This window comes from Pseudomonas sp. ENNP23, assembly GCF_001728945.1.
GTDB lineage: Bacteria > Pseudomonadota > Gammaproteobacteria > Pseudomonadales > Pseudomonadaceae > Metapseudomonas > Metapseudomonas otitidis.
This window is the reverse complement of record NZ_LYSP01000022.1, coordinates 52,883-96,494: the sequence shown is the minus strand read 5'-3', so window position 1 is coordinate 96,494 and position 43,612 is coordinate 52,883. Positions and strand designations below refer to the sequence as shown.

The 43,612-nt window shown below is 68.3% G+C and carries 37 protein-coding genes, 1 tRNA gene and 1 pseudogene (1 of these 39 only partly in view); 25 read left to right on the top strand and 14 right to left on the bottom strand.

All coding sequences use genetic code 11. The annotated features are described in order from the left end of the window. Positions 1–466 precede the first annotated feature (466 nt). Positions 467–1,879: a PLP-dependent aminotransferase family protein gene (locus A9G05_RS14120; protein WP_069561583.1), complete on the bottom strand. Its 1,413-nt coding sequence runs from the start codon at positions 1,877–1,879 to the stop codon at positions 467–469. Positions 1,880–1,966: 87 nt separating this feature from the next. On the opposite strand from A9G05_RS14120, the gene A9G05_RS14115 reads away from it, so the two are divergent. The 3 genes from A9G05_RS14115 to A9G05_RS14105 are packed head-to-tail and all read left to right on the top strand — an operon-like array spanning position 1,967 to position 3,466. After that, entirely contained in the window at positions 1,967–2,410 is a 444-nt protein-coding gene (locus A9G05_RS14115) for a GNAT family N-acetyltransferase (RefSeq protein ID WP_069561582.1), read from the top strand. 13 nt (positions 2,411–2,423) lie between these two features. Further along, on the top strand, positions 2,424–3,038 hold the full coding sequence (locus tag A9G05_RS14110; protein WP_069561581.1) for an FMN-dependent NADH-azoreductase: 615 nt from the start codon (positions 2,424–2,426) through the stop codon (positions 3,036–3,038). Continuing rightward, a complete protein-coding gene (locus A9G05_RS14105; protein WP_069561580.1) occupies positions 3,035–3,466 on the top strand; it encodes a carboxymuconolactone decarboxylase family protein in 432 nt (143 codons plus the stop codon). Before A9G05_RS14110 ends, A9G05_RS14105 begins: the two co-directional genes overlap by 4 nt. Before the next feature lie 3 nt (positions 3,467–3,469). Here A9G05_RS14105 and A9G05_RS14100 read toward each other — a convergent pair whose 3' ends face one another. Both A9G05_RS14100 and A9G05_RS14095 read right to left on the bottom strand, forming a co-directional pair. After that, on the bottom strand, positions 3,470–3,925 hold the full coding sequence (locus tag A9G05_RS14100; protein WP_044411196.1) for a DUF2214 family protein: 456 nt from the start codon (positions 3,923–3,925) through the stop codon (positions 3,470–3,472). An 11-nt stretch (positions 3,926–3,936) separates the two neighbouring features. Further along, positions 3,937–5,316 (bottom strand): MATE family efflux transporter, encoded by a 1,380-nt coding sequence (locus tag A9G05_RS14095; protein WP_069561579.1) that lies wholly within the window; start codon positions 5,314–5,316, stop codon positions 3,937–3,939. Positions 5,317–5,526: 210 nt separating this feature from the next. Between A9G05_RS14095 and A9G05_RS14090 the strand changes: the two genes are divergently transcribed. The 4 genes and pseudogenes from A9G05_RS14090 to A9G05_RS28465 all read left to right on the top strand — a co-directional run bounded on the left by A9G05_RS14090 (position 5,527) and on the right by A9G05_RS28465 (position 15,101). Further along, positions 5,527–10,443 (top strand): alpha-2-macroglobulin, encoded by a 4,917-nt coding sequence (locus A9G05_RS14090; RefSeq protein WP_069561578.1) that lies wholly within the window; start codon positions 5,527–5,529, stop codon positions 10,441–10,443. 98 nt (positions 10,444–10,541) lie between these two features. After that, positions 10,542–12,899 (top strand): peptidoglycan glycosyltransferase PbpC, encoded by a 2,358-nt coding sequence (gene pbpC, locus A9G05_RS14085; RefSeq protein WP_371850564.1) that lies wholly within the window; start codon positions 10,542–10,544, stop codon positions 12,897–12,899. A gap of 270 nt (positions 12,900–13,169) precedes the next feature. After that, a pseudogene (locus A9G05_RS28470) lies at positions 13,170–14,237 on the top strand (cache domain-containing protein); the annotation flags it as partial. Between the two features lie 126 nt (positions 14,238–14,363). Continuing rightward, positions 14,364–15,101 carry a methyl-accepting chemotaxis protein gene (locus tag A9G05_RS28465; RefSeq protein WP_371850565.1) on the top strand — a complete coding sequence of 246 codons (738 nt, stop codon included), beginning with the start codon at positions 14,364–14,366 and terminating at the stop codon, positions 15,099–15,101. A 21-nt stretch (positions 15,102–15,122) separates the two neighbouring features. Here A9G05_RS28465 and A9G05_RS14075 read toward each other — a convergent pair whose 3' ends face one another. From A9G05_RS14075 to A9G05_RS14065, 3 genes are all read right to left on the bottom strand, one after another. Next, complete coding sequence (locus A9G05_RS14075) at positions 15,123–16,244, bottom strand: GGDEF domain-containing protein (protein ID WP_069561575.1); 1,122 nt, start codon at positions 16,242–16,244, stop codon at positions 15,123–15,125. Positions 16,245–16,342: 98 nt separating this feature from the next. Next, positions 16,343–16,789, bottom strand: a complete 447-nt coding sequence (locus tag A9G05_RS14070; RefSeq protein ID WP_069561574.1) for a DMT family transporter — start codon at positions 16,787–16,789, stop codon at positions 16,343–16,345. Positions 16,790–16,853: 64 nt separating this feature from the next. After that, a complete protein-coding gene (locus A9G05_RS14065) occupies positions 16,854–17,738 on the bottom strand; it encodes an MBL fold metallo-hydrolase (protein ID WP_069561573.1) in 885 nt (294 codons plus the stop codon). Positions 17,739–17,844: 106 nt separating this feature from the next. On the opposite strand from A9G05_RS14065, the gene A9G05_RS14060 reads away from it, so the two are divergent. Next, a complete protein-coding gene (locus A9G05_RS14060) occupies positions 17,845–18,744 on the top strand; it encodes a LysR family transcriptional regulator (RefSeq protein ID WP_069561572.1) in 900 nt (299 codons plus the stop codon). Positions 18,745–19,003: 259 nt separating this feature from the next. Here A9G05_RS14060 and A9G05_RS14055 read toward each other — a convergent pair whose 3' ends face one another. Then, positions 19,004–21,013, bottom strand: coding sequence for an NADPH-dependent 2,4-dienoyl-CoA reductase (locus A9G05_RS14055; protein ID WP_069561571.1), 2,010 nt, complete (start codon positions 21,011–21,013; stop codon positions 19,004–19,006). A 199-nt stretch (positions 21,014–21,212) separates the two neighbouring features. Between A9G05_RS14055 and fdnG the strand changes: the two genes are divergently transcribed. The 8 genes from fdnG to A9G05_RS14010 all read left to right on the top strand — a co-directional run bounded on the left by fdnG (position 21,213) and on the right by A9G05_RS14010 (position 31,835). Continuing rightward, on the top strand, positions 21,213–24,287 hold the full coding sequence (gene fdnG, locus A9G05_RS14045) for a formate dehydrogenase-N subunit alpha (protein ID WP_139131158.1): 3,075 nt from the start codon (positions 21,213–21,215) through the stop codon (positions 24,285–24,287). 10 nt (positions 24,288–24,297) lie between these two features. Further along, a complete protein-coding gene (gene fdxH, locus A9G05_RS14040; RefSeq protein WP_069561568.1) occupies positions 24,298–25,224 on the top strand; it encodes a formate dehydrogenase subunit beta in 927 nt (308 codons plus the stop codon). A 75-nt stretch (positions 25,225–25,299) separates the two neighbouring features. After that, positions 25,300–25,929 carry a formate dehydrogenase subunit gamma gene (locus tag A9G05_RS14035; protein ID WP_069561567.1) on the top strand — a complete coding sequence of 210 codons (630 nt, stop codon included), beginning with the start codon at positions 25,300–25,302 and terminating at the stop codon, positions 25,927–25,929. A 36-nt stretch (positions 25,930–25,965) separates the two neighbouring features. Then, entirely contained in the window at positions 25,966–26,895 is a 930-nt protein-coding gene (gene fdhE / locus A9G05_RS14030; protein WP_069561566.1) for a formate dehydrogenase accessory protein FdhE, read from the top strand. A 560-nt stretch (positions 26,896–27,455) separates the two neighbouring features. Next, complete coding sequence (gene selA / locus A9G05_RS14025; protein WP_069561565.1) at positions 27,456–28,862, top strand: L-seryl-tRNA(Sec) selenium transferase; 1,407 nt, start codon at positions 27,456–27,458, stop codon at positions 28,860–28,862. Further along, positions 28,859–30,769, top strand: coding sequence for a selenocysteine-specific translation elongation factor (gene selB / locus A9G05_RS14020; protein ID WP_069561564.1), 1,911 nt, complete (start codon positions 28,859–28,861; stop codon positions 30,767–30,769). The genes selA and selB overlap by 4 nt, the downstream gene beginning before the upstream one ends. A 114-nt stretch (positions 30,770–30,883) precedes the next feature. Beyond that, entirely contained in the window at positions 30,884–31,315 is a 432-nt protein-coding gene (locus A9G05_RS14015; protein WP_069561563.1) for a hypothetical protein, read from the top strand. 247 nt (positions 31,316–31,562) lie between these two features. Beyond that, on the top strand, positions 31,563–31,835 hold the full coding sequence (locus A9G05_RS14010; RefSeq protein ID WP_033987446.1) for a hypothetical protein: 273 nt from the start codon (positions 31,563–31,565) through the stop codon (positions 31,833–31,835). Positions 31,836–31,886: 51 nt separating this feature from the next. Here A9G05_RS14010 and arsA read toward each other — a convergent pair whose 3' ends face one another. Continuing rightward, positions 31,887–33,641, bottom strand: a complete 1,755-nt coding sequence (arsA, locus tag A9G05_RS14005; RefSeq protein ID WP_069561562.1) for an arsenical pump-driving ATPase — start codon at positions 33,639–33,641, stop codon at positions 31,887–31,889. A 10-nt stretch (positions 33,642–33,651) separates the two neighbouring features. Then, on the bottom strand, positions 33,652–34,731 hold the full coding sequence (gene arsB / locus A9G05_RS14000; RefSeq protein WP_170832323.1) for an ACR3 family arsenite efflux transporter: 1,080 nt from the start codon (positions 34,729–34,731) through the stop codon (positions 33,652–33,654). Positions 34,732–34,841: 110 nt separating this feature from the next. On the opposite strand from arsB, the gene A9G05_RS28310 reads away from it, so the two are divergent. The 9 genes from A9G05_RS28310 (at position 34,842) to A9G05_RS13955 (ending at position 41,329) form a co-directional block, all read left to right on the top strand. Beyond that, a complete protein-coding gene (locus tag A9G05_RS28310; RefSeq protein WP_069561560.1) occupies positions 34,842–35,624 on the top strand; it encodes a metalloregulator ArsR/SmtB family transcription factor in 783 nt (260 codons plus the stop codon). Positions 35,625–35,646: 22 nt separating this feature from the next. Beyond that, a complete protein-coding gene (locus tag A9G05_RS13990) occupies positions 35,647–36,117 on the top strand; it encodes an arsenate reductase ArsC (RefSeq protein WP_069561589.1) in 471 nt (156 codons plus the stop codon). An 18-nt stretch (positions 36,118–36,135) separates the two neighbouring features. Next, positions 36,136–36,846 carry an arsenical resistance protein ArsH gene (arsH, locus tag A9G05_RS13985; RefSeq protein WP_069561559.1) on the top strand — a complete coding sequence of 237 codons (711 nt, stop codon included), beginning with the start codon at positions 36,136–36,138 and terminating at the stop codon, positions 36,844–36,846. 19 nt (positions 36,847–36,865) lie between these two features. Next, entirely contained in the window at positions 36,866–37,366 is a 501-nt protein-coding gene (locus A9G05_RS13980; protein ID WP_069561558.1) for a cyclin-dependent kinase inhibitor 3 family protein, read from the top strand. A gap of 23 nt (positions 37,367–37,389) precedes the next feature. After that, entirely contained in the window at positions 37,390–38,394 is a 1,005-nt protein-coding gene (locus A9G05_RS13975) for an ArsJ-associated glyceraldehyde-3-phosphate dehydrogenase (protein WP_069561557.1), read from the top strand. An 18-nt stretch (positions 38,395–38,412) separates the two neighbouring features. Beyond that, positions 38,413–39,636: an organoarsenical effux MFS transporter ArsJ gene (arsJ, locus tag A9G05_RS13970; RefSeq protein WP_069561556.1), complete on the top strand. Its 1,224-nt coding sequence runs from the start codon at positions 38,413–38,415 to the stop codon at positions 39,634–39,636. A gap of 299 nt (positions 39,637–39,935) precedes the next feature. Next, positions 39,936–40,031 (top strand) — tRNA-Sec (locus A9G05_RS13965). Positions 40,032–40,502: 471 nt separating this feature from the next. Next, positions 40,503–41,066 (top strand): hypothetical protein, encoded by a 564-nt coding sequence (locus A9G05_RS28130; protein ID WP_256548402.1) that lies wholly within the window; start codon positions 40,503–40,505, stop codon positions 41,064–41,066. Next, a complete protein-coding gene (locus A9G05_RS13955; protein WP_069561555.1) occupies positions 41,063–41,329 on the top strand; it encodes a hypothetical protein in 267 nt (88 codons plus the stop codon). The genes A9G05_RS28130 and A9G05_RS13955 overlap by 4 nt, the downstream gene beginning before the upstream one ends. 86 nt (positions 41,330–41,415) lie before the next feature. On the opposite strand, the gene A9G05_RS13950 is transcribed toward A9G05_RS13955, so the two are convergent. The 5 genes from A9G05_RS13950 to A9G05_RS13930 all read right to left on the bottom strand — a co-directional run. Beyond that, positions 41,416–41,709 (bottom strand): hypothetical protein, encoded by a 294-nt coding sequence (locus A9G05_RS13950; protein ID WP_069561554.1) that lies wholly within the window; start codon positions 41,707–41,709, stop codon positions 41,416–41,418. A 50-nt stretch (positions 41,710–41,759) separates the two neighbouring features. After that, a complete protein-coding gene (locus A9G05_RS13945) occupies positions 41,760–42,260 on the bottom strand; it encodes a GNAT family N-acetyltransferase (RefSeq protein ID WP_069561553.1) in 501 nt (166 codons plus the stop codon). Further along, a complete protein-coding gene (locus A9G05_RS13940; RefSeq protein WP_069561552.1) occupies positions 42,257–42,751 on the bottom strand; it encodes a GNAT family N-acetyltransferase in 495 nt (164 codons plus the stop codon). The genes A9G05_RS13945 and A9G05_RS13940 overlap by 4 nt, the downstream gene beginning before the upstream one ends. An 8-nt stretch (positions 42,752–42,759) precedes the next feature. Then, entirely contained in the window at positions 42,760–43,320 is a 561-nt protein-coding gene (locus A9G05_RS13935; RefSeq protein ID WP_069561551.1) for a DUF4136 domain-containing protein, read from the bottom strand. 94 nt (positions 43,321–43,414) lie between these two features. Next, positions 43,415–43,612 carry the 3' portion of a DUF4136 domain-containing protein gene (locus A9G05_RS13930; RefSeq protein WP_069561550.1) on the bottom strand. 402 nt of this gene lie beyond the right edge of the window, so the window shows 198 of its 600 coding nt (coding positions 403–600); the start codon falls outside the window, past its right edge; the stop codon is at positions 43,415–43,417.

Sequence of the window (43,612 nt, the reverse complement as noted above, 5' to 3'; positions counted from 1 at the left end):
TGCGTAGGATGCGGTGAGCTCGGCGAACCGCATCAATCCACGCCCAGCCCGCGGTGATGGGCTTCGCACAGCTCAGCCCATCCTACGGGTGCCTTGGCGCCATCCGGTGAGCGCCGATCCACCTTCTATTGCGCAGGTTTCGGGTGTTATCCCCAGGATCTGGGCGCCGGTAATTGGTGGATGAAAAGAGCGTCCTCCACCCCGACGTGCGCCTCCACCCCCACCGCCCCGCAGGGTGTATCGCGCTTCACCGATCCACCGTCTCGACGCCGGAGCGGTGTGAGCCCGTAGGATGCGGTGAGCTCGGCGAACCGCATCAATCCACGCCCAGCCCGCGTTGATGGGCTTCGCACAGCTCAGCCCATCCTACGGGGGCCTTGGCGCCATCCGGTGAGCGCCGATCCACCGTTCGGCACGGGCTTCCAGACAGAAGCGGTGGGCTGAAGCCCACCCTACGTTTGGGTGTTTACCCGGTCGCTTCGACGGCGGCCCGCAACCGCTGGGCCAGGTGCCGGGCCTCGTCGGGGGTGGCGATGTTGGTGAAGCCCAGCGCCAGCCCCGGTGCGCCCCGGCTCTCCAGGCGCCAGCGCGACAGTGGCACCACCGCCAGCCCCGCCTGGCGGGCGCGCTGGGCGATGGCGGTGTCGTCCTCGCCGTCTGCCAGGTAGGCCAGCAGGTGCATGCCGCCGGCCTGCTGGTCGATCCGCAGGCCCTCGCCAAACGCGGCCAGCAGCGCCTCCCGCGTGTGGGCGCGGCGCTCGGCATAGAGGCTGCGCATGCGCTTGAGGTGGCGGGCGAAATGCCCCTGCTCGATGAAGTCCGCCAGGGCCGCCTGCATCAGCTCCGGGCAGCCGCTGGGGAACAGCCGCGCACTGTGGCCGAAGGCCTCCACCTGCGCCGCCGGCACCACCAGGTAGGCCATGCGCAGGCCGGGGTAGAGCACCTTGCTCAGGGTCCCGGCGTAGAGCACCCGGCCGGCCTCGTCCAGGCTCTTCAGCGCCGGCAGCGGGCGGCCGTGGTAGCGGTACTCGCTGTCGTAGTCGTCCTCGATGATCCAGGCCTCGGCCCGGCGCGCCCAGTCCAGCAGGGCCAGGCGGCGGGGCAGGGACAGCGCCACCCCGGTGGGGCTCTGGTGGGTCGGGGTGACCAGGGCGAAGCGCGCATCGGCGGCCCGCCGGCAACCGGCCTCCACCACCAGCCCCTCGCCGTCCACCGGCACCGGCACGCAGTCCAGCGGCAGCGCCGCGAGCATCTCGCGGGCGTGGTGATAGCCCGGGTCCTCCAGCCAGATGCGGTCCCCCGGGCGCATCAGCGTGCGCTGCACCAGCGCCAGGCTGGCGAGGTGGCCGGTGGTGATGAACACCTGCTCGGGCGCGCAGCGAATCCCCCGGGACACCCCCAGGTACGCCGCCAGGCTTTCCCGCAGCGGGCGGTGGCCCACCGGGTCGGGCGTCATCATCGCCGGGCCGGCCAGGGCCCGCAGGTGGCGTTGCACCAGGCGCGTCCACAGCTTGCGGGGGAAGGCGTCCAGGGCCGGCAGGCCGAGCTGGAACGGCGCCAGCCGGGGCGCCTCGGCTGGCGCCGCCATGGGGGCCGGCTCCGGCGTGGCCGGGCGCTCCGGCAGGCTGCCGCCCAGGCGCGGCGACACCCGCGTGCCGGCCGGGCCATGGGCCTCCGCATAGCCCTCGCCGATCAGCATCTGGTACGCCGCCTCCACCGTGCCCCGCGCCAGGTTCAGCTCGCTGGCCAGGGCCCGCAGCGAGGGCAGCCGCGCCCCTGGCGCCAGGCGACCCTGCTCGATGGCCTCGCGCAGGCGTTGGTAGAGCTGCAGGAACAGCGGCGTGTCGAGGGTGCGGTCCAGCGACGGGCGGGTGGTCATGGCCTGGTCATTTCCTCGAATCTTGGCTCTGTAGGCTGGGACAAGGGCGCCCTAGAGTAGCGCCCAACCCCCCACCGGACAGCCCCCATGAGCGACGCCCCCCTGCAGTTGCACCACCTCGAAGCGGACGAACCCGCCCTGCGCGCGGCCTTCGGCCTGATGCACCAGTTGCGCCCGCGCCTGACCGACGCCGAGGCCTTCGTCCAGCGCATCGCCCGGCAGCGCCAGCAGGGCTACCGGCTGCTGGCCGCCAGCCAGGACGGCCGCCTGCTCGGGCTGGCCGGCTACCGCACCCAGGACAACCTGATCCACGACCGCTTCGTCTACGTCGACGACCTGGTCACCGCCGAAGGCGCCCGCAGCCAGGGCGTCGGCGCCGCGCTGCTGGCGGAGGTGGAGCGGCTGGCGCGCGCCGACGGGTGCGCCAAGCTGGTGCTGGACACCGCCCCGGCCAACGCCCTCGCCCAGCGTTTCTACTTCCGCCAGGGCCTGCTCGCCACCGGCCTGCACTTCAGCCGTTTTCTCACCTGACCCGGAGGACCCCATGCCCCGAACCCTGCTCATCGACTGCAGCCCCAACGGCGAAGCCTCCCTCGGCGGCCGCCTGGCCCGCGAGATGGCCGCGCGCCTGCAACCGCGCAGCGACCTGCAACTGCGTGACCTGGTGGCTGAACCGCTGCCGCCGCTGACCGGCGACTATGCCCGCGCCCTCATGACCCGCGCCGCCCAGGACGACCCCGCCTTCGCCGTATCGGAAACCCTGGTGCGTGAAGTGGAGGCCGCCGACCACCTGCTGATCGCCACCCCCATGCACAACTACATGGTGCCGGCCTGCCTCAAGCTCTGGCTCGACTACGTGGTGCGCATCCAGCGCACCTTCACCCTGCGCAACGGCACCAAGGACGGGCTGCTGGAAGACCGGCCCTGCTTCGTGGTCATCAGCTCCGGCGGCACCTACCTGGGCGCGCGGGCCAGCCAAGCCGACTTCCTCACCCCCTACCTGCGCCACATCCTCGGAGTGATCGGCCTGCACCACGTCGAATTCTTCCACCTCCAGGGGCTCGCCCAGGGCCCCGAAGCCGTCGCCCAGGCCGAGCAGCAGATCCGCGCCCGGCTGGACACCCACCCCTACTTCAACCCCATCGGAGCCCTCCCATGAGCGCACTCAGACTGCCGTACAGCGAACTGTCCCCCCGTGCCTACCAGGGCCTGCTCAGCGTCAAGAACGCCCTGCAGGACAGCCCCCTGGGCAAGCCCCTGATCGAACTGGTGTACCTGCGCATCTCGCAGATCAACGGCTGCGCCTTCTGCCTGGAGATGCACAGCCGCGCCCTGCGCGCCGGCGGCGAACAGCAGGCCCGCCTGGATGCCCTGGCCGGCTGGCGAGTGAGCGGGTTGTACAGCGAGCGCGAGCGTGCCGCGCTGGAATGGGCCGAGTCGCTGACCCGGCTGGAAGGCAGCGGCGCCCCCGACTCGGCCTACGAGCCGCTCAAGGCGCATTTCAGCGACACCGAGATCAGCGACCTCAGCTTCGCCTGCGCCCTGATGAACGCCTTCAACCGGCTGGCCGTGGGGATGCGCCAGTAAGGCTCAGCCGATCACCCCGAACCCCCGCGCCATCAGCGCGCCCAGCAGCGGCAGCACCAGCAGCAGGGTCAGCTCGGCGCGCAGGGTGATCACCAGCAGCTTGCCGGTGCGCGGCGACAGCACCGGCACCTGGCCGGCCTTGACGCTGTTGCGCCAGCCGAGGAACACCACCGTAGGGAAGGTGGAGAGCAGCGCCACCAGCACGAACAGCCCGACCTTGGCGTGGAACAGGCTGTTGTGCAGGTAGTAGGCGCTGCCCTTGCCGAACCACAGCACCCGCGCCAGCCCCGTGGCCAGCACCAGGCTGGCGGTGATGCCGTAGGCGATGTCGATGCGCATCAGGCTGCGGGCCCGGTCCAGGTCCAGCGGCAGCTTGAACAGGCGGTGCTCCAGCACCAGCAGCGCGAACAGCAGGAAGATCGACAGGTAGTGCAGGTAGGCGGCAATCGCATCGGCCATGGCAGGCTCCTTCAGCGGGCAGGGGAGGGGGAAGCGTTCGAGGGCACAGGCGCCCCGGCGAACCAGGCATCGTGTCGCTGCAGGCGCCAGGCCAGGCCCGCCAGGCTGAGGCCGCGCAGCGCCATGAAGCCCAGGAAGGCCAGCCACAGCCCGTGGTTGCCCAGGCCCGCCAGGGCCAGCCCCAGCGGCAGACTCAGCAGCACCGCCAGCAGCATCGCGTTGCGCATCTCGCGGGCGCGGGTGGCGCCGATGAACAGGCCGTCCAGCAGGTAGCTCCATACCGCCACCAGCGGCAGCAGCGCCAGGTAGGGCAGGTAGCGGTGGGCCACCGCGCGCACCTCGGCGATGTCGCTCTGCAGGTCGATGAACAGCCCGCCGCCGAGCAGGAAGAACAGCGCAAATCCCAGGCTGGCGATCAGCGACCAGCCACCCGCCACCACCAGGGCCCGGCGCAGCTCCGCGCGGTTGCCGGCACCGATGGCGTGGCCGCACAGGGCCTCCACCGCGTGGGCCAGGCCGTCCAGCGCATAGGCGGTCACCAGCAGGCCATTGAGCAGCAGCGCGTTGGCCGCCACCGTGGCATCGCCCAGTCGCGCGCCCTGCACCGTGAGCAGGAAGAACACCAACTGCAGCGCCAGGGAACGGATGAAGATGTCGCGGTTCACCGCCAGCAGCGGCCGCCAACTGGCCCAGCGGCGCAAGGCACCCGCCACGATGCGCCCCGGGTGGCGCCGCAGCGCGCCCCGGGTCAGCGCCAGGCCGATCAGTGCGCCGAACCACTCGGCCGTCACCGCCGCCTTGGCCGCGCCGGCCACGCCCCAGTCCAGCCCGAGCACGAACCACAGCGCCAGGGCGATGTTCGCCAGGTTGGTCCCCAGCAGGATCGCCAGCGGCGCCCGAGCGTTCTGGGTGCCGAGGAACCAGCCCACCAGCGCGTAGTTGGCCAGGGCCGCCGGCAGCCCCAGCAGGCGCAGGTGGAAGAATTCGCGGGTCAGTTGGTCCAGCTCCGCCGAGGGCGCCATCAGCCCCAGGGCCAGGTGGCCGAAGGGCAGGGCCAGCAGCCCCAGGCCCAGCGCCAGGACCCCGGCCAGCAGCAGGCCCTGCAGCAGCACCTGGCGCAGCGCACCGCCATCGGCCCGTCCGGCGGCCTGGGCAGCGAAGCCGGTGGTGCCCATGCGCAGGAAGCCGAGCACGCCGATCATCAGCGTGTAGAGCATGCTGCCCACCGCCACGGCGCCCAGTTGGTGGGCATGGGGCAGGTGGCCGACCACGGTGCTGTCCACCAGCGCCACCAGGGGCACGGAAACGTTGGAGAGGATCATCGGCGCGGCCAGTCCCCACACCCGTCGGTGGGTGGGGCGGTGCCGCCAGGCGTCGCGAATCGGGCTCATTCTCGGGCTCCGCAAGGGCAGCGCAGTATAGCGGCGCAAGCGCGTGAGGCGTCGACTGGAGGGCGTCTCCAGAAACTGCCTGCGTGGATTGAGAACAGACCCAAGCGGAACATGTACGCCGTCCAAAGCGTGAAGGCGGCGACTTTACTGGCATCACGGCTCGTCTATAGTTGCCGCGCGCGCAGCCGCGCGTCCCGCCCCGGAGTCACCATGTCGTCGTACAAAGGATTGTTACTGGCCCTCTCGCTGGGGCTGCTTGCCGCCTGCGATTCCTCCACCCCCGAACACACCGCCGAGAAGGCCGCCGCCGAACCCGCTGCCCAGGTCCAGGCGCCCCGCGCGCCGGTGGACACCGCTGCGCTGGCCAAGCGCTACGCCGGCCGCGAGCTGAAGGTGGTGGACATCTCCGAAGTCCAGCTCGACGGCGCCAGCGCCCTGTCGGTGAGCTTCTCCGTGCCGCTGGACCCGGAGCAGCCCTTCGCCGAACGCCTGCACCTGGTGGACAAGGCCAGCGGCAAGGTGGACGGCGCCTGGGAGCTGGACGACACCCTCATGGAGCTGCGCCTGCGCCACCTGCAGCCCAAGCGTGACCTGGAGCTGACCATCGACGCCGGCCTGCGCGGGGTGAACGACGCCCGCCTGGCCAGCGCCAGCGTCAGCCAGTTGCGCACCCGCGACCTGCAGCCCTCGGTGGGCTTTGCCAGCCGCGGCTCGCTGCTGCCCAGCCGTCTTGCCGAAGGCCTGCCGGTGATCGCCCTCAACGTCGACGCTGTGGACGTCGACTTCTTCCGCGTGCGCCCCGCCGAGCTGCCCAAGCTGCTCGCCCGCTGGGGCCGCCGCAGCCAGATGAGCTACTGGGACAGCGACGCCCTGCTGCGCACCGCCGACCTCGTCTACTCCGGGCGCTTCGACCTCAAGCCCGCGCCCAACACCCGCGAGAACCTGCTGCTGCCCATCGCCGGCATCGAGCCGCTGAAACCGGCCGGCGTGTACCTGGCGGTGATGCGCCGCGCTGGCCGCTACAGCTACAGCAACCCCGCCACGCTGTTCACCCTGAGCGACATCGGCCTTTCCGCACACCGCTTCGGCGGCCGCCTGGATGTCTTCGCCCAGGCCCTGGAGGGCGGCAAGCCCCAGGCCGAGGTGAACCTGCAACTGCTCGACTCCGAAGGTGCCGTGCTGGCCGAGGGCAAGACCGACGACAAGGGCCACCTGCGCCTGCCGCTGACCGACAAGGGCCGCGTGCTGGTGGGCCACCAGGGCGACCAGATCAGCCTGCTGCGCCTGGACACGCCGGCCCTGGACCTGTCCGAGTTCGACATCGCCGGGCCGGCCCAGCAACCGCTGCAGTTCTTCGTCTTCGGCCCGCGTGACCTCTACCGCCCCGGCGAGACCGTGCTGCTCAACGCGCTGCTGCGTGACCGCGACGGCCGCGCCCTGGCGCCCCAGCCGGTGAGCGTCGAAGTGCGCCGACCGGACGACCAGGTCAGCCAGAACTTCGTCTGGACCCCCGACGCCAACGGCCTCTACCAGCACCAACTGGCCCTTTCGGGGGACGCCCCCGCCGGCCGCTGGCAATTGCTCATTGACCTCGGCAACGGCCACAAGCAGCTCTACGAATTCCAGGTGGAGGACTTCCTCCCCGAACGCATGGCCCTGGAGATCAAGGGCAGCGACACGCCCCTGGAACCCGGCGACGTCGCCCGCTTCCAGGTGCAGGGGCGCTACCTCTACGGCGCCCCGGCTGCCGGCAACCGCCTCACCGGCCAGCTCTACGTGCGGCCGCTGCGCGAAGCGGTGAAGGCACTGCCCGGCTACCAGTTCGGCTCGGTGACCGAAGAGGAGCTGAGCCAGGACGTGGAGCTGGACGAGGTCAAGCTCGACGAAGCCGGCAAGGGCGCCCTGGAGCTGGAAAGCCGCTGGGCCAGCGTCCGCTCGCCGCTGTCGCTGACCCTGCAGGCCAGCCTGCTGGAGTCCGGCGGCCGCCCCGTCACCCGGCGCCTGGAGCAGCCGGTGTGGCCCGCTGCACGCCTGCCCGGCCTGCGCGGCGTGTTCACCGACGACCAGGTGGACATGAACGGCATGGCCGAAGTGGAACTGCTGATCGCCGACCCCGAGGGCAACAAGCTGGCCGCCCAGGGCGTCAAGGTGCGCCTGGTGCGCGAGCGCCGCGACTACTACTGGAGCTACGACGACGACGGCGGCTGGAACTACCACTACAACGCGAAATTCCTCATCAGCGACGAACGCCTGGTGGACGTCGCCGCCAACGGCACCACCCGCGTCAGCTTCCCCGTGCAGTGGGGCCCCTATCGGGTCGAGGTGGAAGACCCGCAGACCGGGATGGTCAGCAGCCTGCGCTTCTGGGCCGGCTACCGCTGGCAGGACAACACCGAAGGCGGCGCCGTGCGCCCCGACCAGGTCAAGCTGGTGCTGGACAAGCCCGCCTACAGCGGAGGCGACGTGGCGCGCATCAGCGTCACCCCGCCGGCGGCCGGCAGCGGCTACCTGCTGGTGGAATCCGCCGACGGCCCGCTGTGGTGGCAGAACATCGACGTGCCCGCCGAAGGCCGCACCTTCGAGGTCCCGGTGAGCAGCGTATGGACCCGCCATGACCTGTACGTCAGCGCGCTGGTGGTGCGCCCTGGCGAGCGCAAGGAGCGGGTCACCCCCAAGCGCGCCGTCGGCCTGCTGCACCTGCCCCTGGAGCGCGCCCCGCGCAAGCTGGCACTGACCCTGCGCGCCGCCGAGAAGATGCGCCCCAACCAGCCCCTGGCCGTGCACCTGCAAGCGAAGAACGCTGACGGCACCCCGGCGCGCCAGGCCCATGTGCTGGTGGCGGCGGTGGACGCCGGCATCCTCAGCATCACCGACTACGCCACCCCCGACCCCTTCGCCGCGCTGTTCGGCCGCAAGGCCTACGGCGCTGACCAGTTGGACGTGTACGGCCAACTGATCGAAGCCGGCCAGGGGCGCCTCGCCTCCCTGGCCTTCGGCGGTGACGCCGGCCTCGCCGCCGGTGGCAAGCGTCCGCCGAGCAAGGTGCGCCTGGTGGCCCTGCAGAGCGTGCCGGTGACCCTCGACGAGCAGGGGGAAGGCGACGTCAGCCTGGACATCCCCGACTTCAACGGCGAGCTGCGGCTGATGGCCCAGGTGTGGACCGACGAACGCTACGGCATGGCCGAAGGCAAGACCGTGGTGGCCGCGCCACTGGTGGCCGAACTGGCCGCCCCGCGCTTCCTCGCCGGCGGTGACGAGACCAGCGTCGCCCTCGACCTGACCAACCTCTCCGGCCAGCCCCAGGCCCTGGACGTGAAGCTGGAGGCCGACGGCCTGCTGCGCCTCGCCGAGGCCCCCGCCGGGCAGACCACCCCGCTGCAACTGGCCGACGGCCAGCGCACCACCCTGCGGGTGCCGGTGCGCGCCCTCAGTGGCTTCGGCCAGGGCAGCATCCGCGTCACGGTCAACGGCCTGGCCCTGCCCGGCGAGGCCCTGGCACCGCTGACCCGTGACTGGACCCTGGGCATCCGCCCGGCCTGGCCGGCGCAGACCCGCAGCTTCCGCGCGGTGCTCAAGGGCGACAGCTGGAGCCTGCCCGCCGGCACCCTGGCGGCCTTCGAGACCATCGGCCGCGAGGTCCGGCTGTCGGTGTCCGCGCGCCCGCCGCTGAACATCGCCGAGCACATCCGCGCCCTGCGCGCCTACCCCTATGGCTGCGCCGAGCAGACCACCAGCGGGCTCTACGCCTCGCTCTACCTCGACGCCGCTACCCGCCAGCGCCTGGGCCTGGAGGACGAGCCCGACGAGCAGCGGCGCAAGGCCATCGCCATCGGCATCGGGCGCCTGCTGGGCATGCAGCGCTTCAACGGCAGCTTCGGCCTGTGGAGCAACGAGAGCGACGAGGAACCCTGGCTGACCGCCTACGTCACCGACTTCCTCCAGCGCGCCCGCGAGCAGGGCTTCGACGTGCCCGCCGCCGCCCTCGCCAAGGCCAACGAGCGCCTGCTGCGCTACCTGCAGGACCGCAACCAGATCGACGTGAACTACACCGACAACAGCGACTACAGCCGCTTCGCCGTGCAGGCCTACGCCGGCTACGTGCTGGCCCGCACCCAGCAGGCACCCCTCGGTGCCCTGCGCAGCCTGTTCGAGCGGCGTGCCGACTCGCGCTCGGGCCTGGCCCTGGTGCAACTGGCCGTGGCCCTCAAGGCCATGGGCGACCAGCCCCGCGCCGACCAGGCGCTGGAGGCCGGGCTGGCGGCCCAGGCCGTGCGTGGCGACGGCTGGTACGCCGACTACGGCAGCACCCTGCGGGACGAGGCGCTGATCCTCGCCCTGCTGGAGGAAAGCGGCCTGGCGCCGGATCAGGTCGACGCCCGCCTGTTCCCGCTGTCGGATCGCCTGGCCGGCCGTGACTGGCTGTCGACCCAGGAGCGCAACGCGCTGTTCCTCGCCGGTCGCCACCTGATCGGCAAGCCCGAGCCGGACTGGCAGGCCAGCCTGGACATCGCCGGGCAGGCCCGCACCCTGGACCGCGACCACGCCAACCTGCGCCTCGACGAGCAGGCCCTGGCCGAACCGCTGACCCTCACCAGCCGCAGCCCGGCGCCGCTGTACCAGCGCCTGACCCTGTCCGGCTACCCGGCACAGGCACCGAAGGCGGGCGGCGAGAACCTCTCGATCCAGCGCGACTACCTGGGCCTGGACGGCACGCCCGTGGACATCCGCGACCTGCGCAGCGGCCAGCTGGTGCTGGTGCACCTCAGCGTGCAGGCCCACGAGCGCACCCCCGACGCCCTGGTGGTGGACCTGCTGCCCGCCGGCCTGGAGCCGGAGAACCAGAACCTGGCCCACAGCGCCGCCAGCCTGCAGGACGCCAGCCAGGAAGTGCGCGGCCTGCAGGAGTCCATGCAGGGGGCGGCCATCAAGCACCAGGAGTTCCGCGACGACCGCTACGTAGCCGCCGTGGACGTCAGCGGCTACGACATCACGCACCTGCTCTACCTGGCCCGCGCCGTGACCCCCGGCACCTACCGCGTGCCGCCACCCCAGGTGGAGTCCATGTACCGGCCGCAGTGGCAGGCCCTGGGCGATGCGCCGGAGGTGATGGTGATCCACGACCGCTGATGGCCTCGCCTCCGGTCTTGGCGATGCCCTGAAGGCCGGCCCCACCCCCTTGCGGTGGCGGGGCCGGCCGTTGTCCGATGCTGCCTGGAGTGCCCTTCGTGTCGTTGCTTTCCACCTGCCACCGTGGCGCCCGCCGCCTGGCGCGGCGCCGCTGGATCAGCGTGCCGCTCCTGCTGCTGGCGCTGCTGTGGCTGGCCGACCGCCTGTTCCCGCTGCCACTTCCGGTCGACGACCGCGCACGGGTGGTGCTGGCCGAGGACGGCACCCCGCTGTGGCGCTTCGCCGATGCCGACGGCGTGTGGCGCTACCCGGTGACCCCGGACCAGGTCTCGCCCTATTACCTGGAGGCGTTGCTCACCTACGAGGACCGCTGGTTCTACCGCCACCCCGGGGTCAACCCGCTGGCCCTGGGGCGCGCCGCCTGGCAGAACCTCAGCGGCGGCCGGGTGCTCTCCGGCGGCAGCACCCTGTCGATGCAGGTGGCGCGGCTGCTCGACCCCCACCCGCGGACCTTCACCGGCAAGCTGCGCCAGTTGTGGCGCACCTTGCAGTTGGAATGGCACCTGTCCAAGGCGCAGATCCTCACCCTCTACCTGGACCGCGCACCCTTCGGCGGCACCCTGCAGGGCGTCGCGGCGGCCAGTTGGGCCTACCTCGGCAAACCGCCCTCGCAACTGACCCGCGCCGAGGCCGCCTTGCTCGCGGTGCTGCCCCAGGCCCCCAGCCGCTTGCGCCCGGACCGCCACCCCGAGCGCGCCACCGCCGCGCGGGACAAGGTGCTCAAGCGCCTCGCCGAGTACGGCGTGTGGCCCCAGGCGGTGGTGGACGAAACCCTGCAGGAGCCGGTGCTGCTGGCGCCGCGCCAGGAGCCGAACCTGGCGCCGCTGCTGGCGCGGCGGCTGAACCGGCCGGGCAGCCCGCCGCTGATCCGCACCACCGTCGACGCCGCCCTGCAGCGGCGGCTGGAAAGCCTGCTGCTGGGCTGGCGGGCGAAGCTGCCGGAGCGCACCTCGGCGGCGATCCTGGTGGTGGAGCACCCGAGCATGGCGGTGCGTGCCTACCTGGGGTCGGTGGAGCTGGACGACGCCCGCCGCTTCGGCCACGTCGACATGGTCACCTCGCTGCGTTCCCCCGGCTCCACCCTCAAACCGTTCCTCTATGGCCTGGCCCTGGACGCCGGGCTGATCCATTCCGAATCGCTGCTGCAGGACGTGCCGCGCCGCTACGGCGACTACCGCCCCGGCAACTTCTCCACCGGTTTCAGCGGGCCGGTGGCGGCCAGCGAGGCCCTGGCCACCTCCCTCAACCTGCCGGCCGTGCAATTGCTGGAGGCCTACGGGCCGAAGCGCTTCGCCGGTGAGCTGCGCAGCGCCGGCCTGCCGCTGGTGCTGCCGGCCGGCGCCGAGCCGAACCTGGCGCTGGTGCTGGGCGGTGCCGGAGCGCGGCTGGAGGACCTGGTGGGCGCCTACGCCGCACTGGCCCGCGAGGGCCGTGCCGCTGCACCGCGCTTGCAGCCGGACGAGGGACTGCGCGAGCGGCGCCTGCTGTCCCCCGGAGCGGCGTGGATCGTGCGGCGCATCCTCGCCGGCCAGTCCCGCCCGGACCTGGACCCCCAGGCCCCGGCGCCGCTGGGCCCGCTGCTGGCCTTGAAGACCGGCACCAGCTACGGCTTCCGCGATGCCTGGGCCATGGGCGTGGGGCCGCGCTACCTGGTGGGCGTGTGGATCGGCCGCCCCGACGGCACCCCGGTGCCGGGCCAGTTCGGCCTGGCCTCGGCGGCGCCGCTGCTGATGCAGGTGCACGATGTGCTGCTCAACCGCGACGCCCAGCGCGGCGTGCTGCCCCCGGCGGACACACGCCCGGACTCGGTGGGCATCGCGGCGATCTGCTGGCCCCTCGGCCAGCCCCTGGACCGGGACGACCCCAACTGCCGCCGGCCGCGCCTGGCCTGGACCCTCGACGGCACCACCCCGCCGACCCTGCTGGCGGCCGACCAGCCGCTGGGCCTGGGCCTGCGCCAGACCTGGTGGGTGGACGCCCAGGGCCGGCGCACCGCGCCGGGCTGCTCTGGCACCCAGCCCCGCGAGGTGGCGCTGTGGCCCGCCCCGCTGGAGCCCTGGCTGCCCCGGCGCGAACGCCTGGCCGGGCGCCTGCCGCCGCCCTCGCCAACGTGCCCGCCGGTGTTGCTGCCCGGCGCCGCGCCGCTGTCCATCGTCGGCCTGCGCGAAGGCGAGCAGGTGCGCCGCCCGGCGGCCAGTGCGGGCCCGCTGCGGGTGCGCCTGTCGAGCCTGGGAGGCAGTGGCCGGCGCTGGTGGTTCCTCGACGGCACGCCCCTGGGCGAGAGCAGCCCGGAAGGCGCCCTGGACGCATGGCCCGGTGAGGTGGGGAGCCACCAGTTGAGCCTGCTGGACGAGGCCGGGGCGACCGCGCGTCTGGAGTTCCGGGTGATCGACTAGCGCCGCTCGCGCAACTTGACCTTTAGGTCGAGAAAACAGGGTGGGCGGGCTGCCGGATCGTCCGGCTTCGTGTATACAATCCGCCGTCCCGCCCGGCCCCCGTGCCTTCGCGCGCGGTCGGGCGCGTAACCGGACAGGCATGTCCGAACGCCTCGCCCCCTCCCCAGGAGCCCCACCTGCCCGCCCCGGATCGTAGCGGCTCGTCGGCGCGTGCCGGCGGAGCAGGGCGGTCGCGTGCCTTTCAGCCACACAGTCCCAGGAGACAGGCCCATGCGCCTCTGGCAACGCAGTATCCAATGGCAGTTGATCCTCAGCATGGGCGCGGCCCTGCTGGTGAGCATCCTCATCGTGGTCGGTCTCTACTCGGCGGTGGTCTTCCGCCTGAGCGACCGCTACCTGGTGGGCGAGGCGTTGCCCAAGAGCACCCTGGCCATCCGCAACGACCTGGAGCGGGTGCTGGCCGAGCCGCTGACAGCGGCGCGCTCCCTGGCGGACAACAGCCTGGTGCACGACTGGCTCGGCGCCGGCGAGGACCCGGCGCGCCAGGCGGACTTCGTGCGCTACCTGGGCGGCGTGCAGGCGCAGCACAACGCCCTGGTCACCTTCCTGGTCAGCCAGGACAGCGGGCACTACTACACCGGCAAGGGCCTGGACCGCACCCTGACCCGTGGGCCGGCGGAGAACGCCTGGTTCTACGGCTTCCTCGATGGCGGCAAGCCGCGCTCGCTGGACATCGACGTGGACAAGAACACCCGCCTGCCGACGCTGTTCATCAACCAGCGGGTCAGTGCCGGTGGTCGCACCCTGGGGGTGGCGGGCCTGGGCTACGGGCTGGGGGCGATGTCGGCGATGATCCGCGACTTCCGTTTCGGCGAGAGCGGCCGGGTGTACCTGGCCAGCGCCGACGGCAAGGTGAAGATCCACCCGCAGTCGGACTACAACGACAGCCGCACCCTGGCCGACCTGACCAGCGCCGACGCCGCCCGCGCGCTGCTGGGCGGCCAGGGCCAGGCGGTGCGCTTCGAGCGTGACGGCCAGCCCTTCCTGGCGCTGGCCCAGCCGCTGCAGTCGGTGGACTGGGTGCTGGTGAGCGAGGTGCCCGAAGGCGAGATCTACGCCGAGGCACGCCAGGCGCTGATCACCACCTGCCTGGTGGGCATCGGCGTGGCGCTGCTCTCGCTGTTGCTGGTGGTGCTGCTGGCCCGTGGGCTGGTGCGGCCGATCCGCCAGGTGACGGCGGCGCTGGTGGAGATCGGCGGTGGCGGTGGCGACCTGACCCGGCGCCTGGACGACAGCCGCGCCGACGAACTGGGCGACCTGGCACGGGGCTTCAACCGCTTCCTGGAGAGCCAGCGCGGGCTGATCGCCGACGTGCTCGGCACCAGCCACAGCCTGCGCGATGCGGTGGGCCAGGTGACCAGGGTGGTGGAGAACACCGCCCAGCGCGCCGGCCGCCAGCAGGAGATGACCGACATGGTGGCCACGGCGGTCCACGAGATGGGCCTGACCGTGCAGGAGATCGCCCGCAACGCCGGCAGCGCCGCGCTCAGCTCGCAGAAGGCGCGGGACGAAGCGGTGCAGGCGCGCCAGGTGGTGGGGGATTCCATCCGTCACATCGAGCGCATGTCCGGGGAGATCGGCGAGGCGGCCATGGCGGTCACCGAGCTGGCCGAGCAGGTGGCGTCCATCGACCAGGTGCTGGCGGTGATCCGGGGCATTTCCGAGCAGACCAACCTGCTGGCACTGAACGCCGCCATCGAAGCGGCGCGGGCCGGCGAAATGGGTCGCGGCTTCGCCGTGGTGGCCGACGAGGTGCGCACCCTGGCCAGCCGCACCCAGGCGTCCACCGACGAAATCCAGCAGATGATCCAGCGCCTCAAGAGCGGCGCGGAAACGGCCGTCAGCTCCATGCGCGCCGGGCAATCGGCCACCGGCACCGGCGTCGAGGCCAGCCAGCGCACCGGCCAGTCGCTGTCGGCGATCACCGACCAGGTGGAGGCCATCAGCGACATGAACCACCAGGTGGCGGCGGCCACCGAAGAGCAGTCCTCGGTCACCGAAGAGATCAACCGCAACGTGCAGGGCATCGCCGACCTGGCCGGTGCCACCGCCGGCGAGGTGCGCGGCTGCCGCGAGGAGTGCCAGGCACTCAGCCGGCTGGCCGACGACCTGGCCGGGCAGGTGGGGCGCTTCCGCCTCTGAGGCTGGGCGGCGGGTGGCGGCCTAGGCGGTCTCCACCCGGTCGCGGCCGCGGCTCTTGGCGCGGTACAGGGCATCGTCCACGCGCTTGAAGAAGGCCTCGGCACTGGCGTCGTGCTGCGGGTCGAAGCAGCCGACGCCGAGGCTGGTGGTCATCGGCAGGGTGTGCCCGTCATAGGTCAGGCCCTCGCGGGCCAGGGCGGCGCGGAAGCTCTCGCCCAGTTGCACGGCCTGCTCCCGCGTGGTGCCGGGCATCAGCACGCCGAACTCTTCGCCACCCAGGCGCAGCAGGGCGTCGCTGTCACGGCGGAACACCTGGCGCATGCGCTGGGCGAACTGCTCCAGGCAGCGGTCGCCGGCGGTGTGACCGTACTCGTCGTTGATGCGCTTGAAGAAGTCGATGTCCAGCAGCACCAGCGACAGCGGCGAGCCCTCACGGGCGGCGTGGGCGACCATGGCCGGGAACAGGTTGTTGAACTGGTGGCGGTTGCCCAGCAGGGTCAGCCCATCGGTGCGGCTGAGGGCATCCAGGCGCTGGCGCTGCAACAGCAGCTCCATCTCCAGTTTCAGGGTGCCCTGGTATTCGCGGTGGCTGCGGTTGAGGGCCAGCAGCAGGTAGCTGAGGTAGAAGGCCAGGGTCACCAGCTCGGCGGTGAGCCGCTCGGGGGCCAGCAGCATCGCGGCCAGGCCCGGCAGGTACAGCAGCATCAGCGCGAACATGGCCCAGGTGCGACGCATGGCGAAGTTGAAGGCCATGGCGGTGCCGAAGGCGACGGTGCTGAGGGTGCCGATGATGCGGGCGTCCCGGAAGTCGGGCGCGAGGATCATGTAGGCATGGGCCAGGCCCCAGGCCAGGCAGGTGAGCAGGATCAGCCCCCAGTGGGTGTCCAGCCAGCACTTGAGCTGCGCCTGGGTGGCGGCCGTGCCCGGACAGTGGCGGAGGCGCGCCACCAGCAGGGCGCCGAACAGCAGCGTGCCGCCCAGGCCCAGCAGCAGGTGCTCGCCGGGGGCGGCGCTGAAGGCCCAGGCAATGATCCAGGCCAACAGGTAGTAGAGGCCGCCAAGGCGGGTGCGGGTGCGGGTGTCCTGGATCTCGCGCCAGAGCGGGAAGGTCTCCGGCTGGTGGGGCAGCTCTGTGTCAGTCATGCGTTGTGATCACAAATACGGCTGGTGGCCAGAGCTTACCCGGTTCCGTATTGACATCAACTGGCCACTGTCTTGTCAGACCTTTGTCTGACGGCCGGTCAGCCGCGGCGGATCAACCACACACCGGCGATGATCAGGCCCAGGCCGGCCAGCTTGCCGACACTGATGGGGGCCTCGCGGTAGCCGGCCCAGCCGAAATGATCGAGCGCCAGGGCCATGCTCAACTGCCCGGCGAGCACCAGCGTCATGAACAGCAGCGCGCCTATGCGCGGCCCGGCGAAGGCGGCGGTGGCGATGAACACGGCCCCCAGCAGGCCGCCGCTCCAGTGCCACCAGGTGAGGCCCTTGAGCACCGTGAAGCTGGGCAGCTCGCGTTGCGCGGTGGCGACGATGAACAGCGCCACCGTGCCCACCAGGAAGGAGATCAGCGCCGCGCTCATGACGCTGGAGACCTGCCTGGCCAACTGGCCATTGATGCCCGCCTGGAGCGGGAGGAAGGAACCGGCGACGAAGGGCAGGGCGAGCAGCCACCAGGCATTGGGCATGGGGGAATCTCCTGAAACGAAGAGGGCGGCGATTATGCCGCCGCCCCCCGGTCGCTGTCTCAGATCAGGGCCACTGCATCTCGCCCTTGAGCACCTTGGCGCTCAGTTCCAGGTCTTCCACGCCGTGCAGGTCGGGGTAGCGCTTCTTCATCGCGGCGACCAGGGCCTGGGCGTCCTTGGCGCGGGGCAGTTCCTGCTCCAGAGCCTTGAGGTAGTCGCGGGTGAACTGCAGGTCGCCCAGGCCCTTGGCCGGTTCGCCCAGGTAGTGGCCGGGGACCACGCGTTGCGGTTGCAGCGCTTCCAGGGCGTCCAGCGCGCCGACCCAGTTGCGGCGGGATTCGACGGTCTGCGAGTCGGCGGTCCAGACATGCATGTTGCCGCTGACCAGCACGCCACCCAGCACGGTGCGCAGGGACGGCACCCAGAGGCTGGTGTGGCTCGGGTCCGGACCTTCCAGGCCGATCACACGGATGCGTTCGCCTTCCAGGGTCAGGCTGTCGCCCTGCAGCGGTTGCGGCACCACCAGGTTGCGCGGTGCGCCGTCCTTGAGGATCGGGCCCCAGTGGGCCAGCTTCAGGTCCTTGGTGGCCTGGATGTGGGCGATGGTCTGCGGGGTGGCCAGTACCTTGGCGTCCGGGAAGGCGCGCACCAGGGTGTCCAGGCCGAAGTAGAAGTCCGGGTCGCCGTGGCTGATGAAGATGGTGGTCAGGCGGCGGCCGCTGGCCTGGATACGCTTGACCAGGTCATCGGCCTGGTGGCTGGAGAACTGCGCGTCCACCAGCAGGGCGTCCTTCTCGCCCAGCAGCAGGGAGGAGCTGACCGGGAACACGGCTTTCTCGCCGGGGTTGTAGACCTGCAGTTCCAGGGGTTGCTGGGCCAGGGCGCTGCCGGCGGCGGCGCTGAGCAGGGCGCCGGCCAGCAGGCGGCGGATGAGAGCGAACGGGGCCATGGTGGGCTACCTCGGTGAGTGGGTGACGGCGTGCAGGATAGTTGCGTGATAGACGGCAAAAAACGCCATAATCCGCGCTTCTTTATTGCACATAGCGAGCATAGACATGGATCGGATCACTGCCATGCGCGTCTTCGTCGAAGTGGTGGAGCGGGGCAGCCAGACCGCCGCTGCCGATGCCCTGGACATGTCGCGGGCGATGATCTCGCGCTACCTCGCCGCGCTGGAGGAGTGGGCCGGCGCACGCCTGCTGCACCGCAGCACCCGGCGCCTGAGCCTGACCGGCACCGGCGAGCAGATGCTGCCGCAGTGCCGGGAGGTCTGCGCCCTGGCCGAATCCATGCAGAGCCTCGGGCGTGACCACCGCGAGGCGCCCAGCGGCCGCCTGCGGGTCACCTGCAGCCAGTCCTTCGCCCAGGCCTGGCTGGTGCATGAGATCGGCCGCTTCCAGCAGCAGTATCCGGCGGTGGGCATCGACCTGCTGGTGAACAGCCAGGCGGTCAACCTGATCGAGGAACGCATCGACCTGGCCCTGCGCATCACCAACCAGCTCGACCCCAACCTCATCGCCCGGCGCCTCGGCACCTGCCGCTCGATGGTCTGCGCCACCCCGGACTACGTCGCCCGCCACGGCCTGCCGCGTACCCCCGAGGACCTGGTGCGCCATGACTGCCTCACCTACTCCTATTTCGGTCGCAGCCTGTGGACCTTCTTCCGTGACGACGAGCCCAGCGCCGTGCCGGTCAGCGGCCGGCTCAGCGCCAACGAATCCATGGTGTTGCTGGAGGCCACCCTGGCGGGGCAGGGCATCAGCCTGCAACCGCGCTACTCGGTGGCTGCCCTGGTGCGCAGCGGCGACCTGGTGCAACTGCTGCCCGACCATGAGCCCCAGGTGCTCGGCATCTACGCCCTATACGGCAGCCGCCGGCAGATGCCCCACGCCCTGCGCCTGCTCCTCGACCACCTCGCCGAACGCCTGCAGGACGACACCGACTGGGATGCGTGAAGCACCCAGCGGCCCATGAGCGCGGCATCGGTGGATCGACCCCACCGCCATGCACCCCGATGGGCTTCGCACAGCTCAGCCCATCCTACGGATGGAGCGGGCCGTAGGATGCGGTGAGCTCGGCGAACCGCATCGATGTTGAAAGTGCTCCCACAGGGTGTTGCCACACGGGTTGGGGGATCGACCGTAGGGTGGGCCGGACGGCGTTCCGCTTCAGCCCACCGGCTTCTATCCACATGGCCAGGAATCTCGAAGACCCTCACAACCGCGCGGCCAATTCGGCGCCTTCGCGGATGGCGCGCTTGGCGTCGAGTTCGCCGGCGCGGCGGGCGCCGCCTATGAGGTGCAGGCGCAGGTGGTCGGAGCCCTGCACCGGGTGCAGGTCGCGCACGGGTTCCTGGCCGGCGCAGATCACCACGTTATCCACAGGCAGCACCTGCTCGCGCCCGTCGTGGCGGATGTGCAGGCCGTCGTTGTCCACGCGCAGGTATTCCACCCCGCCCAGCATCCGCGCGCCCAGGCGTTGCAGGTGGGCGCGGTGGACCCAGCCGCTGGTCTTGCCCAGCCCCCGGCCGAGGGGTGCCGGCTTGCGTTGCAGCAGCCACAGCTCCCGCTGCGGCTGCAGGGCGAGCGGCGGAACCAGCCCACCGGACGTGGTGCCTTGCAGGTCGATGCCCCACTCGGCGCGCCAGCGTGCCGGGTCCGGCGTGTGCGGCTGCAGCAGGAAGGCCGCCAGATCGAAGCCGATGCCACCGGCCCCCACCAGCGCCACCCGTTCGCCCACCGGCGCGCCCAACAGCACCTCGGCGTAGCTGAGCACCCTGGGGTGTTCGCCGCCCGGCAGCGCCAGCGCGCGGGGGCGCACCCCGGTGGCCACCACCACCTCGTCGTAATGGCCGCTCAGCTCGCCGGGGCCGATGCGGCGGTTGAGCACCAGCTCCACCCCCAGCTCTGCCAGACGGGTGCGGAAGTAGCGCAGCGTCTCGTCGAACTCCGCCTTGCCGGGGATGCGCCGGGCCAGGTTGAACTGCCCGCCGATCTCGCCCGCCGCCTCGAACAGCGTCACCCGGTGCCCGCGCTCGGCGGCCACGCAGGCGGCGGAAAGCCCCGCCGGCCCGGCGCCGACCACGGCGATGCGCTTGGGCTGGCGGGTGCGGCGGTAGCGCAGCTCGGTCTCGAAGCCGGCCCGTGGATTGACCAGGCAACTGGCGCGGCGGTTGGCGAAGGCGTGGTCCAGGCAGGCCTGGTTGCAGGCGATGCAGGTGTTGATCGCCTCGGGCCGGCCCGCCGCCGCCTTGGCGACGAACTGCGGATCGGCCAGCAGCGGCCGGGCCATGGACACCAGGTCCGCCTGGCCGTTGGCGATCAGCGCCTCGGCCAGCTCCGGGGTGTTGATGCGGTTGCTGGCCACCACCGGCACCTGCAGCACGCGCCGCAGCCGTGCGCTGACCTCGGCAAAGGCCCCGCGCGGCACCGAGGTGACGATGGTGGGCACCCGCGACTCGTGCCAGCCGATGCCGGTGTTGAGCAGGTCGATGCCGGCCGCCTGCAGCGCCAGGGCGATCTGCTGCACCTCCTCGGCGGTGTTGCCGCCCTCCACCAGGTCCAGCAGCGACAGGCGGAAGCCAATGGCGAAGCCGTCCCCGGCCATGCGGCGGATGCGCCGGACGATCTCCACCGCCAGGCGCATACGGTTCTCCAGCGAGCCACCCCAGCGGTCGCGGCGCTGGTTGGTGCGCGGGCAGAGGAACTGGTTCAGCAGGTAGCCCTCGCTGCCCATGATCTCCACCCCGTCGTAGGCCGCCGCCTTGGCCAGCCGCGCGCAGCGCACGAAGGCCCGCAGGGTGCGCTCGATGCCCCGCTCGCTCAGCTCGCGCGGGGCGAACCAACTGATGGGGGACTTCAGCGGCGAGGCCGACACCACCAGCGGGTGATAGCCGTAGCGCCCGGCATGCAGGATCTGCAGCAGGATGCGCCCGCCCTCGGTGTGCACCGCCTGGGTCAGGCGGCGGTGGGCCGGCACTTCCAGGCCGCGGGTCAGGCTGCTGCCGAAGGGCAGCAACCAGCCCTCCCGGTTGGGCGCGAAGCCGCCGGTGATGATCAGCCCGACGCCGCCCCGCGCCCGCTCCCGGTAGTAGGCCGCCAGCTTGTCGAAGTCCCGCAGGCGGTCTTCCAGGCCGGTGTGCATGGAGCCCATCACCACGCGGTTGCGCAGGTGCAGCGGGCCGACGTGCAGGGGCGAAAGCAGGTGGGGATAGGCTGTGTTCATGGCGGACCGGGGCGGGGAGAAGGGCCTTCACCATAGGAAGTTGCGCCCGGCGGGATAACGGCCCGGTTGACGTGCCGCTCGGGCATTTCGGTCAAACCATTGCTCTGGGTCCATGCGCGGTGCGGTTCGCTTGACTAAGCTTCCAAGGCTGAAGAGTCGCCAAAGAGCGACTCCCTTGCCTGATGCAGGAGAACCCACGATGGACATGAACCGTCGACAGTTCTTCAAGGTCTGCGGTGTAGGCCTTGGAGGATCGAGCCTGGCGGCGCTGGGGATGGCACCCCCGGTCGCCTTCGCCGACCAGGTGCGCCATTTCAAACTGGCGCGAACCGTCGAAACCCGCAACACCTGCCCCTACTGCTCGGTCGGCTGCGGCCTGATCATGTACAGCCAGGGCGATGCGTCGAAGAACGTGGCGCAGAACATCATCCACATCGAGGGTGATTCGGATCACCCGGTCAACCGCGGCACCCTCTGCCCGAAAGGCGCCGGCCTGCTGGACTTCATCCACAGCCCCAACCGCCTGAAGTACCCCGAGGTCCGCGAAGCCGGCTCCAGCGAGTGGAAGCGCATCGAATGGGACGAGGCGCTCGACCGCATCGCCCAACTGATGAAAGCGGACCGCGACGCCAACTTCGTAGCCAGGAACGACGCCGGGCAGACGGTCAACCGCTGGCTCACCACCGGGTTCCTCGCCGCGTCGGCGTCAAGCAACGAAGCCGGCTACATCACCCACAAGGTGGTGCGTTCACTGGGCATGCTGGGGTTCGATAACCAGGCACGTGTCTGACATGGCCCGACGGTGGCAGGTCTTGCCCCGACGTTTGGCCGTGGCGCCATGACCAACCACTGGACCGACATCAAGAATGCCGATCTGGTGCTGATCATGGGCGGCAACGCTGCCGAAGCCCACCCCTGTGGCTTCAAATGGGTGACCGAAGCGAAGGCCCACAACAAGGCCCGGCTGATCGTGGTCGACCCGCGTTTCACGCGCTCGGCTTCCGTGGCCGACTACTACGCACCCATCCGTACCGGGACCGACATCGCGTTCCTGGGGGGGCTGATCAACTACCTGATCACCACCAACCAGATCCAGCACGAGTACGTCCGGCACTACACCGATGCATCGTTCATCGTGAACGAAGGCTTCAGCTTCGAAGACGGCCTGTTCAACGGCTACGACGAGGCCAAGCGCGCCTACCCGGACAAGTCCGCCTGGAGCTACGCCAAGGGCGAGGACGGCTACGCCCGCGTCGACCCGACGCTGGAAGACCCGCGCTGCGTGTTCCAGTTGATGAAGAAGCACTACAGCCGCTACACGCCCGAGGTGGTCAGCCGCACCTGCGGCACCCCGCCCGAGCAGTTGCAGAAGGTCTGGAGCCAGATCGCCGAGACCTCCGCGCCCGGCAAGGTCATGACCATCCTCTATGCCCTCGGCTGGACGCAGCACTCGGTGGGCTCGCAGATCATCCGCACCGGCGCCATGGTGCAACTGCTGCTGGGCAACATCGGCATGCCCGGTGGCGGGATGAACGCCCTGCGCGGCCACTCCAACATCCAGGGCCTGACCGACCTGGGGCTGCTCTCCAACTCCCTGCCGGGCTACCTGAGCCTGCCCGCCGACGCCGAGCAGGACTACGCCGCCTACATCGCCAAGCGGGCTGCCAAGCCCGCGCGGCCGGGGCAACTGTCCTACTGGCAGAACTACGGCAAGTTCCACGTCAGCCTGATGAAGGCCTGGTTCGGCAAGTCCGCCACCGCCGAGAACAACTGGTGCTACGACTGGCTGCCCAAGCTCGACGTGCCGGCCTACGACGTGCTGCGCTACTTCGACCTGATGCACCAGGGCAAGGTCAACGGCTACTTCTGCCAGGGCTTCAACCCCATCGCCTCGTTCCCCAACAAGGGCAAGGTGGTGGCCAGCCTGGCCAAGCTGAAGTACCTGGTGGTGATGGACCCGCTGGCCACCGAGACGTCCGAGTTCTGGCGCAATGCCGGCGAGTACAACGACGTCGACACCGCCAGCATCCAGACCACCGTGTTCCGCCTGCCCACCACCTGCTTCGCTGAAGAGGACGGCTCCCTGGTCAACAGCGGGCGCTGGCTGCAGTGGCACTGGAAGGGCGCCGAGCCGCCGGGCCAATGCCGCACCGACATCGCCATCATGGGCGCGCTGTTCCACCGCCTGCGCGCGGCGTATACCCGCGACGGCGGCGCCTTCCCCGACCCCATCCTGGGGCTGGACTGGAACTACCTGCGCCCCGACGAGCCGGGCCCGGACGAGATCGCCCGCGAGTTCAACGGCAAGGCCCTGGCCGACCTCAACGACCCGGCCACGGGCGCCCCGCTGCTCAAGGCCGGCGAGCAACTGCCCGGCTTCGCCCTGCTGCGGGACGACGGCAGCACCGCAAGCGGCTGCTGGATCTTCGCCGGCTGCTGGACCGCCGCCGGCAACCAGATGGCCCGCCGCGACAACGCCGACCCCTACGCCATGGGCCAGACCCTCGGCTGGGCCTGGGCCTGGCCGGCCAACCGGCGCATCCTCTACAACCGCGCCTCGGCCGACCCCTACGGGCACCCCTGGGACCCGAAGAAGAAGCGCCTGGTGTGGTGGAACGGCAAGGCCTGGAGCGGCACCGACGTGCCCGACTACAAGGCCGACGTGCCGCCGGAGCAGGGCATGAACCCGTTCATCATGAACCCCGAGGGCGTCGCGCGATTCTTCGCCCTCGACAAGATGAACGAAGGGCCCTTCCCCGAGCACTACGAGCCGTTCGAGACGCCCATCGGCCGCAACCCGCTGCACCCGGAGAACCGCAAGGTCACCAGCAACCCCGCCGCCCGCCTGTTCCCGGGGGACCGCGAGATGCTCGGCACCGCCGACGAGTTCCCCTATGCGGCGACCACCTACCGCCTCACCGAGCACTTCCACTTCTGGACCAAGCATTGCCGGCTGAACGCCATCGCCCAGCCCGAGCAGTTCGTCGAGATCGGCGAAGCGCTGGCGCGGGAGCTGGGCATCGTTGCCGGCGAGCGGGTCAAGGTGTCGTCCCAGCGGGGCTACATCAAGGCGGTGGCCGTGGTCACCAAGCGCATCCGCCCGCTCGACGTGGACGGCAAGACCGTCCACCAGATCGGCATCCCGCTGCACTGGGGCTTCTCCGGCGTGGCGCGCAACGGCTACCTGACCAACACGCTGACGCCCTTCGTCGGGGATGGAAACACCCAGACGCCGGAGTTCAAGTCGTTCCTGGTCAAGCTGGAAAAGGCATAGGAGCAGCGCCATGGCCTCACAAGACATCATTGCCCGCTCCGCCACCACCACGCCCAGCCCGTCCGTGCGGCAACTGGGCGAGGTGGCCAAGCTGATCGACGTGTCCAAGTGCATCGGCTGCAAGGCCTGCCAGGTCGCCTGTTCCGAATGGAACGACCTGCGCGACGAGGTCGGCCACAACCACGGGGTGTACGACAACCCCATGGACCTGACGGCCGACTCCTGGACGGTCATGCGCTTCACCGAGCACGAGCCCGAGGCGAACAAACTGGAGTGGCTGATCCGCAAGGACGGCTGCATGCACTGCGCCGAACCCGGCTGCCTCGCGGCCTGCCCGAGCCCCGGCGCGATCATCCAGTACGCCAACGGCATCGTCGACTTCAACCAGGACAAGTGCATCGGCTGCGGCTACTGCATCACCGGCTGCCCCTTCAACATCCCGCGCATCTCGCAGAAGGACCACAAGGCGTACAAGTGCACCCTGTGTTCCGACCGCGTGTCCGTCGGGCTGGAACCGGCCTGCGTGAAGACCTGCCCCACCGGGGCCATCGTCTTCGGCACCAAGGACGCCATGAAGGAGCACGCCGCCGAGCGCATCGTCGACCTCAAGTCGCGCGGCTACGACAACGCCGGGCTGTACGACCCGCAGGGCGTCGGCGGCACCCACGTCATGTACGTGCTGCACCATGCCGACCAGCCCGCGCTCTACGCCGGCCTGCCCGAGGCGCCTGCCATCAGCCCGCTGGTCGGGTTGTGGAAGGGCATCACCAAGCCCCTCGGCCTGCTGGCCATGGGCGCGGTGGCGCTGCTCGGCTTCTTCCACTACGTGCGGGTCGGCCCCAACCGCGTGGAAGAGGACGAAACGCCCCCCAGCGAGCCGGCGGTGCACAAGGTCGACCCCTCGGTCCACGAGTTCGACCCCAGGGCGCCGCGTTGACAGACAACCCCCTCGCCCAGCGGGCGAGGGCCGGTCAGGGGTGCAGGGACGCGCCCCCGGGTTACGGAGTACGACATGAACAAAGACATCCAGCGCTACACCGCCTCCGAGCGCAGCAACCACTGGGCGGTGGCCATCCTGTTCTTCCTTGCCGGGCTGTCCGGCCTGGCCCTGTTCCACCCCTCGCTGTTCTGGCTCACCCACCTGTTCGGCGGCGGCCCCTGGACGCGCATCCTGCACCCCTTCCTGGGCGTGGCGATGTGCCTGTTCTTCGCCGTCCTGGCCCTGCGCTTCGCCCACCACAACCGCTGGGAGAAGGGCGACGGCCAATGGCTGCGGCAGGTGAAGGACGTCATCAACAACCGTGAGGACCGCCTCCCCGAAGTCGGCCGCTACAACGCCGGGCAGAAGATCCTCTTCTGGGTCCTGCTGGCCTCCATGATCACCCTGCTGCTCACCGGCATCGTCATCTGGCGCCAGTACTTCAGCCACTTCTTCGGCATCGACCTGATCCGCCTCGCCGCGCTGCTGCACGCCTTCGCCGCCTGGGTGCTGATCCTCAGCATCCTCGTGCACATCTACGCCGGCATCTGGGTCAAAGGCTCCATCGGCGCCATGCTCAACGGCTGGGTCAGCCGGGCCTGGGCGCGCAAGCACCATGGCGCCTGGTTCAAATCCATCGAGAAGGGCGACGGCAAGCACTGACCTCGCCCCCTCCAGCACCTTCACAAGGAGTCCTGCGTGTCAGGCCAATTGCTCGAACCGGAACAGATCGCCGCCGCGGCGAACATCCCGCCCTTCCTCCACCTGCCGCAGCGCGACCTCTTCGCCAGCCGTGCCGAACGCCTGCGCCAGCTCGCCGACGGCCACCCGCTGGCCGCCTACCTGCTGCTGATCGCCGACCTCTGCGAGGCCCAGCAGCGCGTGCTCGACAACCCGCCCGCGCTGCCCGGCCCCGCCCCGGAAGCCGTCGCCCGCAGCCGCGAGCACCGCATGCCGCCGCTGCCCTTCGAAACCCTGGTGCGCGCCGACGGCTGGCTGGCCGCCGTGGATGCCCTGCTGGACCAACTGCCGGCCCCCGGCAACCCCGCCGTCGCCGCCGCCCTCCAGCAACTGCGCCAGGCCGACGCCGGCCAGCGCAAGGCCTGGGGCATCAGCCTGCTCAGCGGCCAGTTCGACCTGCTGCCACCCGCCGTCGTCCCCTTCCTCGGGGGCGCCCTGCAGGTCGCCTTCAGCCACTGGCTGCTGGCACTGCCCGCCGGCAGCGTGCAGGACGGCGAAGCCAAGGTGGTCTGCCCCGCCTGCGGCTCCCCGCCCGTGGCCGGCATGGTCCGCCACCTCGGCCAGCACAACGGCCTGCGCTACCTCAGTTGCTCCCTGTGCAGTTGCGAATGGCACTACGTGCGGGTCAAGTGCAGCCACTGCCAGGAGAGCAAGCGCCTGGCCTACCTCAGCGTCGAACGCGACGACCGCCCGGCCGACAAGGCGCCCCTGCGCGCCGAGACCTGCCCCAACTGCCAGGGCTACCTCAAGCACTGCTACCTGGAGCACGACAGCCACGCCGACGCCCAGGCCGACGACCTCGCCAGCCTCGACCTCGACCTGCGCCTGGCGGAGGAGGGGTATCTGCGACGTGCGCCGAACCTGTTGCTCGCGCCTGGGAGCGAATGAGCACCTAGACTCAGCAACCAACCCCAATGGACTCGGCCGGCCACGGGAGGGCTGGAGAACATGGCTATGTCCGCGTCGCGTGCTGCCAGCAGGTCAGGGAGCCCAGCTCATTACTGCGTGTGCTGCGAGCCCCTGTTTCGCCTTGCCTGGCGAGTTTCTTTTGGCAGTCGTCGGAACGCCGAACCACCCAAAAGAAACCAAAAAGGCTTGCCCCTGCATCCGGGTCCCGCTGCGCGGGACTTCCCTCACTCCATCGGTGCCCCGGGGGGCACGGCGCGACAGGCCATCCATGGCCAGATCGCGCCTCTCGCGGCATCCATGCCGCTCGACCCCCGTTGCACCGACTCCGCTCGGCCTCCTGAAGGGGCGTTATCCCCGCCCCACCTTTTCCGCCCCGCCCGAGTACGGAGCGAGCACCGAAGTGTTTTTGCCCCCACGTCAGGGCGCGTGATGACGATGACGGGACGTGCTCGCAACAGGCTTTACCGCAGCGCAATCCCTCACCAGCCTCGTCACCGAACCCGCACGCGCTAACCCGGACGCCGCTCAAGGAATCCCCCATGTCAGCCCCCCGCCTACCCTCCGTCGACCGCCTGCTGCGCAGCCCCGCCTGCACGCCGCTGCAGCAGCGCTACGGCCGCGAGCCGCTGTTGAAAACCCTGCGCGACCTGCTCGACGAGCTGCGCGAGCCCGCCCGCCAGGGCCAGCTCGCCGCCATCGAACTCAGCGAAGCCGTGCTCGCCGGCCGCGCCGGTGAACGCCTCGCCGCCTGGCACGCCAGCCGCGTGCGCCGGGTGTTCAACCTCACCGGCACCGTGCTGCACACCAACCTCGGCCGCGCCCTGCTGCCCGAGGAGGCCATCGAGGCCATCACCCTCGCCGCGCGCTACCCGCTCAACCTCGAATTCGACCTCGCCAGCGGCAAGCGTGGCGACCGCGACGACCTCATCACCGGCCTCATCCGCGAGCTGACCGGCGCCGAAGCCGTCACCGTGGTCAACAACAACGCCGCAGCCGTGCTGCTCGCCCTCAACAGCCTCGGCGCGCGCAAGGAAGGGGTCATCAGCCGGGGCGAGCTGATCGAGATCGGCGGCGCCTTCCGCATCCCCGACATCATGGCCCGCGCCGGTGTGAAGCTCGTCGAGGTGGGCACCACCAACCGCACCCACGCCAAGGACTACGAGGCCGTCATCAACCCCCGCACCGGCCTGCTCATGCGCGTGCACACCAGCAACTACAGCGTCCAGGGCTTCACCGCCAGCGTCGCCACCCCCGACCTCGCGCGCATCGCCCACGCCCACGGCCTGCCCCTGCTGGAAGACCTCGGCAGCGGCACTCTGGTGGACCTCACCCGCTGGGGCCTGCCCAAGGAGCCCACCGTGCAGGAAGCCCTGCGCGACGGTGCCGACATCGTCACCTTCAGCGGCGACAAGCTCCTCGGCGGCCCCCAGGCCGGGCTCATCCTCGGCAGCAAGGAACTCATCGGCCGCATCAAGAAGAACCCCCTCAAGCGCGCCCTGCGGGTGGACAAGCTCACCCTCGCCGCGCTGGAAGCCGTGCTCGCCCTCTACCGCGACCCCGAGCGCCTCGCCGAACGGCTCACCACCCTGCGCCTGCTCAGCCGCCCGCAGCCCGACATCCTCGCCCAGGCCCAGCGCCTCGCCGCGCCCCTGGCCACCCAGCTCGGCGCCACCTGGCAGGTCAGCGTCGAGCCCGCCCTGGGCATGATCGGCAGCGGCGCCCAGCCCGTCGCCCGCCTGCCCAGCGCCGCCCTCTGCCTGCGCCCGCAGCAGCCCAAGCGCCTGCGTGGCCGCGCCCTGCGGCAACTGGAGGAAAGCCTGCGCACCCTGCCCATCCCGGTGATCGGCCGCCTCGACGACGACGCCCTCTGGCTCGACCTGCGCCAGCTCGACGACGAGCCCGCCTTCCTCGCCCAACTGCCCCACCTCGACGGAGCCCTGCCGTGATCGTCGGAACCGCCGGCCACATCGACCACGGCAAGACCGCTCTGCTCACCGCCCTCACCGGCCAGCAGGGCGACCGCCGGCCCGCCGAGCGCGAGCGCGGCATCACCATCGACCTCGGCTACCTCCACGCCGACCTCGGCGACGGCCAGAGCACCGCCTTCATCGACGTGCCCGGCCACGAACGCTTCGTCCACAACATGCTCGCCGGCGCCTGCGGCATCGACCTGTTGCTGCTGGTGGTGGCCGCCGACGACGGCGTCATGCCGCAAACCCGCGAGCACCTCGCCATCGTCGAACTGCTCGGCATCCGCCGCGCCCTGGTGGCCCTCACCAAGATCGACCGCGTCGAGCCCGCGCGCATCGCCCAGGTCCGCGCCGAAATCGCCGCCCTGCTGGCCCCCGGCCCCTTTGCCGGCGCCCCGGTGTTCCCGGTGGACAGCCTCGGCGGCCAGGGCATCGACGCCCTGCGCCAGGCCCTGCTGGGCGAGTCCCTGCTGGCCGCCACCCGCCGCGACGACGGCTTCTTCCGCCTGCCCATCGACCGTGCCTTCAGCGTCGCCGGCGCCGGCGTGGTCGCCACCGGCACCGCCTTCGCCGGGCAGGTGCGCATTGGCGACGAGCTGGTGCTCAGCCCCTCCGGGCGCCTGCTGCGGGTGCGCGGCCTGCACAGCCGCAACCAGCAGGTGGAGAGCGCCCGCGCCGGCCAGCGGGTCGCCATCAACCTTGCCGGCGAGCGCCTCGCCGTCGACGACCTGCACCGGGGCGACTGGCTGCTGGCGCCGGCCCTCGCCGCGCCCACCACCCGCCTCGACATCGACCTGCACCTGCTGCCCGGCGAGCCCCATCCGCTGGCCCACTGGACGCCCGTGCACGTCCACCTCGGCGCCCAGGACGTCACCGGCCGCGTCGCCCTGCTGCAAGGCAACAGCCTCGCCCCCGGCCAGCAGGCCTTCGCCCAGGTGCTGCTCAATGCTCCCGCCCACGCCGTACATGGCGACCGGCTGGTGCTGCGCGACCAGTCCGCCCAGCGCACCCTCGGCGGCGGCCGCGTCCTCGATCCCTTCGCCCCCGCGCGCAACCGCCGCAGTGCCGAGCGCCTCGCCCAGCTCCAGGCCCTGCGCAGCGACAGCCTGGAGCAGGCGCTGCCGGCCCTGCTCGACGCCACCGACAACGGCCTCTACCCGCAACTGCTCGAACGCCAGTTCAACCGCCCCCGCAGCGGCTGGCAGTTGCCGCCCGGCACCCTGCAGATCGACACCCGCCTCGGCCCCCGGCTGTTCACCCGCGCCCGCTGGCAGGCCCTGGAAAACCGCCTGCTGGACGGCCTCGCGCGCTTCCACGCCGAGCAGCCCGACGAACTCGGCCCCGACCGCGACCGCCTGCGCCGCTATGCCCTGTCGGAACTGGAGCGCCCGGTCTTCATCGCCCTGCTGGAACAGCTCATGGTGCGCGAGGCCGTCCAGGCAAGCGGCCCCTGGCTGCACCTGCCCGGCCACCGCGTACAGCTCAACGACGCCGACGAAGCCCTGCGCCAGCGCATCTGGCCGCTGCTGGAGGCCGGCCGCTACGACCCGCCCTGGGTCCGCGACCTGGCCCGCGAACTGAACGTGGACGAAAGCGCCATGCGCCTGCTGCAACGCAAGCTCGCCCGCCTCGGGCATCTGCACCAGGTGGTGAAAGACCTCTTCTACCCCGACGCCACCCTGCGCGAACTCGCCCAGCACGCCCGCCAGTTGCAGGCCGCCCACGGCACCATCAAGGCCGCCCACTGGCGCGATCGCATCGGCCTCGGCCGCAAGCGCAGCATCCAGTTGCTGGAGCACTTCGACCGCATCGGCTACACCCGCCGCATCGGCGACGAACGCAAGATCCGCGAAGACTCCGCCCTGGCCCTGCTCACCCCCTAGCCCCCGGCGCACCGCGAGCGCCCCGGCCGGCAAGGTCTGTAGGACGCCCCGCGCCGGGCACACTGGCGGCCCGAACGGCGACGACGTCGCCCCGCCCGGTGAAGGAGCCAAAGGATGAACCCCTGGATCGTCGGGGCCGTGGATGCGGCCCTGTTCCTGTTCGGCTGGAGCGCCATCGCCCTCGCTGCCGCCCCTGACGCACAGGCCGCGCTGCTGTTCTCCGCCTGCTGGCTGCTGCCCGTTTCCGTCGCCGTGTGGGCACTGGGCACCCGCCAGGCCCGCGCCATCCTGGCTGGCCGGGGCCGGCTACGCCGCGCGGCGTGGGAGGGGTTCTGCTGGGGCGCCGGGCTTGGGCTGGCCGTCGTACTGCTCCGCAACGCCCCGGATGCCCTGGCGGCAGGGCGCGCGTTGGAGGGGCAGCCGTTGTTCAGTGGGCATACGGCGCGGTTTCTGCTGGATGGCTGGCCGTTCTATCTGGTGACGGGGGTTTTGGGTGGTGGTCATGCGCTGGGTTTTCATGTGCTCAACGCATGGCTGCTGCGGTAGGCAGTAACTCATGACGGCGTTGCTGTTCTTACCGTTAGTTTTGATGTGTTGTTTGTTTTTGGCAGGAGGCTTATGCCTGCTAACGGCCAAAAGCAGCCATTACCTTGACTCCTTCAGAGCTAGGCAAGGCTCTTTCAGACCTGAAACGAATGGTTACATACGTACATTCGAATTTACGCATGTTGTAACCATTCTGAAATTGTTGCCCCAGTAGATTTGTGGCTCCAACCAGTCCACAGGTAAAGCCATGAAGAACCTCACCCTCTCAGCTCTGCTCCTCTCTTCTCTGTTCACCGGCTCCGTTATGGCCAGCGAATTCGATAAGCCTGGTTTTGTTACCGAGGTTGAGGATGGTCGCCTCTGGGTTTTCCGTGAGGACTCCCAGGAGCTGAAAGATTTCAAAGCCTCTGGTGAGCCGGCCAAGCAGTTCACCGATATCGGCTCTGGCCCGAATGGGATGACAGTCAAAGCAGCTGATGAGAAGACCCTCAAGGACTACCTTGAGGTCATCAAGAAGTAAGTGCTATCAAGCAGAAAGGCCCGCGAATGCGGGCCTTTTCATTGGTGCACATTACTTGCTGAGAGCGAGTAATCGCTCAACCCCTAGCGGCTCCTCCGCCGTTAGCGGAATGACTGCATAGCGTTGCGAGTGCTCAGTCGCAACATGCTCAATTTCCCTCAGCTCATTGACCGCTCGCTTATGTAGAAGCGGAGATACAGTCTTTGCGGCTGCTACGCTGTTGTTGACCACCCATGCCCAAGGCTCAATGCCGGCGCGACGCAGATCAGCTTGCAGGCCAGCAGCCTCCAGCACGGGAGTGGTTTCAGCAAGGGTCACCAGCAGCACCTTGGTTTGTTTAGGATCTTGGAGCTGCATCATTGGCGTGGAAAAGCGCATGTTGCTGCCCGACATCTGCCGAGCAATGTCGCGGTGATAAGCCCCGGTAGCATCCAGTAGCAGCAAGGTGTGGCCGGTCGGGGCGGTGTCCATCACCACGAACTTTTTGCCGGCTTCACGGATGATTCGTGAAAAAGCCTGGAATACCGCGATCTCCTCGGTGCAGGGTGAACGCAGATCCTCGGCTAGCAACGCCCGAGCCTGCTCATCCAGACCCGCTCCCTTGGTTTCCATGACGTGATCACGATAGCGTTGTGTCTCCGCATGCGGGTCAATGCGGCTCAGTGTCAGGTGCTCAAGCGTGCCATCCAGTGTCTCGGCAAGGTGCGCAGCTGGATCAGAGGTTGTCAGGTGTACAGGCAACCCACGGCGAGCCAATTCGACAGCAATCGCTGCCGCCAGAGTCGTTTTCCCGACACCACCTTTGCCCATCACCATGATCAAGCCATGACCATTGGCGGCGATATCGTCGATCAGGGAGTTGAGTCGTGGAGCGTTCAAATCAATTGGCGAACTGGCCGGTGCCTGCGCGTCCTCAGCAGAGCCCTCAACCAAAAATTGTCGTAGGGCATCCAATCCCACCAGGTTGAATGCTTTTAACGGCAACAGATCGAGTGGCAATGCTCTCAGCGCTGTCGGCATAGCAGCGACTGCGGCCTGTTCGCGCTTATAGACGGCAGCAGCCAAAGCATCCCTATGTGCCTCACTCTCCGGCAGCACGCCGTTGATCGCCAGGTACTGCTCTTGCAACCCGATGGCCGCCAATTCCTCGCGGGTGCGGGCGGCCTCGCGCAGGGTGGCAGCCTGCGCCCTGGCAACCAGAACCAGGCGAGTTTTGGCAGGATCAGAGAGTGCCTCTACCGCCTCGCGATACTGGTCTCGTTGTTTATCTAAGCCGGCCAGGGGGCCAAGACAGGATGCATCGCCTTGCCCCGCCTCCAGGAACCCACTCCAGGCACCGGGTAGCTGCAGCAACCGAATCGTGTGACCAGTCGGCGCCGTATCGAAAATGATGTGATCAAAGCGAGTCTTCAGTTCTTCGTTGACCAGCAGCGAGGTGAATTCGTCGAAGGCGGCAATCTCGGTGGTGCAGGCACCCGACAACTGCTCCTCCATGCCCTTGACCACATCAGCTGGCATGACGCCTCTCGCCGGGCCGACAATTCGATCTCGATAAGCCTGGGCAGCGCCCTGTGGGTCAATCTCCAAGGCCGCCAGATTTTCAACTGCGGGCACGGCAGTAATGTGATTGCCGATTTCCAGACCGAATACCTGGCCCACATTGGAGGCTGGATCGGTGCTCACCAGCAGCACTCGCTTGCCCTGACGGGTCAACTCCAGGGCTGTTGCGCAGGCAATGGACGTCTTGCCAACCCCGCCCTTACCGGTGAAAAACAGGAAGCGTGGTGCGTTGTCGACAAAGCGCATGCTGACCCCCTTAGCGATTGTTGAGGCTGCTCTCGTACCAGTTGCGAGTGCTGTTGACCATGCGTACCAACCAGAGCATCACAGGCACCTCTATCAGCACCCCGACCACGGTTGCGAGTGCGGCTCCCGAGTTGAAACCGTACAAGACAATCGCCACGGCTACAGCCAGCTCGAAGAAGTTCGAGGCTCCGATCATGGTGGCCGGGCCTGCCACGTCGTGGCGCACTTTCAAGGTATGGCAGAGCCAGTAACCCAGCGCTGCGATAAACAGTGTCTGCACCAGCAGGGGGATCGCAATGATGCCGATGACCAGCGGCTGCTCGACAATCGACTCACCCTGGAAGGAGAACAACAGCACCAGGGTCGCCAGCAGAGCCAGAATGGAGAACGGCGAGATCTTTGCCAGGGCCTTCTGAAAGTGGGCTTCGCCACGCTTCATCAAACGGGCTCGCAGAAACTGGGCAATAGCCAGCGGGATGACGATATACATCACCACCGAGAGCAGCAGGGTGCCCCATGGCACCGGGATCGAGGACACGCCTAGCAGCAACGCCACAATGGGGGCGAAGGCGAACACCATCACCAGGTCGTTGACGGCTACCTGAGTAATGGTGAAGTTGGCATTGCCGTTACACAGGTTGCTCCAGACAAACACCATCGCCGTGCAGGGCGCTGCACCCAACAGGATCAGCCCCGCCATGTAGCTATCCAGCTCCTCGGCAGGCAGCCAGTCCGCAAACAGCACCTTGATGAACAGCCAGCCAATCAGCGCCATGGAAAACGGCTTGATCGCCCAGTTGACGAACAGGGTGACGCCCATACCGGCTTTTTGCTGGCGCACCTCATGCAGCGCCGCGAAGTCGATCTTCATCAGCATCGGAATGATCATCACCCAGATAAGCAGCCCCACTGGGATATTCACCTTCGCTACTTCCAGGGCGCCAACGGCCTGAGCTGCTTGGGGCGCAACCAGGCCCAGCACAGTGCCCGCCACAATGCACAGGAACACCCACAGGGTCAGGTAGCGCTCAAACACCCCCAGCGGGGCCCCAGAGGCCTGCTTCATTGCGACTTCACACGCATTTGTCATCTTTGCTGCCTATCCTCAAACACTTGGCGCGCCGACGTGGCGCATATTCACTTTACTGCATATTCGAAAAATAATATATTTGGCCGTGTGCATCTTTGATAGAGATCAACATGAGCCAAAAAAAGCGCGTCCTGTTCCTCTGCGTTGCGAATTCAGCACGCTCGCAGATGGCTGAAGCCCTGCTACGCCACACCGACTCGGAAAACTTCGAGGTCTACAGTGCAGGTTCTGCCCCCACGGAAGTCGACATCCGAGCACGCGATGCGCTGGAGCATCTTGGTGTTTCCACTGACGGGCTTTATAGCAAGTCCATCGAGCAGGTCGCTGGCGAGCCTTTCGACTATGTGATCACGCTGTGTGACAAGTCTGCCTTGGAGTGCTTGGCACTGCCTGGCGCCGGCGAGTACATCGCTTGGAACTTCGAAGACCCGGTGACCAGCTCGCAGAAAGACGCCTACCGCAAGACCCTGCATGAGATTCACGAACGGATAAAAATGTTCGTGCTGATTAAAAACAGGCCGACTCAAGAGCCCGCTGGCAGCCAACCCATGTCACCAACCGAGGTATTCAAATGCCTGGCCGATGAGACGCGAGCACGAATCGCTTTGCTGGTGACCCTGGAGCAGGAACTGTGTGTCTGCGAACTGACCTCGGCACTAGATGAGGCGCAACCGAAGATCTCCCGACATCTGGCCCTGCTGCGAGGCTGCGGTCTTCTGGAAGATCGCCGCAATGGCCAGTGGGTGTACTACCGCTTGCACCCGCAGTTGTCGGGATGGGTGACCGATATTCTGAAGCAGACCCTGGACAACAATGCCGAGTGGTTGCGCCAGGACGTACAGCGTCTCTGGCAAATGCGTGATCGTCCTGGTCGCAATCCCGCCTGCGATTGAATGCCTGGCACTGGGGATGACCATGAAAGTTCTCTTTCTCTGCACCGCCAATAGCTGCCGCAGCATCCTGTCGGAGGCCATCTTCAACGCGCTGGCACCGAAGGGCATGCGGGCCTTTAGCGCGGGCAGCCACCCTAAGGGAGAAGTAAATCCATTGGCTTTGAAGGCACTGCTTGATGCTGGCTTCGATGTTGAGGGGCTGAGTAGCAAATCAACCGATGTCTATCAGTCTCTAGCCCCTGACATCGTCATTACCGTTTGCGACAAGGCCGCCGGAGAAGCCTGCCCTGTGTTCTTTGGCCCGTCGATACGTTGCCATTGGGGGCTGAGTGACCCATCCGAAGTAAACGGTTCTGAGGCAGACATCACCGCTGCGTTTGCAGCCACCATCCAACAGATCCAGAAGCGGGTGAACGCATTTATCGCGCAGCCCTTCGCACAACTCGATAGCGATGCGCTCAAAGTCGAGTTGAACAGAATCGGCTCGCTGTAGCCCAAGAGGTACAAGCCCATGATCGACAACCTGCCCAACGTCGCCGAGGAGCTGTTTGATCGCTCTATCCCGGAAAACCTGGGCCTCGCCGAGGACGAGCACAAACCGCGCATCCTGCTGCTCTATGGCTCCAATCGTGAACGCTCCTACAGTCGGCTGCTGACTCAGGAGGCGGCACGTTTGCTGGAGGCCTTTGGCGCGGAAACCCGAATCTTCGATCCGTCCGGCCTGCCCATGCCGGACGATGCCGACAGCAGCCACCCCAAGGTCAAGGAACTTCTCGACCTGGTGCTCTGGTCGGAGGGTCAGGTCTGGTGCTCCCCCGAACGGCACGGCGCCATGACCGGGGTGTTCAAGTCGCAGATCGACTGGATACCGCTGTCCATGGGTGCCATCCGCCCGAGTCAGGGCAAGACCCTGGCCGTGATGCAGGTCTGTGGCGGCTCGCAATCCTTCAATGCGGTTAACCAGATGCGTGTGCTGGGGCGCTGGATGCGCATGTTCACCATCCCCAACCAGTCTTCAGTAGCCAAGGCCTACCTCGAATTCGACGAGGCCGGGCGCATGAAGCCCTCCAGCTATTACGACCGCGTGGTGGACGTCATGGAGGAACTGGTCAAGTTCACTCTGCTGCTGCGCGGGCGTAGCGACTATCTGGTCGACCGCTACTCGGAACGTAAAGAGTCCGCCGAAGAACTTTCCAAGCGCGTCAACCAGCGCGCTATCTGACTGCCAGGAATCACGCTCGATGAATCATCCCTACGACCTGCTCAGCATCCCCGGCATCAAGGGCAAGCTGATCCTCACACCCTGCCCCGGCACCAAGAACAGCAGCCTTGCCGATTCGCTGACCACGCTCAAACAGGCCGGCGCCTCTGCCGTGATCAGCCTGATGCCGGCGAGCGAACTGGCAGCCAACGGGGCCGAGGACATCGGCAAGCAATGCCAAGCGCAGGACATGGCCTGGTTCCACCTGCCGGTCGCGGATGAGCAAGTGCCGCTTGAGAATTTCGGCAAGGGCTGGAAAGCCTCCAAACAAAACATCCTTGAATTGCTCAACGCCGGCCAGGACATCGCCATCCACTGCAAGGGCGGTTCGGGCCGCACCGGGCTGATTGCTGCGCGAATCATGATCGAGGCCGGCATTCCCCGCGCCGACGCCATTGCCCTGGTGCAGGCCCTGCGGCCCAAGGCCATTCAACACCCGGCGCATCTCAACTGGATCTCCCAGTTCGGTGCCTCCCACTAACTCCGGCAGCTGAGTCGAAGAAAATGGCTATCAAAATTGGTATCAACGGTTTCGGTCGCATCGGTCGCTTAGCGCTGCGCGCCTCCTGGGACTGGCCCGAGTTCGAATTCGTCCGCATCAACGATCCGGCTGGTGATGCCGCCACCCATGCGCACCTACTCAACTTCGACTCGGTGCATGGTCGTTGGCACCACGAAGCCAGTAGTGACGGCGATTGCGTGGTGATCGGCGGCAAGCGCATCCAGGTCACCGCCAACAAGGCGATTGCCGACACCGACTGGTCGAACTGCGATCTGGTGATCGAAGCCAGCGGCAAGATGAAGACCGTGGCGGTATTGCAGGCCTACCTGGATCAGGGCGTGAAGCGCGTGGTGGTCTGTGCGCCCGTGAAGGAGAAAGGAGCACTGAACGTGGTGATGGGCGTCAACCAGCAGCTGTTCAATCCCGCCGAGCACCGCATCGTTACAGCTGCCTCCTGTACCACCAACTGCCTGGCTCCAGTGGTCAAGGTGATCCACGAGAGCCTCGGCATCCGCCATGGCTCGATCACCACCATCCATGACTTGACCAACACCCAGAGCATCCTCGACACCCCGCATAAAGATCTGCGCCGTGCCCGCGCCTCGGGTATGAGCCTGATCCCGACCACCACCGGCTCGGCTACCGCCATTGCCGAGATTTTCCCCGAGCTGCGCGGCAAGCTGAATGGCCATGCCGTGCGGGTGCCGTTGGCCAACGCCTCGCTGACCGACTGCGTGTTCGAAGTCGAGCGTGCGACCACGGTAGAGGAAGTCAATCAGTTACTGAAGGCGGCTGCCGCCAGCCAACTGAAAGGCATCCTCGGCTACGAGGAACGCCCGTTGGTCTCCATCGATTACCGCACCGACCCGCGTTCCTCGATCATCGATGCGCTGTCGACCATGGTCGTCAATGGCACCCAGGTGAAGCTGTACGCTTGGTACGACAACGAATGGGGCTATGCCAACCGCACCGTGGAGCTGGCCAAGCTGGTCGGCCTGGCCGTTTAACCGAGTAGGGATGCAAGCATGAAGGCGTTGTCAGCCCTAGCCCCGGAGGTCAAACAGTACCTGCTGGTGACCGGCAACTACTGGGCATTCACCCTCACCGATGGCGCCTTGCGCATGTTGGTGGTGTTGCACTTCCACAGCCTGGGCTACAGCCCCTTGCAGATTGCCGCGCTGTTTTTGTTCTACGAGATCTTCGGCGTGGTCACCAACCTGGTGGGCGGCTACCTCGGCGCCAGGCTGGGCCTCAATCGCACCATGAACATCGGCCTGGCCATGCAGGTGGTCGCTCTGCTGATGCTCACCGTGCCTGCCGCCTGGCTGACCGTGCCCTGGGTGATGGGCGCGCAGGCGCTGTCGGGGATCGCCAAAGACCTCAACAAGATGTCGGCCAAGAGCTCCATCAAGCTCCTGGTGCCCGATGCCCAGCAGGGCACACTGTACAAGTGGGTGGCGATCCTCACCGGCTCGAAGAATGCGCTCAAGGGCGTGGGCTTCTTCCTCGGCGGCGCCCTGCTGGCCGTGCTCGGTTTTGCCGGCGCGGTACTGGTCATGGCTGGGGTGCTGGCGGTGATCTGGATCGCCAGCCTATTCCTGCTGAAGAAGGATCTGGGCAAGGCCAAAGCCAAACCAAAGTTCAAGGACATCCTGTCCAAGAGCCGGGCGATCAACATCCTCTCAGCCGCGCGCCTGTTCCTCTTTGGCGCCCGCGACGTCTGGTTCGTGGTCGCCCTGCCGGTTTACCTGAGCACGGTGTTCGGCTGGGACTTCTGGATGGTCGGCGGCTTCCTGGCCAGTTGGATCATCGGCTACGGCATCGTGCAGTCCTTCGCTCCAGCCCTCACCGGCAAGCGCAACGGGCATGTACCCGATGGCCGCGCGGCGTTTCTCTGGGCTGCTCTGCTGGCCGGTATTCCCGTTGCCATTGCGGTGGGCCTGGATAGCGACTTGTCCAAGCAGGCGGTACTGGTGGGCGGGCTGCTGATCTTCGGTGCCGTCTTTGCCATCAACTCGTCGCTGCACAGCTACCTGATCGTCAGCTACGCCAAGGAAGACGGCGTGTCGCTGGATGTCGGCTTTTACTACATGTCCAACGCGCTGGGCCGGCTGGTCGGCACACTGTTGTCCGGCTGGGTCTTCCAGCAATACGGGCTGCAAGCCTGCCTGTGGGTCTCCAGCGGCTTTGTCGTCCTGACTGCACTGATCTCCATAAGCCTGCCAAGACATCAGCAGCCGGCGACCTAAGCCAACAGGCCAGTTACTCCGTTGGCGGACGAGGCTGCGCTTGCAGTTGCGTGGCGAAGCCTGATCGTTGATGTCCGCTATTGGCCGACACCAGCCCGATGCTACTGGCGACTCCCAGCCAAAAGCGGGCATTCCAGGCCGAGTGCAGGCGGTTGGAAAACCAAGATGCTCATGCGATATGCTCGCCGCGCTCTAGGGCATAGGCGGACGCGCTAGCGGTCGTCGAACTATCGACGCTTCGTAGACACTCCACGTGAGGTTGGCAACGGAGCTGACGCGAAGGCCCTACAGCTCAACAAGGAAGGCAATCACGCCCGGTGGCGTGGCCGGGCTTCAAACCCGGTGGGGGACGGCAGCCGTTCCTGGGTGGGTTCGACTCCCACTGCCTTCCGCCACGTTCCCTCCCTTCTTCACTGTCCTGACCGGATGCAATGCGCGGATGTCCGACCAGAAGAGTTCTTCCGGGAACATCTGCGAGCCGTTGTATTGGAAGGTGAGGAAGTGCGGGGCGTCGTAGACGCCCTCCATCGCCATCACCACACCGACGATATGCACGCAGGTGAAGGTGGGCTCCGGGACGTCGGGCCAGTTCAGTTCTATCCAGGCGGTGCGGCCCATCAGTGCGCAGGCGGCGTCGAAGGTGAAGTCGGCCATGCTCAATCTCCTTTCAAGCGGGACGCCGCCGAACATATCCACAACGCAGGGCTGATCTTTCTTGCAGGCAGCCCCAACCCTTCCAGTTCCTGGCAGGTTCCTTCAGTATTCGTGGGTTTCGATGCGGCGCTCTGACAAATCGGTTGTCGGGCGCGTTCACCATACGGGCAAATAACTTGAAGGTCAAATGGTTTGTCTAGATAGGGTTCAGGATGATTGAGGATCGGCTTCGGTTTCTGGTGCGCCATCTCGGCGCGACCCGCCTGGCAGGTGTGACGGCAATTGAACGCAGACGCTGGCAGACCGTTGCGACCAACTACGCTGTAAAAGCCCGCGTAGAGGACCTTGAGGCGCTGATCCAGGCGTTTCCGCAATACGATCTCTGGCTGTGGCGCGGGCAGGCCGATCCGGAAAACGGTCAGCTCGCCCCCGATACCGAGAACACGCCTGGCACTCAGGTCCCTCCCTTTTCGCCTGATCCGCAGAGTCCGAATTACGGATATAGTCCACATTCATGCGATTCCATGGCGGAAGGTGTGACTGATCGAGCGCTTCATCTGCTTGAGCTAACCAGCTTGAAAGACCTCGCCGAGGTCAACAGCAAGGAATACGTGCGCTGGCAGAGCATCAAGCGCGGCAAGGCACGTTTCGGCGCAGATGAGCTGGAGAAATTGGGGCGGTTTTATCCACAGTTCCGCTGGTGGCTGCTGACCGGGGAGGTGCTGCCCGAGGCCGGCCAGACCCGCCCCATCGACGTCCCCCCGCCGGACGCATGAGCCGCCTTACCCACCTGATCGAAGCCGCCCGTGGCGACCTGCCGCCCTGGGTGTCGACACCGGCTGAGCGCTGGGACGCCATCGCGAGCGAGTGCGGGCCGGATGAGGTGCTGGAGATCGAGCAGCGCCTCTACGCCTTGCGCTTGGAACTGGATGCGGTGGAGGACTGGGACGGCGACACCCGGGACGATATCCACAAGGCCATCGAACAGTTCCGCCGTCTGCTGCAGTTGGCTGGGGATAAGGCTAGGTGTCAGCGCTGATTTTCCAGCTCTGCGGGTGGCACCCGCAGCACTCGCTGATCGGCAAGGCGCCTAGGAGCATCGCGAGCAGCAAGCCGCTTCCGGCCTTACGACGCGCCCACCATCCCAACCAGACGCGCCAGCACCATCAGCACCAAAGCCCCCGCAAACAGCCCAAGGCTGGGCGCGGGCAACCGCTGGCCATCCCGCAGGCTTTGCAGAAGCCGGCCACGCACGACTTGCGGGGCGAGGGCGAGCCCGGCGAACAGGCTGAACATGGCAGCGGTTTCGAGCAGGGCCTGTGGGTTGAAGGGCTGGGTGAGCAGCAGGCTGAGCGGCATCAGCAGCACGATCAGTGCGGTGCCGCGTTGGCGGGCAGTGAGGGTGGTCCATTCGAGCATGGTGGGTCCGTCCAGAAAATATTCGGCGCAGTTTATCGAAGGCTCCGCCCTCAGCCAACAACCCGCCGCATGGCCACGCGCCCGTTGAGGCCGGCTTCACGCTCGGCGGTAAGGTGCGCGGCGAGGGCGCTGTCGCAGGCGGCTTCGGCCAGTACCTGGAAGCCCGCGCGTTCGTAGAAGGGGCGGTTCCAGGGCACGTCAGCGAAGGTGGTGAGGGTGAGGCAGGGCAACCCTTCGGCGCGGGCGCGCTCGGCGGCGGCTTCCAGCAGGGCGCGGCCGTGGCCCTGGCCGCCGTGGTCGGGGTGCACGCTGACTTCGGCGATGTGCAGCCCCTGGCCTTCACGCTCGGCCAGCAGGAAGCCGACGGCGTGCCCGGCGTGTTCCACCACCCACAGCAATCCGGCGTCGAGCCCGCGCTGGAGCACGTCGCGCGGCAGCGTGTGGCCGCGCAGGTGCGTGGGCAGGTGGGTGGTGCTGAAGCGTTCGGCGGCGAGCCGTTCGATGTCGCCCAGGGCGGGCAGGTCGGCGGGGCGGGCGAGGCGAAGGGTCATGGAGCGCTCTCTTCCAGGGGTTTCTCCATCTGCACCAGGGCCACGCGCTGGCCGCCTGGTGCTTGGCGCTCGACGATGGCGCGGGGCTGGTAGCCGAGGCGGGTGTAGAGCAGCAGGCCGCCGGTGTTGGCGTTGAAGCAGGAGATTTTCATGAGCTTGGCGTCGTAGCCGGCGCGGGCCTGCTGTTCCATCACGCCGATGAGGTACTGCGCCACGCCCTGGCCACGGGCCCAGTCGGCCACGAGCAGGTTGCCGAGGGCGCAGTAGGCGCCTGGTTCCCATTGGTAGAAGTTGGCGAAGCCGGCGATGCGCCCGTCCAGCAGGGCGACGGTGCTGCCCTGGCGCTGGGCGATGGCGTCGGCCAGTTGCTCGACGCTGAAGGGCCAGGTGGCGCGGGGGTAGGCGAAGAAGAGTTCGTCGGCATCGCGGGGGAAGCGGACGACCTCGGCGAGGTCATCCGCGCCCACGGGGCGGTGGCTGAGTGCGGGCATCGAGGGGCTCATCGGGGCGGGTAGTGGTCGAGGATGCGGCCGATGGTGTCGCGGATGGCGGCTTCGCGCTCGGCGGGGCTGGGCGGGGTGGCAGGGAGGATCTGGGCGGCGCTGCCGCGCCAGACGAGCTTGCCGTCCTTGCTGTCGTAGAGGTCCACCTGCAGGGTGCCGACCTGGTAGTCGTAGGTGCGGGTTTCGGTCAGGCCGGGGCCGCCCCAGTAGTTGCCCCAGCTACCGCCCCAGTAGCCGCCGTAGTTGGTGCTGACCTGCTGCTGGCGGTCGTCGACGATCAGCCAGCTTTGCACCAAGAGGTCGGCGCGGGCGCCGGGTGCGGCGGGGCGCAGGCCGCGCTGGTCGAGCTGCTGGGTGAGGGCGTCGCGCAGGCGCTGTTCGGTGAGGTCGCTCTTCAGGCGCGGGTCGTCGGGGCGGTACTGCAGGGCGGGCTCTTTCCAGGCCCAACTGCGGTAGGCGCCGAAGTCGCGGGTGCGGTCGTAGTCGCGGTCGATCTCCACGCTCTGGCAGGCGGCCAGCAGCAGGACGGAGGCGAGCAGGAACAGGCGGCGGATCATGGTGGGTCTCCTGGGCCGGGGGGCCTATCCAATCCCATGCCGGGGTGGCCGGCAAGGGTCTGGGTCAAGGTTTTGCACGTTGTCGGGGGGCGCTTCAGCGCGGCGGGTACTCGCCGAGGGCTTCGGCGGTGGCCTCGCGCAGGGCCTGGTTGCGGTCGCTGCGCTCGCCGCTGGCGTCGGTTTCGGCGCTGCCGGTCCACACCACCTGGCCGTCGCGGGCGTCGCGCAGCTCCAGGTAGACCACCGCCACCTGCACCTCGTAGGTGCGCACCAGCGGGGCGCTGGCCCAGCC

Bases quoted from the DNA above. Each gene is read 5' to 3' on its own strand.
- A9G05_RS14120 (WP_069561583.1), bottom strand. From the start codon at position 1,879: ATGACCACCCGCCCGTCGCTGGACCGCACCCTCGACACGCCGCTGTTC.
- A9G05_RS14115 (WP_069561582.1), top strand. From the start codon at position 1,967: ATGAGCGACGCCCCCCTGCAGTTGCACCACCTCGAAGCGGACGAACCC.
- A9G05_RS14110 (WP_069561581.1), top strand. From the start codon at position 2,424: ATGCCCCGAACCCTGCTCATCGACTGCAGCCCCAACGGCGAAGCCTCC.
- A9G05_RS14105 (WP_069561580.1), top strand. From the start codon at position 3,035: ATGAGCGCACTCAGACTGCCGTACAGCGAACTGTCCCCCCGTGCCTAC.
- A9G05_RS14100 (WP_044411196.1), bottom strand. From the start codon at position 3,925: ATGGCCGATGCGATTGCCGCCTACCTGCACTACCTGTCGATCTTCCTG.
- A9G05_RS14095 (WP_069561579.1), bottom strand. From the start codon at position 5,316: ATGAGCCCGATTCGCGACGCCTGGCGGCACCGCCCCACCCACCGACGG.
- A9G05_RS14090 (WP_069561578.1), top strand. From the start codon at position 5,527: ATGTCGTCGTACAAAGGATTGTTACTGGCCCTCTCGCTGGGGCTGCTT.
- A9G05_RS28465 (WP_371850565.1), top strand. From the start codon at position 14,364: ATGACCGACATGGTGGCCACGGCGGTCCACGAGATGGGCCTGACCGTG.
- A9G05_RS14075 (WP_069561575.1), bottom strand. From the start codon at position 16,244: ATGACTGACACAGAGCTGCCCCACCAGCCGGAGACCTTCCCGCTCTGG.
- A9G05_RS14070 (WP_069561574.1), bottom strand. From the start codon at position 16,789: ATGCCCAATGCCTGGTGGCTGCTCGCCCTGCCCTTCGTCGCCGGTTCC.
- A9G05_RS14065 (WP_069561573.1), bottom strand. From the start codon at position 17,738: ATGGCCCCGTTCGCTCTCATCCGCCGCCTGCTGGCCGGCGCCCTGCTC.
- A9G05_RS14060 (WP_069561572.1), top strand. From the start codon at position 17,845: ATGGATCGGATCACTGCCATGCGCGTCTTCGTCGAAGTGGTGGAGCGG.
- A9G05_RS14055 (WP_069561571.1), bottom strand. From the start codon at position 21,013: ATGAACACAGCCTATCCCCACCTGCTTTCGCCCCTGCACGTCGGCCCG.
- fdxH (WP_069561568.1), top strand. From the start codon at position 24,298: ATGGCCTCACAAGACATCATTGCCCGCTCCGCCACCACCACGCCCAGC.
- A9G05_RS14035 (WP_069561567.1), top strand. From the start codon at position 25,300: ATGAACAAAGACATCCAGCGCTACACCGCCTCCGAGCGCAGCAACCAC.
- selA (WP_069561565.1), top strand. From the start codon at position 27,456: ATGTCAGCCCCCCGCCTACCCTCCGTCGACCGCCTGCTGCGCAGCCCC.
- A9G05_RS14015 (WP_069561563.1), top strand. From the start codon at position 30,884: ATGAACCCCTGGATCGTCGGGGCCGTGGATGCGGCCCTGTTCCTGTTC.
- A9G05_RS14010 (WP_033987446.1), top strand. From the start codon at position 31,563: ATGAAGAACCTCACCCTCTCAGCTCTGCTCCTCTCTTCTCTGTTCACC.
- arsA (WP_069561562.1), bottom strand. From the start codon at position 33,641: ATGCGCTTTGTCGACAACGCACCACGCTTCCTGTTTTTCACCGGTAAG.
- arsB (WP_170832323.1), bottom strand. From the start codon at position 34,731: ATGACAAATGCGTGTGAAGTCGCAATGAAGCAGGCCTCTGGGGCCCCG.
- A9G05_RS28310 (WP_069561560.1), top strand. From the start codon at position 34,842: ATGAGCCAAAAAAAGCGCGTCCTGTTCCTCTGCGTTGCGAATTCAGCA.
- A9G05_RS13990 (WP_069561589.1), top strand. From the start codon at position 35,647: ATGAAAGTTCTCTTTCTCTGCACCGCCAATAGCTGCCGCAGCATCCTG.
- arsH (WP_069561559.1), top strand. From the start codon at position 36,136: ATGATCGACAACCTGCCCAACGTCGCCGAGGAGCTGTTTGATCGCTCT.
- A9G05_RS13980 (WP_069561558.1), top strand. From the start codon at position 36,866: ATGAATCATCCCTACGACCTGCTCAGCATCCCCGGCATCAAGGGCAAG.
- A9G05_RS13975 (WP_069561557.1), top strand. From the start codon at position 37,390: ATGGCTATCAAAATTGGTATCAACGGTTTCGGTCGCATCGGTCGCTTA.
- arsJ (WP_069561556.1), top strand. From the start codon at position 38,413: ATGAAGGCGTTGTCAGCCCTAGCCCCGGAGGTCAAACAGTACCTGCTG.
- A9G05_RS28130 (WP_256548402.1), top strand. From the start codon at position 40,503: ATGATTGAGGATCGGCTTCGGTTTCTGGTGCGCCATCTCGGCGCGACC.
- A9G05_RS13955 (WP_069561555.1), top strand. From the start codon at position 41,063: ATGAGCCGCCTTACCCACCTGATCGAAGCCGCCCGTGGCGACCTGCCG.
- A9G05_RS13950 (WP_069561554.1), bottom strand. From the start codon at position 41,709: ATGCTCGAATGGACCACCCTCACTGCCCGCCAACGCGGCACCGCACTG.
- A9G05_RS13945 (WP_069561553.1), bottom strand. From the start codon at position 42,260: ATGACCCTTCGCCTCGCCCGCCCCGCCGACCTGCCCGCCCTGGGCGAC.
- A9G05_RS13940 (WP_069561552.1), bottom strand. From the start codon at position 42,751: ATGCCCGCACTCAGCCACCGCCCCGTGGGCGCGGATGACCTCGCCGAG.
- A9G05_RS13935 (WP_069561551.1), bottom strand. From the start codon at position 43,320: ATGATCCGCCGCCTGTTCCTGCTCGCCTCCGTCCTGCTGCTGGCCGCC.